55 protein-coding genes, 3 tRNA genes and 1 pseudogene (1 of these 59 running past the window's edge) are annotated in these 54008 nt (G+C 64.5%); 27 read left to right on the top strand and 32 right to left on the bottom strand.

Annotated features, from left to right (window positions below; genetic code table 11):
- From NZ849_RS02900 to cysC, 19 genes are all read right to left on the bottom strand, one after another.
- Window positions 1–635 carry the 5' portion of a DUF815 domain-containing protein gene (locus NZ849_RS02900; RefSeq protein ID WP_295403896.1) on the bottom strand. The gene continues 472 nt to the left of window position 1, outside the view, so only the first 635 of its 1107 coding nucleotides appear in the window; its start codon is at window positions 633–635; the stop codon falls past the left edge of the window.
- Between the two features lie 32 nt (window positions 636–667).
- The gene (locus tag NZ849_RS02895; RefSeq protein WP_295403892.1) at window positions 668–1960 is read right to left on the bottom strand and encodes a M20 family metallo-hydrolase; all 1293 of its coding nucleotides are present in this window, start codon (window positions 1958–1960) and stop codon (window positions 668–670) included.
- 9 nt (window positions 1961–1969) lie between these two features.
- Window positions 1970–2716 (bottom strand): (S)-ureidoglycine aminohydrolase, encoded by a 747-nt coding sequence (gene allE, locus NZ849_RS02890; protein ID WP_295403890.1) that lies wholly within the window; start codon window positions 2714–2716, stop codon window positions 1970–1972.
- Window positions 2713–4056 carry an allantoinase gene (locus NZ849_RS02885; protein ID WP_295403927.1) on the bottom strand — a complete coding sequence of 448 codons (1344 nt, stop codon included), beginning with the start codon at window positions 4054–4056 and terminating at the stop codon, window positions 2713–2715. The genes allE and NZ849_RS02885 overlap by 4 nt, the downstream gene beginning before the upstream one ends.
- 2 nt (window positions 4057–4058) lie before the next feature.
- Entirely contained in the window at window positions 4059–5285 is a 1227-nt protein-coding gene (locus tag NZ849_RS02880) for an allantoate amidohydrolase (RefSeq protein WP_295403887.1), read from the bottom strand.
- A gap of 5 nt (window positions 5286–5290) precedes the next feature.
- Window positions 5291–5647, bottom strand: a complete 357-nt coding sequence (gene uraH / locus NZ849_RS02875) for a hydroxyisourate hydrolase (RefSeq protein ID WP_295403884.1) — start codon at window positions 5645–5647, stop codon at window positions 5291–5293.
- Between the two features lie 10 nt (window positions 5648–5657).
- On the bottom strand, window positions 5658–6971 hold the full coding sequence (locus tag NZ849_RS02870; protein WP_295403881.1) for a urate hydroxylase PuuD: 1314 nt from the start codon (window positions 6969–6971) through the stop codon (window positions 5658–5660).
- 14 nt (window positions 6972–6985) lie between these two features.
- Complete coding sequence (gene uraD / locus NZ849_RS02865; RefSeq protein ID WP_295403878.1) at window positions 6986–7483, bottom strand: 2-oxo-4-hydroxy-4-carboxy-5-ureidoimidazoline decarboxylase; 498 nt, start codon at window positions 7481–7483, stop codon at window positions 6986–6988.
- 1 nt (window position 7484) lies between these two features.
- Complete coding sequence (locus tag NZ849_RS02860; RefSeq protein ID WP_295403875.1) at window positions 7485–8246, bottom strand: ABC transporter permease; 762 nt, start codon at window positions 8244–8246, stop codon at window positions 7485–7487.
- Window positions 8243–9046: an ABC transporter ATP-binding protein gene (locus NZ849_RS02855; RefSeq protein WP_295403872.1), complete on the bottom strand. Its 804-nt coding sequence runs from the start codon at window positions 9044–9046 to the stop codon at window positions 8243–8245. Before NZ849_RS02855 ends, NZ849_RS02860 begins: the two co-directional genes overlap by 4 nt.
- A 45-nt stretch (window positions 9047–9091) precedes the next feature.
- Complete coding sequence (locus tag NZ849_RS02850) at window positions 9092–10108, bottom strand: ABC transporter substrate-binding protein (RefSeq protein WP_295403870.1); 1017 nt, start codon at window positions 10106–10108, stop codon at window positions 9092–9094.
- Between the two features lie 289 nt (window positions 10109–10397).
- Window positions 10398–11708: a glutamate-1-semialdehyde 2,1-aminomutase gene (hemL, locus tag NZ849_RS02845; protein WP_295403867.1), complete on the bottom strand. Its 1311-nt coding sequence runs from the start codon at window positions 11706–11708 to the stop codon at window positions 10398–10400.
- 234 nt (window positions 11709–11942) lie between these two features.
- Window positions 11943–13637 (bottom strand): NADPH-dependent assimilatory sulfite reductase hemoprotein subunit, encoded by a 1695-nt coding sequence (locus NZ849_RS02840; protein WP_295403865.1) that lies wholly within the window; start codon window positions 13635–13637, stop codon window positions 11943–11945.
- 8 nt (window positions 13638–13645) lie between these two features.
- Entirely contained in the window at window positions 13646–14398 is a 753-nt protein-coding gene (cobA, locus tag NZ849_RS02835) for a uroporphyrinogen-III C-methyltransferase (RefSeq protein WP_295403862.1), read from the bottom strand.
- A complete protein-coding gene (locus NZ849_RS02830; protein WP_295403859.1) occupies window positions 14395–15078 on the bottom strand; it encodes a bifunctional precorrin-2 dehydrogenase/sirohydrochlorin ferrochelatase in 684 nt (227 codons plus the stop codon). The genes cobA and NZ849_RS02830 overlap by 4 nt, the downstream gene beginning before the upstream one ends.
- The gene (locus NZ849_RS02825) at window positions 15079–15816 is read right to left on the bottom strand and encodes a sulfite exporter TauE/SafE family protein (RefSeq protein ID WP_295403856.1); all 738 of its coding nucleotides are present in this window, start codon (window positions 15814–15816) and stop codon (window positions 15079–15081) included. It abuts the gene before it with no gap.
- Window positions 15804–16982: a sulfate adenylyltransferase gene (gene sat, locus NZ849_RS02820; protein ID WP_295403854.1), complete on the bottom strand. Its 1179-nt coding sequence runs from the start codon at window positions 16980–16982 to the stop codon at window positions 15804–15806. Before sat ends, NZ849_RS02825 begins: the two co-directional genes overlap by 13 nt.
- A gap of 45 nt (window positions 16983–17027) precedes the next feature.
- The gene (locus NZ849_RS02815; protein ID WP_295403851.1) at window positions 17028–17690 is read right to left on the bottom strand and encodes a phosphoadenylyl-sulfate reductase; all 663 of its coding nucleotides are present in this window, start codon (window positions 17688–17690) and stop codon (window positions 17028–17030) included.
- On the bottom strand, window positions 17687–18235 hold the full coding sequence (gene cysC / locus NZ849_RS02810; RefSeq protein ID WP_295403849.1) for an adenylyl-sulfate kinase: 549 nt from the start codon (window positions 18233–18235) through the stop codon (window positions 17687–17689). Before cysC ends, NZ849_RS02815 begins: the two co-directional genes overlap by 4 nt.
- A gap of 344 nt (window positions 18236–18579) precedes the next feature.
- Here cysC and NZ849_RS02805 point away from each other — a divergent pair.
- From NZ849_RS02805 to NZ849_RS02745, 13 genes are all read left to right on the top strand, one after another.
- Window positions 18580–18656 (top strand) — tRNA-Pro (locus NZ849_RS02805).
- Window positions 18657–18668: 12 nt separating this feature from the next.
- Window positions 18669–18744: transfer RNA gene (locus NZ849_RS02800), tRNA-Gly, on the top strand.
- Between the two features lie 183 nt (window positions 18745–18927).
- Window positions 18928–20097, top strand: coding sequence for a glutamyl-tRNA reductase (locus NZ849_RS02795; protein WP_295403846.1), 1170 nt, complete (start codon window positions 18928–18930; stop codon window positions 20095–20097).
- Window positions 20090–20992, top strand: a complete 903-nt coding sequence (hemC, locus tag NZ849_RS02790; RefSeq protein ID WP_295403842.1) for a hydroxymethylbilane synthase — start codon at window positions 20090–20092, stop codon at window positions 20990–20992. Before NZ849_RS02795 ends, hemC begins: the two co-directional genes overlap by 8 nt.
- Window positions 20977–21657 (top strand): uroporphyrinogen-III synthase, encoded by a 681-nt coding sequence (locus NZ849_RS02785; protein WP_295403839.1) that lies wholly within the window; start codon window positions 20977–20979, stop codon window positions 21655–21657. Before hemC ends, NZ849_RS02785 begins: the two co-directional genes overlap by 16 nt.
- On the top strand, window positions 21645–22682 hold the full coding sequence (hemB, locus tag NZ849_RS02780; RefSeq protein WP_295403837.1) for a porphobilinogen synthase: 1038 nt from the start codon (window positions 21645–21647) through the stop codon (window positions 22680–22682). The genes NZ849_RS02785 and hemB overlap by 13 nt, the downstream gene beginning before the upstream one ends.
- 9 nt (window positions 22683–22691) lie before the next feature.
- Window positions 22692–23867, top strand: coding sequence for a HAMP domain-containing sensor histidine kinase (locus NZ849_RS02775; protein ID WP_295403835.1), 1176 nt, complete (start codon window positions 22692–22694; stop codon window positions 23865–23867).
- Window positions 23864–24568: a response regulator transcription factor gene (locus NZ849_RS02770; RefSeq protein ID WP_295403832.1), complete on the top strand. Its 705-nt coding sequence runs from the start codon at window positions 23864–23866 to the stop codon at window positions 24566–24568. Before NZ849_RS02775 ends, NZ849_RS02770 begins: the two co-directional genes overlap by 4 nt.
- Entirely contained in the window at window positions 24565–25623 is a 1059-nt protein-coding gene (gene hemE, locus NZ849_RS02765; RefSeq protein ID WP_295403829.1) for a uroporphyrinogen decarboxylase, read from the top strand. Before NZ849_RS02770 ends, hemE begins: the two co-directional genes overlap by 4 nt.
- Window positions 25620–26402: a chlorite dismutase family protein gene (locus NZ849_RS02760; protein WP_295403826.1), complete on the top strand. Its 783-nt coding sequence runs from the start codon at window positions 25620–25622 to the stop codon at window positions 26400–26402. Before hemE ends, NZ849_RS02760 begins: the two co-directional genes overlap by 4 nt.
- A 13-nt stretch (window positions 26403–26415) precedes the next feature.
- Window positions 26416–27387: a ferrochelatase gene (gene hemH, locus NZ849_RS02755; RefSeq protein WP_295403823.1), complete on the top strand. Its 972-nt coding sequence runs from the start codon at window positions 26416–26418 to the stop codon at window positions 27385–27387.
- Window positions 27387–28763: a protoporphyrinogen oxidase gene (hemG, locus tag NZ849_RS02750; protein WP_295403924.1), complete on the top strand. Its 1377-nt coding sequence runs from the start codon at window positions 27387–27389 to the stop codon at window positions 28761–28763. The genes hemH and hemG overlap by 1 nt, the downstream gene beginning before the upstream one ends.
- A gap of 9 nt (window positions 28764–28772) precedes the next feature.
- A complete protein-coding gene (locus NZ849_RS02745) occupies window positions 28773–28934 on the top strand; it encodes a hypothetical protein (protein WP_295403820.1) in 162 nt (53 codons plus the stop codon).
- A gap of 99 nt (window positions 28935–29033) precedes the next feature.
- On the opposite strand, the gene NZ849_RS02740 is transcribed toward NZ849_RS02745, so the two are convergent.
- Together NZ849_RS02740 and NZ849_RS02735 are read right to left on the bottom strand one after the other, a co-directional pair.
- Window positions 29034–29549, bottom strand: a complete 516-nt coding sequence (locus tag NZ849_RS02740) for a phosphoribosyltransferase (protein WP_295403817.1) — start codon at window positions 29547–29549, stop codon at window positions 29034–29036.
- Between the two features lie 6 nt (window positions 29550–29555).
- A complete protein-coding gene (locus tag NZ849_RS02735) occupies window positions 29556–30779 on the bottom strand; it encodes an aspartate kinase (RefSeq protein WP_295403814.1) in 1224 nt (407 codons plus the stop codon).
- A gap of 187 nt (window positions 30780–30966) precedes the next feature.
- On the opposite strand from NZ849_RS02735, the gene NZ849_RS02730 reads away from it, so the two are divergent.
- The 9 genes from NZ849_RS02730 (at window position 30967) to NZ849_RS02690 (ending at window position 40205) form a co-directional block, all read left to right on the top strand.
- On the top strand, window positions 30967–32841 hold the full coding sequence (locus NZ849_RS02730; protein ID WP_295403812.1) for a Wzz/FepE/Etk N-terminal domain-containing protein: 1875 nt from the start codon (window positions 30967–30969) through the stop codon (window positions 32839–32841).
- A 161-nt stretch (window positions 32842–33002) separates the two neighbouring features.
- The gene (locus NZ849_RS02725) at window positions 33003–33257 is read left to right on the top strand and encodes a DUF4212 domain-containing protein (protein WP_295403809.1); all 255 of its coding nucleotides are present in this window, start codon (window positions 33003–33005) and stop codon (window positions 33255–33257) included.
- Window positions 33258–33268: 11 nt separating this feature from the next.
- Window positions 33269–34996, top strand: coding sequence for a sodium:solute symporter family protein (locus tag NZ849_RS02720; protein ID WP_295403806.1), 1728 nt, complete (start codon window positions 33269–33271; stop codon window positions 34994–34996).
- 60 nt (window positions 34997–35056) lie between these two features.
- On the top strand, window positions 35057–35482 hold the full coding sequence (locus tag NZ849_RS02715; protein ID WP_295403803.1) for a hypothetical protein: 426 nt from the start codon (window positions 35057–35059) through the stop codon (window positions 35480–35482).
- 64 nt (window positions 35483–35546) lie between these two features.
- Window positions 35547–37289: a putative nucleotidyltransferase substrate binding domain-containing protein gene (locus tag NZ849_RS02710; protein WP_295403921.1), complete on the top strand. Its 1743-nt coding sequence runs from the start codon at window positions 35547–35549 to the stop codon at window positions 37287–37289.
- A 5-nt stretch (window positions 37290–37294) separates the two neighbouring features.
- Window positions 37295–37915, top strand: coding sequence for a PolC-type DNA polymerase III (locus NZ849_RS02705; RefSeq protein WP_295403800.1), 621 nt, complete (start codon window positions 37295–37297; stop codon window positions 37913–37915).
- A gap of 51 nt (window positions 37916–37966) precedes the next feature.
- Window positions 37967–38596: a TetR/AcrR family transcriptional regulator gene (locus NZ849_RS02700; RefSeq protein WP_295403797.1), complete on the top strand. Its 630-nt coding sequence runs from the start codon at window positions 37967–37969 to the stop codon at window positions 38594–38596.
- Complete coding sequence (locus tag NZ849_RS02695; RefSeq protein WP_295403794.1) at window positions 38596–39054, top strand: methylated-DNA--[protein]-cysteine S-methyltransferase; 459 nt, start codon at window positions 38596–38598, stop codon at window positions 39052–39054. Before NZ849_RS02700 ends, NZ849_RS02695 begins: the two co-directional genes overlap by 1 nt.
- Before the next feature lie 50 nt (window positions 39055–39104).
- Window positions 39105–40205 carry a BMP family ABC transporter substrate-binding protein gene (locus NZ849_RS02690; RefSeq protein WP_295403791.1) on the top strand — a complete coding sequence of 367 codons (1101 nt, stop codon included), beginning with the start codon at window positions 39105–39107 and terminating at the stop codon, window positions 40203–40205.
- Here NZ849_RS02690 and cdd read toward each other — a convergent pair.
- The 8 genes from cdd to NZ849_RS02650 all read right to left on the bottom strand — a co-directional run bounded on the left by cdd (window position 40202) and on the right by NZ849_RS02650 (window position 47266).
- Complete coding sequence (cdd, locus tag NZ849_RS02685) at window positions 40202–40615, bottom strand: cytidine deaminase (protein WP_295403788.1); 414 nt, start codon at window positions 40613–40615, stop codon at window positions 40202–40204. The two genes, NZ849_RS02690 and cdd, sit on opposite strands and share 4 nt — an antisense overlap.
- A 99-nt stretch (window positions 40616–40714) precedes the next feature.
- Entirely contained in the window at window positions 40715–42988 is a 2274-nt protein-coding gene (gene secD / locus NZ849_RS02680; RefSeq protein WP_295403785.1) for a protein translocase subunit SecD, read from the bottom strand.
- Between the two features lie 84 nt (window positions 42989–43072).
- Entirely contained in the window at window positions 43073–43381 is a 309-nt protein-coding gene (locus tag NZ849_RS02675) for a hypothetical protein (RefSeq protein ID WP_295403781.1), read from the bottom strand.
- 1 nt (window position 43382) lies between these two features.
- Window positions 43383–45098 carry a translation initiation factor IF-2 gene (gene infB / locus NZ849_RS02670; protein WP_295403777.1) on the bottom strand — a complete coding sequence of 572 codons (1716 nt, stop codon included), beginning with the start codon at window positions 45096–45098 and terminating at the stop codon, window positions 43383–43385.
- A gap of 14 nt (window positions 45099–45112) precedes the next feature.
- Window positions 45113–45379, bottom strand: a complete 267-nt coding sequence (locus NZ849_RS02665) for a YlxR family protein (RefSeq protein WP_295403773.1) — start codon at window positions 45377–45379, stop codon at window positions 45113–45115.
- Window positions 45380–45382: 3 nt separating this feature from the next.
- Window positions 45383–46564 carry a transcription termination factor NusA gene (nusA, locus tag NZ849_RS02660; protein ID WP_295403769.1) on the bottom strand — a complete coding sequence of 394 codons (1182 nt, stop codon included), beginning with the start codon at window positions 46562–46564 and terminating at the stop codon, window positions 45383–45385.
- Between the two features lie 9 nt (window positions 46565–46573).
- Entirely contained in the window at window positions 46574–47029 is a 456-nt protein-coding gene (gene rimP, locus NZ849_RS02655) for a ribosome maturation factor RimP (protein ID WP_295403765.1), read from the bottom strand.
- Window positions 47030–47179: 150 nt separating this feature from the next.
- Window positions 47180–47266 (bottom strand) — tRNA-Leu (locus NZ849_RS02650).
- 118 nt (window positions 47267–47384) lie between these two features.
- On the opposite strand from NZ849_RS02650, the gene NZ849_RS02645 reads away from it, so the two are divergent.
- Genes NZ849_RS02645 through NZ849_RS02630 form a run of 4 tightly spaced genes read left to right on the top strand, consistent with a single transcriptional unit; the run spans window position 47385 to window position 51165 of the window.
- On the top strand, window positions 47385–48503 hold the full coding sequence (locus NZ849_RS02645; protein ID WP_295403918.1) for an ABC transporter ATP-binding protein: 1119 nt from the start codon (window positions 47385–47387) through the stop codon (window positions 48501–48503).
- The gene (locus NZ849_RS02640) at window positions 48496–49359 is read left to right on the top strand and encodes an ABC transporter permease (protein WP_295403761.1); all 864 of its coding nucleotides are present in this window, start codon (window positions 48496–48498) and stop codon (window positions 49357–49359) included. Before NZ849_RS02645 ends, NZ849_RS02640 begins: the two co-directional genes overlap by 8 nt.
- Window positions 49356–50132 carry an ABC transporter permease gene (locus tag NZ849_RS02635; protein ID WP_295403757.1) on the top strand — a complete coding sequence of 259 codons (777 nt, stop codon included), beginning with the start codon at window positions 49356–49358 and terminating at the stop codon, window positions 50130–50132. Before NZ849_RS02640 ends, NZ849_RS02635 begins: the two co-directional genes overlap by 4 nt.
- Before the next feature lie 10 nt (window positions 50133–50142).
- Window positions 50143–51165: a spermidine/putrescine ABC transporter substrate-binding protein gene (locus NZ849_RS02630; RefSeq protein WP_295403753.1), complete on the top strand. Its 1023-nt coding sequence runs from the start codon at window positions 50143–50145 to the stop codon at window positions 51163–51165.
- 10 nt (window positions 51166–51175) lie between these two features.
- Here NZ849_RS02630 and NZ849_RS02625 read toward each other — a convergent pair whose 3' ends face one another.
- From NZ849_RS02625 to NZ849_RS02615, 3 genes are read right to left on the bottom strand one after another with little or no spacing between them, the layout of a single operon-like run.
- Entirely contained in the window at window positions 51176–51982 is an 807-nt protein-coding gene (locus NZ849_RS02625; RefSeq protein WP_295403750.1) for a deoxyribonuclease IV, read from the bottom strand.
- A gap of 7 nt (window positions 51983–51989) precedes the next feature.
- The gene (locus NZ849_RS02620) at window positions 51990–52598 is read right to left on the bottom strand and encodes a septal ring lytic transglycosylase RlpA family protein (protein WP_295403747.1); all 609 of its coding nucleotides are present in this window, start codon (window positions 52596–52598) and stop codon (window positions 51990–51992) included.
- The gene (locus tag NZ849_RS02615; protein WP_295403744.1) at window positions 52595–53638 is read right to left on the bottom strand and encodes a Xaa-Pro peptidase family protein; all 1044 of its coding nucleotides are present in this window, start codon (window positions 53636–53638) and stop codon (window positions 52595–52597) included. Before NZ849_RS02615 ends, NZ849_RS02620 begins: the two co-directional genes overlap by 4 nt.
- A 115-nt stretch (window positions 53639–53753) precedes the next feature.
- On the opposite strand from NZ849_RS02615, the pseudogene NZ849_RS02610 reads away from it, so the two are divergent.
- A pseudogene (locus tag NZ849_RS02610) lies at window positions 53754–54008 on the top strand (hypothetical protein); the annotation flags it as partial.

The raw sequence follows: 54008 nt of genomic DNA, 5'->3' as shown, positions 1-54008 counted from the left end.
GTCAAGAGCGCGGGGAGTTGATCGAGGCTGTCGGGCAGTACCTCCACCAGTCGGAGTCCCCTTGGGCTGTACTCGGTGCGCAGGGCCTTGACCGCGGTGGACTTTCCTGAGCCTCGAGCCCCGTAGAGGAGCACTGGAACCGCTTCTTTTCCCTCCAGGAAACCCTCCACATGCTGCCTTAGGGTTTGGAGTTGCCGGGTGTAGCCCACCAGGTCGCTGAAACGGGCTGGGTCGGGGTGGGGTACCGGCACCATCCCTCGATCGTAAAGAAAGGCCGTGTGCTCTGCGTATATCCCGTACCCGTAGGTGCGGTAGAGGGCCTGTAGCTCGGAGGCCGAGCCGCCCTGTAGCACCCGCAGGGCGGCTTGCTCGGCGGGGCTGGCCCCGCGCTGGCCGAAGTCGGCGAAAGGGTAGCGCTGCTTGAGCTGGGCAAGTTCATGCCGCAGAGTGGAGAGTTCCTGCTCAATCCAGTCGCTCAGCCCTGGCGTGAGGGGCTCGGTGAGCAGCCTTCGGGCCAGGCCTTCGGCATACCAGATGCGCCGGCAGAGGACCCAAGCCCAGGGCTCCCCTGCAGGGGGGTGGGTGTGGAAAAGCTCGGCGAGGGGGTCTTCGCGGAGGGGTGGGAAGAGGCGCATCGGGGGCTATTCTACCCCCGCTCTTCGGCCCCTCAGTCGTTTAGGGTGAGGGGCTCATCCTTGGGGGGGGTTTTCTCCTCGGCTTGGGAGAGTTTGGCTAGGGCAAGGGCCAGCACCCGCACCCCCTGAGCGATGTCCTCCGGGCTGGCGTACTCGTCCGGACGGTGGCTTATCCCTCCCCGGCAGGGGATGAAGAGCATGGCGGTAGGGGCGATGCGGGCCATGAACAAGGAGTCGTGGTAGGCCCGGCTCACCATTAGCTTGAAGCGCACCGAGGCCTCGCCGCAGGCCTCCACCAGGGCCTTCAGGACCTCGGAGCCCGACTTGGCGGGGGGGTCCATGTTGATAATCTCCACGCTGTAGCGGATGCTGCGCCTGGTACAGACCTGTTCTACGCCCTGCAGGATGTTCCGGATTACCTGGTCGCGCCGGTTTTGCTCCACGTCGCGCACATCAATCTCCAACCTGACCCGGCTGGGCACGCTGTTGATGGCGTTGGGGTGGACCTCGCAAAACCCGGTGGTGGCTACGGTGTTGATGCTGCCACTGCCTCGAGCGAAAGCCTCCACCCCCAGGATGATCTCCGCAGCCGCGCAGAGGGCGTCCTTTCGGTCGGGCATCAGTACCGTGCCGGCGTGGCCTCCTTCGCCCTCTAGGATGACCCTCAGCGAGGCTGGAGCAGCAATGGCGGTGACCACGCCAATCGGCACCCCCTCCTGCTCCAGCACCGGCCCTTGCTCAATGTGTAGCTCTACGAAGGCAGAGTAGTAGTTTTCGGGCAGCTGGACCTCCTCCAGGGGCCCTGTGTAGCCTGCTGCTTGGCGTACCTCCTCCAGGCTTCTGCCCTCGTTGTCCCTGAGCAAGCGCAGGGCCTCCGGATTCAGCGTACCGCTCAGCGCTCGGCTTCCCAGGCAGCCAATGCCAAAGCGGGTAGGTTCCTCAGCAGTGAAGACCAGAAGCTCTATCGAGCGGCGCGGCCTGAAGCCAGCTTGCCTTAGCGCTCGGATGGCCTCCAGCCCCCCCAGCACCCCCACGGTCCCGTCGTACATACCGGCGTAGGGAATGGCGTCGATGTGGGAGCCGGTGCCTACCGCAGGGAGCTCAGGGGCGCTGCCCTCCCAGCGGGCGAAGAGGTTGCCCAGGCCGTCTTCTCGCACCTTTAGCCCAGCTTCCTGGCACAGCCCCTTTAGGTAGGCTCGAGCCTCGAGGTCAGGCCGGGTAAAGAGGATGCGGGTGATGGCTGGCGGTGGGGTTTCGGAGTAGCTGGCCAGTTGCTCGAGCTCCCGCACAATGCGTTCGGTGTTGATTTGGAGTTTTAGCGCCATGGTGATTCTTTAGAGAAGTTCCAATGAATGCCGGTTGACGTCTTTGTAGATAAGGTACTTGCTCGGGCCCTTGCCCAGGGCGCCAAACCACTGGGGACAGTAGGAGGCCATCCAGATCACATCCCCGGTTTGCACCGGGTACCATCGCTCCCCCAGACGGTAGACCCCACCCCCTTGGAGGAAGAGCAGGCCGTGCTCCATGACGTGGGTCTCCACCATGGGCAGGTGGGCCCCTGGCTCGAAGGTCATGGTGTTGACCGCCAGGTCAAAGGAAGGGTGGTCTGGGAGCAGGAGGCGCACCTGTAGGGCCTCGTCGCCCATCAGGGGAGTAGCGGCTACCTCCGGTTCAAAGCCCAACACCAGGCTGGGCGCTTCGGCGCCGGCCAGGGCTTGATAGGGCTTTTCAAAGACCACCATCCGGCTTTCCGTGTAGGCGGTGAAGCGGTGGGGGGTGTTGGCCGGCAGATAGGCGTAGCGGTGGGGTTCTAGGGTGTGCTGGGCTCCAGCCACCTCGAGCCCCACCCGTCCCGAAAGGACATAGGCAAAGCGCTGGATGTCCAGCAGGGTCATCTCCCCGCTGCCTCCGGGCTGCATCTCCGCCGTGTACATCTTGAAGCGGGCCCCTAGCTCCGGCGAGATGTGCACAATGCAGAGGGTGTTCGTCCAGCCCGGCAGGGGGGCCCGGATAAAGGTGTCGGGGGTCAGAAGGGCGTGGTCGGGGGCTACATGGGTGCGGGTGAATCCGGTCAGGCTCATGCTTCCCTCGTGAGCAGGCATACGCTGCTGGGCTTTCTTATCTTACCCTCGGCGTAGATGGGCTCGCCCCGCAGCCAGGTGCTTTCCACTATGCCTCGGAAGGTTCGGTTTAGGTAAGGGGAGATGGCGTGGCGGTAGCGGAGGTCTTGGGAGGTCAGGGTATGCTCGCGCTCCAGGTTGACCAAGGTGAAGTCGGCGTCGCAGCCTGGCTCGAGCCGGCCCTTTCGGGTCAGGCCGAACCGCTGGGCGGGGCCCTGGGCCAGGAGGGCCGCGAGCCGCTCCAGGGGTAGGCCCCGTCCCTGCCAGCCCTCGGTCAGCAGCACCGCCAGGGTCGACTGCACCCCGGCGATGCCTCCCCAAAGGGCGAAGAAGTCCTCTCCCCGCTTCATCTCCGGCGGGCTTGGGGAGTGGTCGGAACCGATGATGTCCACGCTTCCCTTCAGAACATGGGACCAGAGCCCTTCCTGCTCGGCCCTAGCCCGCAAGGGGGGAGCGCACTTGCCCACCGCCCCCAGCCGCTCCAGGTCGTCCTCGGTGAAGGCCAGGTAGTGGGGGCAGGTCTCCAGGCTCACGTCCACCCCTTTGGCCCGGGCCTCGGCAGCCAGGGCTACCCCTGAGCCTGAGCTGATGTGTACGATGTGCAGCTTGCAACCGGTCTCCTGGGCCAGCAAGAGGGCCCGTCCGATGGCCTCAAGCTCGGTGAAGACCGGCCTTGAGGCCAGGTACTCCCGCCAGGAGGTGCCCAGGGCCCGGGCTTTTTGGGTGAGATGGGCGGTGAGGGCCTCGGACTCGGCGTGCACCGCCACCGGCAGTCCAAGCTGGGCTGCTGTGCGCATACCCTCGTAGAGGGTAGCGTCGTCGCAGGCGGGGAACTCGGGGAGGCCCGAGTTGCACATGAAGGCCTTGAAACCGATGACCCCTCGCTCAGCCAGCTCAGGCAGGCGCTCGAGGTTCTTTGGGGTCAGGCCACCCCACAGCGCAAAGTCGGTGTGCGACTGGGCCCTCATGGCTGAGAGCTTGAGGTCGAAGGAAGGGCCGTCCAGGGTGCAGGGCAGTGAGTTGAGGGGCATGTCAAAAAAGGCGGTGCCCCCCCCTGCAGCCAGGGCTGCGCTGCCGGTGGCAATGCCTTCCCAGTGGGCCTGGCCGGGCTCGTTGAAGTGGACGTGGACATCTATCAGGCCGGGGAAGACGTAAAGCCCCTGGGCGGACACCTCCCGTCGGGCCGGTTCGGCGATTTCCGGGGCGATGACCGCTACTTGCCCACCCTCTACCCCCAGGTCGGCCCGCTGCAGCCCCTCGGGGGTGACCAGAGTGCCACCGCGTACGATGAGGTCAAGCATTCTCACCTCGCCAATTGCCGTAGAAAGTGGAGCCCCACCCGCAGGGCGGCCTCGACGTCCTGGGGCCACACCGACTCCTCAGGGTGGTGCGAGAGCCCCTTTGGGCTGCGCAGGAAGAGCATGGCCACGGGGCATAACGAGGCCATGATCATGGCATCGTGGCCGGCCCCGGAGACCATCCGGTGCACGGGGTAGCCCTGGGCCTCCACTGCCTGAGCCAGCGCCTCGCGCAGGTAGGGGTCGCAAGGCACTGCGGGCTGCTCGTGCAGGGTTTGGTAGGCCAGCTCCAGCCCCCGCCGAAGTGCAATTTGCTGGGCCCGCCCGACCAGGTGGGCTACTGCGTGGGCCCTTACCTCGTCTTCAGCGTGCCGCACGTCCAGGCTGAGCCGTGCCTCACCCGGGATTACGTTGGCCGCACCGGGCAGGGCTGCGATTCGGCCCACCGTAGCCACCAGCCCCGGTGTTCTTCGAGCCTCCCGCTCTACCCAGGTCATCCACTCGGCTGCCCCCGCCAGGGCATCGCGCCGCAAGGGCATGGGGGTGGTGCCGGCGTGGCCCGCCTGGCCGATGAAGGTGAGCTCGAGCCGGCTCTGCCCGGCGATTGCCTCCACCACCCCCAGTGGGTATCCCAGGTTCTCCAGAACCGGTCCCTGCTCGATGTGGAACTCCAGGTAGCCGCTAACCCGACCGGGTTCGTAGGCGGCCTGGGGAATTCGCTCGGGATCAAGTCCAAAAGCCCGTATGGCCTCGGCCAGGCTTTGACCTTGGACGTCCTTGCGCTGTAGGAGCTCCGTCTCAAAGCGCCCCACCGCCGCTTTGCTCCCCAAAAAGGGCACCCCAAAGCGCACCCCTTCCTCCTCGGAGAAAGCGATGACCTCCAGGGCCCAAGGGAGCCGCTCGCCCTCCAGGGCTTCCACCAGGGCCAGGGCCAGCACCACCCCCAGCACCCCGTCGTAGGGCCCGGCGTCCCGCACGGTGTCTACGTGGGAACCGAGCAGGAACAGAGGGGCATCGGGTTTTTGGGCCGGGTAGTGGCCGATCAGGTTGCCCACCGCGTCCAACCGCACGTTCATGCCCAAGGCCTCCATCCAGCCGGCCAGCACCCGATGCACCTCGCGCATGGGGGGGGAGAGGAAGGTACGGGTTAGACGGCCCTCCTCCTCAGAGAGGTGGGCTAAAACCTGGCACCGCTCAACGGCCTTTTGGGCCAGGGTCCTAAGCGCTTCCATGGGCCCTAGCTTCCACGGTAGGTGCTGTAGCCAAAGGGGGAGACCAGCAGGGGGACGTGGTAGTGACCCTGAGGCTCGGCAATGCCAAAACGGATGGGCACTGAGCCCAAGAAGGGCGGGTTGGGGAGGTGCACCCCCTGGGCGGCGAAGTATTCCGCTACGTAGAAGACCAGCTCGTAGACCCCGGTGGGCAGGGTTTCCCCGGAGAGGAGGGGGGTGTCGGTCCGGCCGTCGGCGTTGGTGGTGGCAGAGGCGACCAGGGTGCGGGCACCGCCTTCCTCGAAGCGGTATAGCTCGAGCCGCATCCCTGCCGCGGGGCGGCCGTGGGTGGTGTCCAGAACATGGGTGGATAGCCGGGCCATACCTGACCTCCTAGGGCCCCCGGGCCCCCTGGGCCACCCAGGCCCCAAGCCTGGCCCGCTGCTCCTGGGTCAGCGGGGGCACCCCGGGCAGCAGAAGGGGCATGTAGGTGGTGTCCACTGCGGTTCGCTTGATCTTGTCTGCCTGGGCCACGATCTGCTCGGGCGTGTCAAACATTACCCCAGCGGGGGCCGAGGCAAAACCGGGCTGGGTGGGCCTCGCGGCGTGGCACATGTGGCAGTGTTGTCGGACCATTGCCTCTACCTCGGCGAAGGGGACCGGGGCGTCTACCTGGGCGGTTGGGGTGCGGGGGGCGGTTAGGTAGAAGGCCACCAGAACCGAGGCCGCAGCCCCCACCAGCAGGTAGGGCATGGCCCCGCCCTCCACGAGGGTTCTCTTGTGCTCCTTCTCGGTTACGTTGATGAAGTGCCGCACCGCCACCCCGGCCACGAAGAGCAGGATCAGGATGAGCCAGTTTGCCCCGTGGGTGTAGGTAAAGGGAAAGTGGTGGGCAATCATGGTGAAGAGCACGGGCAGGGTAAGGTAGTTGTTGTGCCGGGAACGGAGCTGCACCCAGGCCACAAACCCCGGGTCTAGGGCTTCACCCTTCTGCGCGGCCCGCACCAGCTTTTTCTGGGAGGGGATGATAACGAAGAAGACGTTGGCCGCCATGATGGTGCCCAGCATGGCCCCGATGTGCATGAAGACACCCCGCCCGCTGAACACCTGGCCAAGCAGATACGCGGCCAGGGCGACCAGCGCACCGCCCACCAGCAGGAAGAGGGCTGGGCGGTAGAGCAGCTGGGTGCTGGAGAGGGCAGCGTAGACCAGCCAGGCGGCTGGGAGGCTGGCCACCGCGATGGCCACAGCCGCCCAGCTGGGGAGGGGGCTGTTGGGGGGTAGCAGGATGGCCCTGGGGTCGGCGTAGTAGACGATGACCAGGAGCAAGAACCCCGTGACCCAGGTGAGGTAGGCGTCCCACTTGAACCAGTGCAGGTGCTTGGGGAGCTGGGCTGGGGCGGTCTTGTACTTTTCCAGGTAGTAGATGCCTCCCCCGTGGATGGCCCAGAGGTTGCCTGAGAGCTCGGCCCGCACCCCGTGGCGTTCCAGGGCGTTTTCCAGAAAGATGAAGTAGAAGCTGGCCCCAATCCAGGCGATACCGTAAATGATGTGCAGCCAGCGCACCACCAGGTTGAGCCATTCTCGGGCGTGGGCCTGCCAGCCGTGGACCAGGGTCAGGGCCAGCCCCAGGCCGAAGAGGGCCAGAAGGGCCAGCAGCCAGGGCCACTTGATCAGGCGCAGGCGGTCTTGGTTGAGGATGTCCATACTCTGTAGGCAGTCTAAGCCCGCTCGAGCAGGTCAGCAAGGCGAAAGTAGGCGATTTTGTAGACCTCCGAGAGGGCCGTCTGGAACTCGGTTTCTGGGTCGCTCTCGAGCCTGGCCTCCATAGCCCGGAAGACCTCGGCTTTGCCCTTCCCGCGCACCGCCAGAATGAAGGGAAAGCCGAACCTCTCGGTGTAGGCCCGGTTCAGGACCTGAATGCGTTCGTATTCGGCGGGGGTGAGGGTGTCCAGGCCCGCCCCCCTCTGTTCAGCCTGGGAGGCCTCGGCCATGCGGGTGCGGCTGCCCAGGTCGGGGTGGGCTCGAATCAGGGCGAGCTGCGCTTCCCGAGGGGCCCTTTGCACCACCCTTACCAGGCTTTGGTGGAGGGCCTCCAGGCTCGCCCAGGGGCGGCTCTCCCAGGCCGCCTGGGCAATCCAAGGGGAGCCCTCGAAGACCCAACCCACCTTTTCCACGAAGTCCTCGAGGGGAAGCCGGTTGAGTTCGTCCAGGGTCATATCAGGCGCTTTGATTGCGGTAAGCCCAGCCCACCAAGCGGCGCTCGAGCAGGGCAAAAACAGCGTAGAGCAGGATGCCCATGGCCGCGATGACCAGGAGCCCACCAAAGACCAAGGGAACATTGAACTGCGAGCTGGCTGAGGTCATCATGTAGCCGATGCCCTTCTGGGAGGCGGCAATTTCGGAGATAACTGCCCCCACAAAAGCCAGCGTGATGGCCACTTTGAGCGAGGCGAAGAAGTAAGGCATGGAGAAGGGGATGGAGACCCGGGTGAAGGCCTCCAGCCGGCTCGAGCCCAACACCCTGAGCACCTCCCGCAGTTCCGGGGGTACCGCCGCCAGACCGGTGGCCACGTTGACCACGATGGGGAAAAACGAGATCAGGAAAGCGGTTAGGATGGCCGGCACTGTCCCGATGCCAAACCACAACACCAGCACCGGCACCAAAGCCGCCTTGGGCACGCTGTTGAAGCCCACCAGGAGGGGGTAGAGGGCCAGGTTGAGGGGCCGGGAGGTGCCCACCGCTGCCCCCAGGAGCACCCCCGTTGCCACCGCCAGCCCAAACCCTGCCAGGGTCGTCCAGAGGGTCTGCCAGGCATGTCCCACCACCACCCCCCAGACCGGGACCAGGGATAGGACGGCTTGGGAGGGGGAGGGCAGCACGAAGGGGGGAATCCCAAAAAGCCGCACCGAGGCCTCCCAAAGCGCGAACAGCCCCACCACGGCCAGCGCTGCGACCAGGGTATCCTTGCGCAGGCTCATGCCCCTACCCCCTTGAGGCCGGTAATTTGGCTGCGCATGCCTCCAATCTGCTCCCGAAGCTCCCGCACGATGTGGGCAAACTCATCCTGGTAGGTGAGCTCGAGGGCCCTGGGTCGGGCGAACCCCACCTTGCGCATATGGGCGATTCTGCCGGGACGAGAACTCATGGTGTAGATGGTGTCGGACAGGTAGACCGCCTCGCGCAGGTCGTGGGTGACCAGGATGACGGTGGGCCTGCGGTTCAGGTAGAGCACCTGCATGGCCTGCCAGAGTTCTTCGCGGGTGAAGGCGTCCAGCGCCGAGAAGGGCTCGTCCAGCATCAGGATTTCGGGCTGGTGGATGAGGGCCCGACACAGGCTGGCGCGCTGCTGCATGCCCCCCGAGAGCTCCCATACGTGGGCGTTCTCAAAGCCGGAAAGCCCTACCGAGGCCATCAGCTCGCGGGCAGCCTCAACGTAGGGCTTGGGGTTTTGGCGGTAGTGGTGCTTGTGCTTGGGGGAGACCTCGAGGGGCAGCAGGATGTTCTGCAGCACGGTGCGCCAGGGCATCAGGGTGGGGTTCTGGAAGGCCATCCCAATGCTCACCGGGGTACCGCCTACCGGTTGGCCGCGAACGGTGGCCTTGCCCGTGCTGGGGGGGCGGAGGCCGGAGATGACCCGCAGCAGGGTGGACTTGCCGCAGCCCGAGGGGCCTACCAAGGCCACGAACTCCCCCTCCTCTATGGAGAGGTTAATCCCTTCTACCGCCAGGTAGCCGTTGTCGTAACGCAGGCTGACATTGCGCAGCTCAATGAAGGGCATGGTAGTACCCCGAGTCTAGCGCCTGAGGCCCATTTGGGTCAAAGCTCAGCGGGCCGAGCCGGTGACCCGCCGCTCAGCGATGGGGGGCAGGAAGCGGTCTGTCCAGACCTGCTCAACCCGAAGCACGCTGGGCAGCTCAAAGGCTTTGGCCACTGCTCGGATGTTCCGCTCCACCCGTTCGCGCCGCACCGAGCCCAAGCCGAAGGCCCGGCTGTCCGGGGTGAGCACGTGGGTGTTGAGGGCTAGAAGTAGCCGCTCGCGCTCCAAGGCGTCGTTGATGAGCCCGTCGCGCCGCTTGACCGCAGCAATGCCCTCGTCAGGGTTGGCGATGACGTCCTTGAAGCCCTTGACCAGCGCGCGTAAGAACGCTGAGACCGCTTGGGGGTTGGCCTGGGCGAAGTCGCGGCGCACCACTACCGCGTTGCCGTAGAGGTCTTGGGTGTAGTCGCTGTACTTGAAAATCACCATATCCTCGGGTCTGACCCCGATGTTGCGCAGGTTGAGGAAGGAGGTGAAGTAGAAGCCGGTAATGCCGTCGGCTTGGCCCCGGGCCAGGGTAGGCTCGCGCAGAGGCACGTCCACGTTGATGAAGTTAACCCGAGCGGGGTCAATACCCACCGCCTCGGCGAAGACCGGGAAGAGTCGGCGGCCTGCGTCTCCGGCAGGGGCGGCTAGGGTCCTGCCCACCAGGTCGGTAGGCCGGGCGATGCCCCTGCCCCTGAGGGTGAAAACCGCGGCAGGGGTGGTGTTGTAGACCATGAAGACGGCCAGGAGCTGGTTGTTGGGGTTGCGGGTGTTGAACTCGATGAGCGAGTTGAAGTCCGCAAAGCCCATATCGTAGTTGCCTGCAGCGATCTTGCTAATGGCATCAGCCGAGCCAAAACCCCGGTCAATGCTCACGTTGAGCCCCTCGGCACTGTAGTAGCCCTTGTCCTGGGCGAGCAGGAAGGGTGCGGTGGGGCCCTGGAAGGCGAAGTCGAGGGTGAAGCGCAGGCTGCGGGGTTGGGCCAGGCCCAGGCTGATTAGGAAAAAAAGGGCAAGGAGCAGACCTCGGGTCCACATAGCAAACCTCCTTACGGTGCCAAGACACCTGGGCTGAGTATAGGGATGCGGATGGCATGGTGTCAATTGTTGTTCCGGTTTGTTGGGTCTCCTGATTCAACGTTTTGGTCAGGTGCAGGGAATTTTCTGCTAATCGTTATACAAAAATCTGAATTTTGATCGCTTTTTTTCTGACATCTTGCCGGAGGCGGAGGGGTAGGCCTGTGCAGGCTGTCTGAGAACGGCAGGGTGTTGGACAAAATTCACGCGCCCCGGATGCCAGGCCGGGGCTGCGCGCTGTTTTGGCCCTTTAGCGAGCAGGCATCCGAGTTATCGCGGTCCGGGCTGCCTTTAGGGTCTGTTCTAGCTCTGCCTCGCCGTGGGCGGTGGAGAAGAACGCCGCCTCGAACTGGCTGGGGGGCCAGTAGACACCTGCCTCCAGGAGGCCGTGAAAGAAGGTTTTGAACCGCCCAGTGTCCGAGGCTACCGCCTCGGCGTAGGTGCGCACCGGCCCTTCACGGAAGAAGACCGTGACCATGGAGCCCACCTGGTTGATGGTGGCAGGTAGGCCGGCCTGGGTGAAGACGTCCTCCAGCCCTGCTCGAAGGGCCTTTCCGTAGGTTTCTAGCCGCTTGTAGGGCGGGTCTTGAAAGAGCGTTTTCAGGGTAGCGATGCCTGCAGCCATAGCCAGGGGATTGCCGCTTAGGGTGCCGGCCTGGTAAACCGGACCCAAGGGTGCTACTTGCTGCATGATCTCGGCCCGGCCCCCGTAGGCCCCCACCGGCAGCCCCCCGCCCAGGATTTTCCCCAGACACACCAGGTCGGGCTTGAGCCCCAGGAGTTCCACAGCGCCCCCTTTGGCCAGGCGGAAGCCGGTCATCACCTCGTCGGCGATGAGTAGGGCGCCGTGTTCCCGGGTGAGGCGGTGCAGGGTGTCCAGGAATTCCTCGGTGGGGATGAGCACCCCCGCGTTGCCCACCACCGGCTCGAAAATCACCGCCGCTATCCGATCGCCCTGCTGGGCGAACAGGGCTTTTAGCCCTTCGGGGTCGTTGTAGTCGGCCACTAGGGTTAGCTCGGCAAAGGCCTGGGGAACCCCCGCGCTCGAGGGGGCGCTTTTGGCCGTACCCCCACCCCCCGTGAGCAGCCCCGAGCCAGCCTGCACCAGCAGGCTGTCGGCGTGGCCGTGGTAGTTGCCGCGGAACTTCACGATGAGGTCGCGCCCGGTGTAGCCTCGAGCCAACCGCAGGGCGCTCATGGTGGCCTCGGTGCCGCTGCTTACGAAGCGCACCAGTTCAACCATCGGGTAGGCTTCCCGCACCAGCTCGGCCAGGCGCACCTCGCGCTCGGTGGGGGCCCCGTAGCTCAAGCCCTCCTCCAGGGCCTCCCGAAGGGCCTCCACCACTGCGGGGTGGCTGTGCCCCAAAATCATCGGCCCCCAGGAGCCCACGTAGTCTAGAAGCCGGTTTCCGTCCGCATCCCACAGGTAGGCTCCCTGAGCCCGGGCGATGAAGCGGGGGGTGCCCCCTACGGCCTTGAAGGCCCGCACCGGGGAGTTGACCCCTCCGGGGATGACCTGCTGGGCTTGGGCGAAAAGCTCTGCCGAACGCTGGGTCTTCATGCCCCGAAGTTAGCACCCCAGAGGGTTTGAGGCAACAAGGCTGGTCCTTTTGGGCCGTTTCTCTGAGGGCTCGAGGGCTTCTGCTGCGCTCCTGGCACCCTCCCAGACGAGGCCGTTGGGATCACCGCATGGCGGCTCAGCGGTCCCAGGGACGCTTCTTTGCCCCGTTTCTCGGCCACTCCAAACGGAACCGAGAGACCGCACGGGAAGAGCAGCCCTTGGCGCGGCGGGGTCTTAGGAACGGGGGTTGCCTGAGGTTTGGGTTGCATGAAGGCGCTCCCTAAGGGCTTCCAGCCCTACCCTCTGGCAAAAGTCGCCAAAGGCTTCCCTCTCGAGCCGAGCTTCCTTGTAAAAGGCCAGCAGAGGTCCTAGCACGGAGGCGATTTCTTCACGTTTCAGATTGTCCAGAAAGGGCTCTCCTAGCCGAGTGCCCAGGGGGCTTCCTCCCAGGTAGAGGGTGTAGCTGTTGAGGCTGCGCCCCACAAGCCCCACCTCGGCGCTGTAGGGCCGGGCGCAACCGTTGGGGCAGCCGGTCATGCGGATGTGAGGAACGGGGCCTCCTTGCAGCCCAAGCTGGGTGAGCAAGCTGTCAATCTCGCGAATTACTGCAGGCATGGCTCGTTCGGCCTCGGTGATGGCCAGGCCGCAGGTGGGTAGGGCCGGGCAGGCCATGGCCTGCTGCACCACCAGAGGAATCTGCCCTCGGAAGGGGATGGGTATCCTATGGGCCTGCAGGAGGGCCTCGAGCTCACCTTTTTGCTCAGGTTGAACGTTGATGAAGAGCAGGTTCTGCTGCGGGGTGAGTCGAACCTCGAGGCCCAGTTGCTCCACCGCTGTTCTTATGCCGTGGCGCAACTCATCCCTGAGCCGCCCGTTCTCCACGAACAAGCCCAGAAAGAGGCGTCCATCGCCCTGCTCATGCCAGCCCAGGTGGTCGTCGGCTGAAAGCCAGTCAACAGGCTCGGCGGGGGGAAGAGAGGCTCCCAAGTAAGCCTCCACTGTGCCCCTAAAGCGTTCCAGCCCCCAGGCCTCCACCAGGTACTTCATGCGGCTGTACTTGCGCTCATCACGCCGGCCGTGGTCGCGCTGAACCCGCACGATGGCCTCCACTACTTCAAAAAGCTGTGCCTTAGGGATGGTGGTGAGGGGTTTGGCCAGGATGGGTCGGGTGTCCTTCAGCCCATGGCTCTGCCCCAGCCCGCCCCCTACCAGCAGGGTAAATCCTTCTAGACCCTGCCCCACCACCGGTACAATGCCGATGTCTTGGGTGTAGACATCCACGCAGTTGTCCCCCGGAGCCGCAAAGGCGATTTTGAACTTGCGCGGCAGGTACGTGTCGCCGTAAAGCGGTTCGCTTTCCTCGGCGCTGACCGCTTTTTCCCCATCCAGCCAGATTTCGTAGTAGGCCCGGGTGCGGGGTTTGAGCCTTTGGGAGAGGGCCTGGGCGTAGGCCAGCACCTCGGCCCGCACCCCGTCGGCGAAGGGCGCTGGGCAGGCTACCACATTCCGCACCACATCGCCGCAGGCCGAGAGGGTGGTGAGCAGGTGTCGGTGCAGGGTTTGGATGAGGGGCTTGAGCCCGCCCTTGTGTACCCCGTGGTACTGGATGGCCTGCCGAGTGGTGATGCGCAAGGTGGCGTTGCCCAGCCGGTCGGCCAGGTCGTCCAAAGCCAGGTACTGCTGAGGGGTGAGCGCCCCACCGGGGATGGCCACCCGGATCATGAAGCTGTAGGCCGGGCCCAGCCCCTGGGCTTTTCGGGCTTTGCGGAGGTCCCTGTCGTCTTGCTGATAGATGCCGTGAAACTTGAGAATCTGGTAGCCCTCCTCGCTGAAGTGGTCTAGCCCGTTTCCCAGCTCCTGGTCAACCGGTCCGCGCAACCGTTGGCTTTTTAGCTTAATCTCTTCTACCTTGGACAGCTTTTCCGGCATGCGTCCTCCTAAAAGGCGAGCGTCTGAATTGCTCGGTGCCCTTTTGCGCCGGTCGGCAGGCGGTGGGCCACCACCTCGCCCAGCACCCAGACCGCCGGAGCCTCCACCGCCGCTCCCCCTGCGGCCACCTCGGCCAGGGTTGAGACGATGATCCGCTCATGAGGGGTCGTGCTTCTCTCTACGAAAGCCACCGGTTCCTCAGGTTTGCGGCCCAGCCTGATAAGGGCGTGGGCTAGCTCTACCCGCCGCTCCACCCCCATCAGGATCACCAGGGTTTCGGCTTGGGCCACCCGTTCCAGCGAAGGGTAGAGGCCTCCTGCGATCTGGCCGCTGACCACTGCGAAGCTGTGGGCCACCCCCCGCAGGGTAAGGGGGATTCCGGCCAGGGCGGGCGCGGCCAGAGCCGAGCTCACCCCGGGCACCACCTCCACCTCAATTTGGTGCTGGGCCAGAAAGGCCCACTCCTCCGCTCCGCGCCCGTACACCATGGGGTCGCCTCCTTTGAGCCGCACCACCTGCCGGTTGCTTCGGGCGTAGGCCAATAGGAGGCTTAGGATTTTCTCCTGCGCTTGGGTTTGGGTTCCTCGCGTTTTGCCCACGTAGATGCGGTGGGCTTTGGGATTAACCAGCTCGAGCACGTCGGGCGAGACCAGCCGGTCGTAGAGCACCACCTGGGCCTCCTGCAAGACCCGATAGGCCCGGAGGGTCAGCAGCTCAGGGTCGCCGGGGCCGGCCCCTACCAGGTAAACCTTCCCCCTCATACCGCCTCCAGGTGGGTCTCTGGAAAGGAGGTGGGGATGGGGCTTTGCGTTTGGGCGTAGAGGGCCTGCCAGAGGGCCGCTTTAGCCCGCTCCAGTTCGCCTAGCATCACCAGGTCCAAAGCCGCGCTGTCCACCAAGCGGTACCAGGCCGCCTTGCGGGCCTCAAAGTCGTGGGGGTAGGCCTGCTGAACCAGGGGTCGGAAGGAGCGCAGGAGCTCGAGGTAGGTGGCGTAGGCCGGGCCGTACTCGCCCGCCAGGCGCTCTTTGATGCGCACCCCCAGCGCGGGGGCTGCGCCGCTGGTGGAGACGGCCAGGATGAGGTCGCCTTGCCGGTGCACCGCGGGCAGGATGAAGTCGCAGTGGGCCGGGTCATCCACCGCGTTGAGCCAAACCCGCCGGGCTTGGGCCGCCTGGGCCACCAGGGCATTGATCCAGCGCCCCGCGGGGTGGGCCACGCACAGCCAGACCCCTTCCAGGTCGCTCGGAAGGAACCCTCGGCGATACCAGGTGATGCTCCCTTGCTCCGCAAGCTTTTCCAGTTCAGGATGGGAAAACGGAGAAACCAGCACCACCTGCGCCCCTGCCTGCACGAGGCGCTCCACCTTGAGTGCGGTCTCGGGCCCTCCCCCTACGAAAAGCACCGGCTTGCCCTGCAAATTCAGCATAACCGGAAAGAACATCTAACGGACCCCCTTGAGCACCAGGTGCGAGCCTATGAAGATGAGCCAAAACAGAAGACCCACACGGAAAGGCCGCTGGGCCACGTGTTGGGCCAGCAGGGCCCCGGTGAGGGAGCCTAAGAACCCGCCCAGGCCGAGCTTGAGGAGAAGCCCTGGGTCCACCTGTCCCAACGCAGCATGCAGACCGCCGCCCACCAGCCCCAGCCCCAGGCCGAACCAGATGTCGGTTCCCACCACGGTTTTGGGGCCAAGGCGGGTTCCGCTGAGTAGGAGAAGGGTGCCCAGCGCACCAGCCCCGGCAGAGGAGAAGCCCATCTCCAGCCCAATGAAGGCCGCTCCCAGCACCAGCCAGACCGGGTGCAGCACCTTGGGGCGGAAGTCCTTGCGAAAGGTCAGGTAAAGATTGGCTAGCGCACACAGAAGCACCGTGGCCCCTATGACCAGCAGAACCAGCTCGCGCTGCGACTTGAGTGCCCCCAGCGCCAGGCTGCCCATCGCGGCGGCCGGAACACCCCCCAGCAGCAAGAGCCCAAGGGTACGTCGGTCCACCAGGCCCTGCCGGAGGTAGACCAGCCCGGCCGGTATCTTGGCGAAGAAGGCATAGAGCAAGGAGGTGCCCACCGCCACCTCGACCGGTACCTCCAGAAAGAGGAGCAGCACAGGCGCGGTTAGGGTGCCCCCACCTACCCCCGAGAGGCCGATGGCCACTGCAATAAAGAAGCCGATCAGGACTTCCATTCCCCGCCTCCTTTTGGCCGATAGGCTTTGCGCAGAACCTCCGCCACCTCGGGGCGGGTGAACTCTGGCGGCAGGGCTTTCCCGGCCCTGAGAAGTTCACGTACCCGGGTTCCCGAGAGCACCAGGTGGTGCTCAGGCCCGTGCGGGCAGGTGCGGCGACTCACGATGGTTCCACAGCTTTGGCAGTGGAAGGTGTGCTCGAACCTCAGAATTTCTATTCCGATTTCCTCTGGGGAGAATTGGTCGAAAATTTCCTGGGCCTCGTAGGGGCCGTAGTAGGAACCCACCCCCGCGTGGTCGCGCCCCACGATGAAGTGGGTGCATCCGTAGTTCTTGCGGCTGATGGCGTGCAAGATGGCTTCGCGTGGCCCGGCGTACCGCATGGCCGCCGGGTACACCCCCAGCAGAACCCGCTCCTTGGGGTAGTAGCGCTCCAGCAGAACTTGGTAGGCCTGCATCCGTACCGCGGCGGGTACGTCGTCGCTTTTGGTCTGCCCCACCAGAGGGTTGAGGAACAGGCCGTCCACCAGCTCGAGGGCCACCTTGTGCAGGTACTCGTGGGCCCGGTGGATGGGGTTTCGGGTTTGGAAAGCCACCACGGTTTTCCAGCCTCTTTGTGCGAAGAGGGCCCGGGTCTCCGCCGGGGTGTAGTGATGCTCCGGGAATTCGCCCCGGGAAAGGCGGAAGAGCCAGACAGGGCCGGCCAGGTAGACCTCCCCTGAGGCCAGCAAGGCCGCTACCCCGGGGTGGGCCCGGTCGAGGGTCCGGTAGACCCGCTGTGCTTCGATTTCTTTGTCCGGTCGGTACTGCTCCTCTACCTCCAGAAGCCCCACCGTTTCACCCCGGTAGACCAAGCGGGCCCTCCGGAGGCCGCGTGCGGTTTCCGCGTCCACCCCAAGGGTGATGGGGATGCTCCAGGGAAGGCCATTCGCCAGGCGCAGGTGCTCCAAGACGCTGTGGTAGTCGGCTTGGCCCATGAACCCTTCCAGAGGCGAGTAGACACCGGTGGCGATGAGCTCGAGGTCGGCGTAGCTTCGCTCCGAAAGCTCCACTGCAGGCAGATGGGCGTAGGCTTCCGGTTCCTCTTCGTGCAAACGACTGACCAGCCGCCCTCCGTGGGGTGGGGGCAGGGTGGATTTATTTACAACATTTGTAATCTTTTCCATCGCAAAAAACCTCACCACTGGGGTTTGGATTTTAGCCTCCCCTTCCTAGAGGGCTTCTTTGCCTACCCAAAGCCCGCACTCGGTCTTGCCGCGCCCGGCCCAGCGGCCGGCTCGAGCCGCCTCCCCAGGCTGCACCGCGCGGGTGCAGGGCCAGCAGCCGATGCTCAGAAACCCCACCCAGTAGAGGGGATTGACGGGCAGGTCGTGGGCTTTGGCGTAGGCCTCCAGCCGCTCGCGCGTCCAGTAGGCGAGCGGATTGATGCGTATCCGCTCGCCTAGCTCTAAAAAGCCCAGGTGGGCCCGGGTAGGGGCCTGGTCGCGGCTGCGGGCATTGAGCAGGGCCGGGGGGTTTTTCTTTTCTATGTAGCTTCTGAGGGGGGCTACCTTGCGCGCAGCGCAGCAACCATCGGGGTCGGTTCGGTAGCGCTCCTGACCCCACGGCTCGGGCTCCAGGCCTGCTTCAAGGGTGACAAAGTGGAGGTCCGGATAACGCTCGGCCAGCCGGTCTCGGGTTTGCAGGGTTTCCGGAAAGTGGTATCCGGTGTCCACAAAGACCACCTCTCCCCGGTAGCCAGTTCTGTAGGCCAGGTCAATCAGCACCGTTCCGTTCAGGTTGAAGGCACTGGGCAGGAGAAGATTGGGGTAGGTCTCCAGCGCCCAGGCGATGATTTCCTGGGGGTGAGTTGCCTCACTCCAAGAGGGGGTCATGCGGGCACCTCCAACTGGATGCCAAAGGCTTCTAAGGCCTTCTCCAGCCGCTTTAGGCACTGGGGTAGGGTTTCTCGGTCGGTGCGGAGGTGCAGGTCGGGTTGAAGGGGAGGCTCATAGGGGTCGCTAACCCCTGTGAATTGGGGAATCTCGCCTCGGAAAGCCCGGGCGTAGAGGCCTTTTACGTCCCTCTGGGCCACCACCTCCAGCGGAGCGTCCACGAAGACCTCGAGCTTCCGCGGGGCCTGCGCCAGCACCTCCTCGCGGGTAGCCCGGTATGGGCTGATGGCGCTGACCAGCACAATGACCCCGTGCTTGGCCAGCAGGTTGGCCACATAGCCGATGCGTCGTACGTTGGTGTCGCGATCTTCCCGGCTAAAACCCAGACCTTTGGAAAGGTGCTCTCGTACCGCGTCCCCGTCTAGAAGCTCGGTGGCATATCCAGCCGCCTCGAGGCGCAATTGCAGGGCCCGGGCCAGGGTGGTTTTACCAGCACCGGAGAGACCGGTGAACCAGACCAGCAGCCCTTGAGGGTTCAGCCTCATCCCCATCCCCCTTTGAGCTCAGTAAAAACCAAGTTTACAGGTCGCATCCGTTTCCTCCCTTATCTTTACCTGGGCGGCTTCCGGCGGAACTCGGGGCGTACTCGGTACCAAGCCCAGCGGGTTTGGCCGTGAAACCCCCAGGCGGGTTGCCGCAGCGTTTTCGGGCTGTTCCCTCAGCTGCTTTGGAAAGGTTGGGATCTTTTTCTGGGCCTTGGGCCCAGACGATGGGTAGATTAGCATAGTTTACAAAATTTGTAAACATTTACCCTTTGACCAATCTGGCTCCGCCGTGTTTGACCAATCTGGCTTCGCCGTGGTATTTTTGAACCTGCGCTGCATGACGCCGGGGAGTAGCGCAGTCTGGTAGCGCATCTGCTTTGGGAGCAGAGGGTCGCTGGTTCGAATCCAGTCTCCCCGACCAAACCGCGTTCGTGCGGGAGTAGCTCAGTTGGCAGAGCGTCAGCCTTCCAAGCTGAATGTCGCGGGTTCGAATCCCGTCTCCCGCTCCAGGATTTCCAAAATTGCCCACGGCCCAAAAGAGAAGCAGCGGCGCTGGTGTGCGCCACCCCGTGCTGGAGCCCAGCCCCCACCGGCACGGGGTACGGCTTTTGGGGCCTGCTGGCTTTGCTCTTCCGTGGTGTGACGATTTTGTGACACTTTTTGGGGCATTTGCTACCGATAATCAGTCTCGTATGGAGCGGTTGGCGCTCATCGGGGTCTCTCAGCGGCGAGGGGGAAGCGCGGCTTTACAGGCCTGGAACGCCTGGCTGCAGACCCGGCTCGAGCCGCCGCCGGGGCTGGTGCGGGAGTGGGTGACCCTTCTAACCTGCAACCGGAGCGAGCTGGTGCTGGCTTTGGGTGAGGGGGTGGAGCTCGAGCAGCTCCGCCGGCAGATGGTCCCTCCCCATCTGCCCCGCGGCTACGCTTTTTCCGGAGAGGCCGCTTTGGAGCACCTGGCCCGCGTGGCGGCCTCCTTGGACTCGGTTAACCCCGGTGAGGACCAAATTATGCAGCAGGTCAGGGCGGCTTTTGAGGCGGCCTTGGCTGCCGGTACGGTGGGCCCCACCACCAGCTTTGCCTTTCAGAATGCCCTGCGCATCGCCAAGCGGGTGCGCCGTGAGGTGCCGCTGGCCCCGGCCCAGACCTCGCTCTTCAGCCTGGCCCGCCCAGCCTTGGAGGCCATGCTGCCCCGCCCTGCCCGGGTGGCGGTGGTGGGCGCGGGGAAGATGGGGAGCCTGGCCGCCCGTAGCCTGGCTAGCGTGGAAGGCCTGGAGCTGTGGGTGGTCAACCGCAGCCTGGCCAAAGCTATTGCCCTGGCCGAGAAGCTGGGGGCCAGGGCTTTGGGGCTGGACGAGTTCTTGGCCAGTCCCCCAGCCCTAGACGCGGTGGTGACGGCCACGCCCGTAGCGGGCCTTCTGGGGCCGGCCTTTTTCCGAAAGCAGCGCAGGCTGGTGGCGGTGGTGGACCTGGGGATGCCCAAAAACGTGGTGGCCGAGGCGGTGGGCGGCGCGGTGCTTTTTGACCTGGAGTATCTCCAGCGGCTTGGAGAAGAGCGCCGTGCGCGTTTGCGCGCCGACCTAGCGAGGGCCGAGCAGATTGTGCTGGAAGAGGTGGAGCAGGCGGTGGTGGAGTGGACGGAGCGTTCGATGGCCCCCGCCATTGCCCAAATGCGTGAGGCTTACCGCCGCACCCTGGAGGAGTTGGTGGGCGATCTGGTGACTCCGGAGACGATAGAGCGGCTGGCTCGGCGTTTTGTCCACTTTCCACTCAAGGGCCTGAGGGGGCTGGCCCGGCGGCACGGGGCCGAGGTGGCCCGGACATTTCTGGTAGAGGCCGGGTTGTGGGAGGCGGGGCGTGGCTAGGGTGCGCCTGGCTACCCGGGGAAGCCGCCTGGCCCTGTGGCAGGCCGAGTGGGTAGCCGGGCAGCTCGCTCGCCAGGGGGCCGAGGTGGAGCTGGTGGTTGTGGAGACCCAGGGCGACCGCGAGAGGCGCCCCTTTGCCCAGATGGAGGGCCAGGGGTTTTTTACCAAAGCGGTACAGGAGGCGGTGCTGGAAGGCCGTGCTGACCTGGCGGTGCACTCCTACAAAGACCTTCCAAGTGCCCGTCCGGCAGGCCTGGAGATCGCTGCGGTGCCGCCTCGAGAAGACCCCCGCGAGCTTCTGTTGGCGCGGCTCGAGGCCGTGGATCAAACAGCCCCCAACCTGCCTCTGCGGGCTGGGGCGCGGGTGGGTAGCAGCGCAGCCCGGCGGCAGGCGCAGCTTGCCCACCTGCGGCCCGACCTCGCCCTTATGGAGTTGCGGGGCAATGTGCCTACGCGGGTGGATAAGCTGCGGCAAGGTGAGTACGATGCGGTTCTTCTGGCCTATGCAGGGGTGCGGCGGCTGGGGCTGGACTTAAGTCCCTTCTACTGGCAGGTGCTTCCGCCTACGCTATTGGTGCCGGCTCCGGCCCAGGGGGCGCTGGCCCTGGAGTGCCGTGAGGACGACAGGCGCCTAAAAGCCTTGCTGGAGCCTTTGGACGACCCCTCCGCACGGCGCGCTGTTGCGGCGGAGCGCGGTCTTATGGCTCGCTTGGCCGGGGGTTGCCAGCTTGCCCTGGGGGCGCTGGCCCAGGAGACACCGGAGGGGCTGCGTCTCCTGGCCTGGTACGGGGGTCGGGTCTACCAGGCCCGGGGGCCGGACCCTGAGGCGGTGGTGGAGGTGGCCTTCAAGGACATTCGCGCCGAGCACCCGGAGGTGGCATGCGGATTGCCCTGACCCAGTCTGAAGGCCGTTTGGCAGGTTTGCAAGAGGCTTTAGAGGCCATGGGCCTCGAGGTCTGGCGGGTTCCCTTGGTCCAGACCCGTTTCCTGCCCGCCGACCTAACCCCCATTCAGGACTGCCGCTGGTGGCTTTTCACCAGCGTCACGGCCGTGCAGGCGGTGCGGGCCTTGGGGGCCAGGCTCGAGGGGCGAAGGCTCGGCGCGGTGGGCCCTGCGACCCGGCGGGCCTTGGAGGAGGCCGGAGGAGCCGTGGAGGTGGTGGCCCCGGAGGGACATGCCCTGAGCCTGGCCGAGGCTTTTCTGGCCCGGCGGCCCTTCGGTTTTGTGGGCCTGCCCCAAGGCAACCGGGCCCAGCCCCACCTGGCCCGGCGCCTGCGGGAGGCGGGCTACACCGTGGAGGTGGTGACGGTCTATGAAACCCTGACCTGTCCCTGGCCCCAGGGGCTGGAGGCCCCCGAGCTGATCCTGCTGGCCAGCCCCTCTGCGGTGGAAGCCCTGCCCGATGCGGTGGGGGAGAGGGCCCACAGCCTGGCCTTGGGCCCAAGCACTGCGGCGGCTTTGGAAGAGCGGGGCTGGCCCCACACCCTTCTGGCCAGCCCCAGTGTGGAAGCTGTTTTGAAGGCCATCCAGGACATCCGAGGTGAACCGTGCTCGACTTGAAGAGTCCAACCACCCTACCAGTGGACGCCGCCTTTCGGCTGGTTCAGCGGCCCCGGCGCCTGCGGGCCACGGCGGCTTTGCGGGACAGCGTGGCGGAGACCCACCTCCACCCCGCGGACTTCATCGCACCCTTCTTTGTGGTGCCTGGGCGGGGTCCTTCTGAGCCCATCGCGGCCCTGCCTGGGGTCTACCGCCACGGCCTGGACGGGTTTTTGCGGGAGGTGGAGCGGGCTTTGGGCCTGGGGGTGCGCTCCCTGCTCCTCTTTGGGGTGATGCCCGAGGAGGCCAAAGACCCCCTGGGCCAGAGCAGCGCTGACCCTGAGGGGCCGGTTCCCCAGGCCATTCGCGCGGCCCGCAAGGCCTTCGGGGAGGAAGTGGTCATTTTCACCGATGTCTGCCTCTGTGCCCACACCTCCCATGGTCACTGTGGGGTGCTGAAGGAAACCCCTCGGGGCCTGCGCATAGACAACGACCGCTCACTCCGTCAGCTTGCGGCCATGGCGCTTGCGCACGCCGAAGCCGGGGCCGACTTTGTGGCCCCCTCGGACATGATGGACGGTCGCGTGGGCTACATCCGCCGGGCTTTGGACGAGGCGGGCTTTGCCGAGGTGGGGGTTCTCTCCTACGCCGTCAAGTACGCCAGCGCTTTCTACGGTCCTTTCCGCGAGGCGGCCAAGAGCGCCCCCAGCTTTGGCGACCGGGCCAGCTACCAGATGGATGTGCGCAACGCCCGTGAAGCCCTGCGCGAGGCTGCTTTGGACGAGGCGGAGGGGGCCGATATGCTCATGGTCAAGCCGGCCCTGGCCTACCTGGATATCCTCGCCCGCCTGCGCCCCAGCACCTCGCTGCCCCTGGTGGCCTACAACGTCAGCGGGGAGTACGCCATGCTCAAGGCCGCTGCCCAGGCCGGGGTGCTGGACGAGGCCAGGGCGGTGCGGGAGGCGCTTTTGGCCATCAAGCGAGCAGGGGCCGACCTAATCGTGAGCTACCACGCCCTGGAGGCGCTCGAGGGGGGATGGCTTTAGGTGAGGGGTATGCTCGGTCAGATCCTGAGTAGGCGGGTGCCCTCTAAGAACTGGGGAAGGTGGCCCTGGCTCCAGCGGGTGCGCTGGGTCTGGGTGGCCTTCGGGCTGGTGGTGGGTTTTCTTCTGGCCCAGGTGGGCTGGTGGCTCGTTTTCCAGCGCAACTACATCCAGCAAAACATCGAGTACGCCGAAACCGCCTGGCTTCAGGAGGCTGCTTTGGTCCAGCAGCTTTGGGCCGCCACTGCGCCTGAGAAGCGCGCCGCCTTGCGGGCTGAGCTCAAGGAGGCTTTTCCCCACCTCGAGGTTGAGGGGGAGCGGGTCTATGTGAACCCCGAGCGGCTGGCGGCCTACCGGGCCGAGCAGGTGCGCTACCTGCGGATGTTCGCCTTTGAGGGGCCGGTGTTCTTGCTGGTGATGCTCCTGGGGCTCTACATCATCGCCCGCAGCCTCAGGAGCGAGCAGGAGCTCAAGCGGCGCCAGCAGAACTTCTTGATGGCCGCTACCCACGAGTTCCGAACCCCCCTCAGCACCCTGCGCCTTCTGGTGCAGACCCTCGAGCTGCGCGAGCTGCCCAGGGAAAAGCAGCTCGCCTACCTGGGCCACATGGCCCAGGAGGTGGCCCGCCTGGAGGACCTCACCGAGCGGCTGCTGGCCACCTCGAGGCTGGCCCAGGGGCTAGGGCAGGTCAGGCCGGAGCCCCAGGACCTGAACCAGGCCGCTGGCCGCTGCCTGGCCCGCCACCAGGCCAGCCTGAAGGCCCGGGGGGCGACCCTCTATTTTGAGCCCTTTCCTGGCCCGCTACCCGTGGAAATCGACCCCGAGGCGTTTGGCCTGGTCCTCTCTAACCTCCTGGACAACGCCGTCAAGTACAGCCCGGGCGAGCAGAAGCCGGTCTGGGTGCGGCTTCGGGCTGAAGGAGGGCGGGCCTTGCTCGAGGTTGAAGACCGCGGGGTAGGGCTGCCTAGGGCCGAGCTGGGGAGCATCTTTGAGCCCTTCTACCGGGTAGGCGATGAGCAGACCCGCCACACCCGGGGGCTGGGCCTGGGGCTTTACCTGGTGAGGAGCATCACCGAGCTGATGGGGGGCCGGGTTTGGGCCGAGGCCTTGCCCAAAGGCAGCCGCTTTGTGCTCACCTTTCCCCTATCGGAAGCCCCAGCCCTCCAGCCTGAAAGGAGGCCCGCATGAGGCCCCGGGTGATGCTGGTGGAGGACGAGCCCGCGCTGGCCGCGGCCCTGCAGGACAACCTCGAGGGCGAGGGCTATGCGGTGGAGGTGGTTCCCGACGGCCAGACCGCCCTGGAGCGCTGGAGGGCGTTCAACCCCGACCTGGTGGTGCTGGACGTGATGCTGCCCCGCTTGGACGGGCTTCAGGTCTGCCGCCAGATGCGGAGCGAGGGTTTTTCCACCCCGGTGCTCTTCCTCTCGGCCAAAGGGGCCCCAGAGGAGCGGGTGGAGGGCCTGCGGGTGGGGGGCGACGACTACCTGGCCAAGCCCTTCCACCTGCCCGAGTTTCTGCTGCGGGTCAGGAACCTGCTGCGCCGCCGAGCCGAGACCCCGGCCCAGGTCTACACCTTCGCTGGTCATCGCATTGACTTCCGGGCCTGGACCGTCTACCTGAAAGGTGGGCGCAAGGAGTTCCTGGGCGAGCGGGAGGTGGCCATTCTGCGGCTTCTGGTGGAGCGGGCCGGCGAGGTGGTGAGCCGGGACGAGATCCTGGACCGGGTCTGGGGCCAGGAGGTCTTTCCCAGCAGCCGCACCATTGACAACTTCGTGGTGCGCCTGCGCCGCCTGTTTGAGCCCGACCCGCAAAACCCCGTGCACTTTCACACCGTCTGGGGGGTGGGCTACCGCTTCACCCCTGAGCCCGAGCCCAAGGAGCAGCCGTGAACCCAAGCCCGACCCGGACCACCCCCTCCCTTTTCCTGCGCGCTGCCTGGGGAGAGGACACCACCCGGGCCCCCCTCTGGCTGATGCGGCAGGCCGGGCGCTACCTGCCCGAGTACCGGGCCATCAAAGCCCGGGCCAGCTTCTGGGAGATGGTGCGCACCCCCGAGCTGGCCGCCGAGGTTACCCTCCAGCCGTTGAGGCGTTTCCCGCTGGACGCGGCCATCCTCTTCAGCGACATCATGACCCCCCTGCCCGCGATGGGCGTGGCGGTGGAGTTCAGCCCCGGCCCGGTGGTGGCTGAGCCGCTGCGAAGCCCGGCCCAGATTGAGGCTCTGCGGCTACCCGAGGTGGCCGAGCTGGCCCCTTTCGTGGCCGAGGCCATCCGGCTGGTGCGACGGGAGCTCCAGGGCCGAGAGGCCGCCCTCATCGGTTTTGGTGGGGCCCCGCTGACCCTGGCCACCTACCTGGTGCAAGGGGCTGGCTCCAAGGACTACGAGGTGTTCCGGGCCTTTTTGCGCCAGGAGCCTGCCCTGGCCCACCGCCTGCTGGAAAAGCTGGCCGAGGTTACCCTCCGCTACCTGCGGATGCAGGTAGAGGCCGGGGCCCAGGCCATTCAGCTCTTCGACTCCTGGGCTGGGCTTCACGATCCCCAGACCTACCGCACCTTTGGTCTGCCCTACAACCGGTGGGTCCTCGAGGGGCTGGGCGGCCTGGGGGTGCCCCGCATCTACCTGGCGGTAGGGGCCAGCCACCTCTACCCCCTCATCGCCGAGCTGCCCTGCGAGGTGGTCAGCGTGGACTGGCGGATGAGCCTGGCCCAGGTTCGGTCCTTTTTCCCAAACCGCGCTCTGCAGGGCAACCTTGACCCGGCGGTGCTCCTGGCCCCGCCGGAGGTCATCGCCCGGGAGGCCCGGGAGGTGCTCCGGGCCGGGCGGGGCGGCCCACACATCTTCAACCTAGGCCACGGGGTGATCCGTACCACCCCCCCGGAGCACGTGGCCTACCTGGTGGAAGTGGCGCACCAGTTTGACCGACACGGCGAGGAATCCCTATGAGTGAAAACGAAACCCGTGAGTACAAGGAGAAGGAAACCCGGCGCATGGTGGACCTGGACCCGGCGGGCCTGGTGAGCCGCAAGGCCCCCGACCGGGCCAAGCGGCAGTTCATGAACTACGCTTTCTTCAAGCTAGACCCGGCCTTTCGCCGGCAGAGCCGAGAGTTTGTTGAGGCGGCCAAGGCTGAATTTGCCGAGGTTTGCGAGCGCTGGGCAGGGCGTGGAGAGGGCTTTATCCTGCGGACCTACAGCCTGGTGGGGTTGCGGGCCGATGTGGACTTCATGCTCTGGCGCATCAGCTTCCATGTTCCCGATTTTCAGGCCATGCAGCGCGAGCTGAACCGCACCGCCCTGGCCGGTTACCTGAGCCAGCCCTACTCGTTCCTCTCCATGCAGAAGCGCTCCATCTACGTGGACCGCTTCAACCCCGAGGGGGAAGGGGTGCAGCTTTTGCCAGGACAGGGGCAGTACCTGTTCGTCTACCCCTTCATCAAGACCCGGGCCTGGTACGACCTCTCCCCGCAGGCCCGGCAGGGCATGATGGACGAACACATCTACGTTTCGGCCCCCTTTACCGGTGTGACCCTCAACACCTCGTATTCATACGGCATCGACGACCAGGAGTTTGTGGTGGCCTTCGACTCCAACTATCCCCAGGAGTTCCTCGATCTGGTCCACCGGCTGCGCTTTACCGAGGCCAGCCAGTACACCCTTCGGGATACCCCGATGTTCACTTGCCTGAAGAAGGACATTCGCGAGGTGCTGGACGACCTGGCCTAGGGACGAGGTTTCCATGAACGTGCTTTTGATGGCCTACGGAACCCCTTACCGCCGTGAGGAAATCGAGCCCTACTACACCGATATCCGCCGGGGGCGGCCCCCCAGCCGGGAGCTTTTGGCTGAGCTCGAGGAGCGCTACCACCAAATTGGCCGTAGTCCCCTGAGCGAGATTACCTTTGCTCAGGCGATTCGGCTTGAGGCTGCCCTGAACGCCGCCATGCCCCTCTTCCCGGAGCCCTTGCGGGCCTCCCCCGGCCCCAGGGTGCGGGGCCCAGCCCGTGTCTACGTGGGCACCAAGCACTGGCATCCCTTCATCGCCGAGGCGGTGCGGGCCATGGCCGAGGACGGGGTGAAGCGGGCGGTGGGGGTTGTGGCCGCCCCACACTTCTCCAGCCGCAGCATCGCCGAGTACCGCCAAAAGGTGGAGGAGGCCCTGGCCGGTCTGGGGTGGCCCTTCGAGTTTCGCCTGGTGGAGGCTTACCCCGACCACCCAGGCTACGTCGAGGCCCTGGCCAACCGGGTCCTGGAGCAGCTTTGGCGGCTGCGCGAGCCCGGAGCGGCCCTCTTTCTCTTTACCGCCCACTCCATCCCCGAGAAGTCGGCGCAGGATGGGGTTTACCAAGCCCAGGTGCGCGCCACTGCCGAGCAGGTGGCCAGAAGGCTGGGCCTCCTCCACTGGGATGTGGCTTGGCAGTCGGCCGGCCGCACACCGGAGCCCTGGATTGGCCCAGATGTGAACGAGCGGTTGGAGAGGGCCGCGAGCCAGGGCTTCAGCGAGGTGGTGGTGACCGCGGTGGGGTTTCCCTCGGACCACCTTGAGGTCTTCTACGACCTTGATTACGAGGCCCAGAACACTGCCGCTCGGCTTGGCCTGCGCCTCTTGCGCACCCGTAGCTTGAATGCAGACCCCGACTACATCGGGGTGTTGCGAGACCTGGTGCTGCGGGAGTGGGCCTTGTTCCCGGCTCTGGAGCGATCGCCCTGATGGCCCGGCTGCTGGTGGTGGGAGGTGGGGTAGCCGGGCTTTCTGTGGTTCACTACGCCCGTCAGGCTGCTCCTGAGCTCCAGATTACCCTGCTCGAGGCCGACCTTCGCCTGGGGGGCAAGGTGGCTACCCTGCGGGAGGATGGCTTTGTGGTTGAGGGGGGGCCTGACGCGGTGGTGCGCTACAAGCCCTGGGCCCTGGCGTTGATGCGCGAGTTGGGCCTGGAGGCCGAGATAGTGGGCACCCTCCCAGCCCGGCCCTCGGCCCTGATCCACGATGGTCGGCGGGCCTTGCCGATTCCGGCGGGCTTGCAGATGGTGGTGCCGGGCGACCTGGTGGCCCTGGCCCGAAGCCCTCTTCTGAGCCCTTTGGGAAAGGCTCGAGCCCTCCTTGACCTGTTTTTGCCCAAGGGCCCCCCTGGGGATGAGGCCTTTGGCGCCTTCATCAGGCGGCGGTTGGGCCAGCAGGTTTGGGAGCGTCTGGCGGCCCCGCTTTCCGGGGGCATCTACGGCGGGGACCCCGCGGAGCTTTCCACCTTGGCCGCCTTTCCCCAGCTCAAGGCTTTGGAAGCGGCCCACGGGAGCCTGATTCGGGGGGCCATGCGCCAGCGCAGGGAGCGGGGTACCCGTGAGGGAGGCCAACTCTTTGCTTCCCTGAGGGGGGGGCTTGGGGCGGTGGTGGAGGCGCTTAGGGCTCGGTTGGAAGGGGTGGAGCTCCGGCTTGGGGTAGAGGTGAGTGGGCTCGAGCACCGGCAGGGATGGCGGGTACACACCCCTGAGGGTTCCTTCCTTGCGGATGCGGTGGTGCTGGCTACCCCAGCAGGGGTGAGCGGGCGGTTGCTGGAGGCCCTTCACCCCGAGGCGGCCCGGGCCTTGCGCCAGATTCCCTATGGCCCTTCCGCCACGGTGACCCTAGCCTTTGAGCAACGCCATCTGCCGCCCCGGGTGGGTCACGGCCTGCTCTTGGCGGCGGGAAGTGGCTTTGCGGCCCGGGGTTTCACCTGGACCGACCAGAAGTGGCCTGGCCGGGCCCCGGAGGGCGTGGGGCTGGTGCGGGCCTACTTTTCGGGGTTGGAAGCCAGCGAGGAGGAGCTGGTGGCTCTGGCCCGGCGCGACCTCGAGCGTCTTTGGGGACGGGTACCTTCGCCGCTGCGAACCTGGGTTTTTCGCTGGTCCCAGGGGCTTCCCCGCTACACCCTGGGCCATCAGGAACGCGTGGCCCAGGCCATGCGAGCTGAGGAGCTGCCCGGTCTCTTTCTGGCTGGCGCTGCCTACCAGGGGGTGGGACTGCCTGAGGTGGTTCGGATGGGGCAGGCAGTGGCTGTCCGGGCAGTGCGGTTTTTGCAGGCTGGGCCTGCGGCCTCCTCGTGGCTGTAGAATGGGGGTATGCGCCCTCCAGAAGACCTTCCCCCCCGGGGGGAGCTGAAGCCCGACTGGAAGGACTTTGTGGCCCTGGTAATAGCGGCTTACTCTCTCCTGCTTCCCCCTCTGCTCCTGATTTTTGGCGTGGCGGCCCTGGCCCTGCTGTTGTTCAACCTCCTTTTCTGAGGCGGTTCTGAGGCGGTTGTTTGGCGCTGAAGAGCCCCCCTCTCGAAACCTGAGGGGTCTCCCCACGGATGTATGCCGGGGGAGTGCCGCCCTCCCAGACTAGGCCTGGCCCGCCTCTTGACCCGGGGTGGTCCAGCCCTGGGCGGGGTCCCAGGGATAGACAATCCAAGCGTCGGTCTCGGCGGCGTAGTAGTCTGGGGCTTCGCCGGGGTAGCGGTTCTTCTTGGGCTTGTAGTGGAGCACCGCAATCTGAGCCCTTCCTCCTGCCAGCCTGATCCGCTCCCGCACCGCTACGGCGGTTTTTCCGGAGTCCCAGACGTCGTCTACTACAAGAACCCGCTTTCCGTAAAGCAGGTGGTCGGAGGGAAACTGGAGGAAGACCGGGTCCTGGATGGTTTCGCCCACATCGGTGTAGAACATCACCGCAGCGGTGAGGATGTTGCGCTGGTCGGTGGCCTCCGAGATCAGGCAGGCCGGTATCATCCCCCCGCGGGTGATGGCCAGGATGCAGTCGAACTCACGGGGGTTGACCTGGCCTAGAAGCCTCGAGACGAGCTGGGTAATGTCCTGCCAGGTCAGGTACAGCTTGCCTGCGTACTCCTGGGCCTCGCTCATAACTACCTAGCCTATGGGCTTGTCCAACTCGAAAGCGCTGTGCACCGCTCGGAGCGCAGCCTCGGCGTACTGGGAGGGGATGATGGCGGAGATGCGCACCTCGCTGGTGGCAATCATCTCTATGTTGGCCCCTACGCTGGCCAGGGCCTGGAACATCCGGGCTGGGATGCCCGGGGTAGAGGCCAGGGCTACCCCCACGATGGAGATCTTGCACACGTCCCGCCGGAGCTGGGCCTCCCCACCTATCTCGGCGAGCACCGGCTCGAGCGCCTCCATGGCTTCCTCGGCGAAGTCCTGGTTGACCGTGAAGGCCATCTGGGTGCGGCTGGGCTCATGTCCGGGAACCCCCTGGATGATCATGTCCACCGCCACCCCCTTCCGCCCTAGGGCCTCAAAGACCCGTGCGGCGATCCCCGGCCGGTCGGGGATGCCCACCAGGCCAATCTGGGCAATTTCGTCGTCGAGGGCCACACCCGTCACTGGCCGATCAAGTTCCATGCCGTCCTCCGTCACCAGGGTTCCAGGGTTGTAGGAAAAACTGCTTCTCACGTGGATTCTCACCTTGTAGCGCTTTCCGTAGTAAACCGCCCGGGGATGCAGAACCCGCGCGCCCAGGGCGGCCATCTCGAGCATCTGGTCGTAGCCAATCTTGGGGAGCTTTTGCGCCTCAGGGATGGTGTGGGGGTCGGTGGTGTAGACCCCCTCGGTATCGGTGAAAATCTCGCACTCTTCAGCCCCCAGGGCTGCTGCAATGGCCACTGCGGTGGTGTCGGAGCCACCCCGCCCCAAGGTGGTCAGTTCGCCCTCTGGGGTTGTGCCCATGAAGCCTGCTATGACCGCTACTTCGCCCCGCTCGAGGGACTGCTCTATCAGGGTAGGCTCCACCCGTAGAATGCGGGCGTCCCCGTAGCGACCGTCGGTGGTGATGCCAATCTGGTGTTGGGTGAATCCCCGGGCTGGAATGCCCATGGCGTTGAGTTGCATGGAGAGGAGCGCTACAGATTGCTGCTCCCCGATGGTGGTGAGCATGTCCAGCTCCCGCTGGGGCGGACGTCTGTTGACCCTTTTGGCCAAGGCGATGAGCTCATCGGTGGTGCGCCCCATGGCGGAGACCACTACGGCCAGTCGGTGGCCCCTCTCGCGGTAGTGGCCAATCCGCTGGGCCACCTTATGGATGCGGTCCAGGTCGCCTACGCTGGTCCCACCGTATTTCTGAACGATAAGCGCCATAGCTAGCAGTGCATGCTATCACGCTGTGCTCTGAGCGCCAATAGCGGTGCGGGGGCCCTGTGGCGAGGTGGGTGCCTACCCTGACCACGAAGGGCTAAGGTTTCCTGATGACTGGGGTCAACCTTTGCGGGTTTTGATGAAGCGTGGATGCGGCCTTGGTATAGTTAACCGAAAACGGGGGTGGAAAATGCAGGACGAAATTACCCTGCGCGAGGTTCTCCTGATGCTCAGGAGGCAGCGGAAGGCGTTGGTAGGCCTGCCGCTGGGGGCTGTATTGCTGGCCGCTGTGTACGCTTTTCTCATTGCGGACAAGGAGTACACCTCCCAAGCTACCCTAAGCCTCTCCGGTGAGCGAATTCAGGCTCAGCTGGAGGAGCGCATACAGCTTCAGCAGAACAACCTGCTGCCCTTTGAGGCCGTGCGGGCCATAGCCTTTTCAGAGGAGGTGGTGGGGGGGGTGTGGCAGGCCCTAGACCGGGAGGGGCTTCTTCCGCCCGCCTGGCGGGATTCCGATGTGGCCCAGGGGTTCGAGCGGATGGTTCGCTACTTCGACATCAAGGAGGCAACGCGTAGGGGCACGAACAGCGACAACCAGGTTTTGATCGTGCAGATGAGCGTGCGTGCCCCATCGCCTGCTCTGGCCAGCCGGACGGCGAACCTCTGGGCTGAGGAGGTGGTAGGGGTCATTAACCGCGTACCCTACCGGTGGATGGATGGCAGCCTGGCCTACCTGCAGAGGAGTCTACAGGAAGCCCAGGAAAAGTACCAGGCTGCCCAGGCCCGCTGGCTCGAGGTAAGCCGGAAATCCTCGCTCAGCGCCGATAAAATAGAGCTGGAGCAGCTTGTTCAGGAGCGGGTGCGCCTGGGCCAGTCCATCGCCTCTCTTCGGGCCGATCTGGCGGGGACCCGCGCGCGCCTGCGGGCCTACCAGGAGGCCTTGCAGAGCCAGAGGGTGCAGCTGGCCAGCAACGCTCCCCCGGAGCAGATTGCCCTGGTCAACCGCTCATTTGAGGCCGCGCGGGAGAGCCTGCGGCAGGAGACCGAGCGCCTGCGCCGCTCGTTCGAGCAAGCGGCCATGGAGCAGGAGGCCTTTCGCAGGCGGGAGCGCATCGCCGAGCTTCAGCTTCAACTTGACCGCTTCGCTGCGCGTTTGGGCGAGATCGCGGTGCGCCTGGGCTCCATCGCCACGGAAAAGGCCAGCAAGCAGGCCGAGCTGCGGGAGCTGGAGTCCCTGATGGCCCGAGAGCCGCGCTTGCTCGAGGTTATGCGGGAGGTGGTGGTGGACCCCGTGGTGGCGATGGCGGTAGGCCAGGGCAACTGGCCCGCCCTGGAGTCCTTGCGGCTTAGGGTGCAAGAGGTTAACCCAGCCTACCAGACCCTGTTCGCGCAGGTGGTCTCGCTCAGGGCTGGGCTGGAGGGTCTTGAATCCAGCGAGCGAGCCTTGCGGGAGGAGGCGGCGCAGGTGCAGAGGAGACTGGATGCTGCCCGCTCGCTTCTGGCCTCGCAGCTGCGCGAGCGAGAGCGCCTTGGCCTGGAGTTTGCCGCCCGCAAGGCAGCCTACGAAGCGCTGCGGCAGCGCTATGAGCAACTCTCCCAGCTTTCCTCACAGGAGGTTTCCTTCGACAGCCCTAACCCCGAGTACCTGCGCCTGAGGAGTGCCTTTTGGGAGGCTGAGGCAGAGCAGGCGGCGCAGCAAAGCCGGCTGCTGCAGCTGGAGAAGCGTCTGGCCTGGGTGGATGGCCGGGTGGCCTTCCTGCGCGGCCGGGTGGCCCAGGCCCAGCTCGAGCAGGAAAACGCCGAGCAGGCCCTAGGGGTGAGCAAGGATGTCTACCTTGCCCTGGTGCAGAAGAAAACGGACCTGGAGATCCAGGCCGCAGCCTCGCAGAACACGGCCCAGCTTTTGGTCAGGGCCTACCCGGTGTACCAGGAAACCTCGCCCAGGCGGGCCCTCATCCTGCTGGCTGCGCTGGCGGTGGGCTTGTTGCTGGGGTTGATCTACGCCCTTGTGGCTGAAGCCCTGCAGGTTGCCCCCGCCCGGCCCTCACCCACAGGCCAGGGCTAGCCTTCTTCTCATCAAAAAATAATTGGCTTTCGCGTATTTCCAAAAACCGCAGATAACTTGCCAGACCACAATTCCGGTGCTAGATTCATGGCGCAAGTCTGAAATGCGCCGACGCGACCCCCCATCAGGGCGGGCGGACTTGTGTTAGCTGGAGGTCTGGCATGGATAAAGCGAAGGCAGAGGCTTACTGGAGGGCCAATACGACCCTTATCCGGAACCTGCTCATCGTCTGGGCAGTGGTCTCGTATGGCTTTGGGATCGTGTTGGTGAGTCTGCTCAACAACATCAAGCTGGGGGCGCTTCCCCTGGGCTTCTGGTTTGCCCATCAGGGGGCCATCATCATCTTCGTGATCCTGATCTTCATCTACGCTGCGCAGATGAACAAGATCGACCAGCAGTTTGACGTGCACGAGTAGGAGGCGGCCTGATGAGCGTTGAGCTGTGGACCTGGATTGTGGTTTTTCTTACCTTCGGGCTCTACATCGGCATCGGCATCTGGGCCCGGGTGCGCGAGACCGAGGGCTTTTACGTGGCCGGGCGCGGGGTGCCCGCGGTGGCCAATGGGATGGCCACGGCTGCCGACTGGATGAGCGCGGCTAGCTTCATCTCCATGGCTGGGCTCATCTCCACCCTGGGTTACGACGGCGCCATCTACCTGATGGGCTGGACCGGGGGGTATGTGCTGCTGGCCCTACTCCTGGCCCCCTACCTGCGCAAGTTCGGTAAGTTCACCGTGCCCGACTTTGTGGGGGACCGCTACTACTCCCAGACCGCGCGCGTGGTGGCGGTGATAGCGGCCATCTTCGTCTCGTTTACCTACGTGATCCCCCAGCTCGTGGGGGTGGGCACGGTCTTCGCCCGCTACCTGGGGGTGCCCAGCATCACCGGTCTGTGGATCGGGGTGGCCGTAACCGCCCTGTTCGCGGTGCTGGGGGGAATGAAGGGCATCACCTGGACCCAGGTGGCCCAGTACACCGTGCTCATCATCGCCTACCTGATCCCCGGCTTCGCTATCGCCAGCATCCTGACCGGAAACCCCATTCCCCAGCTGGCCCTGACCTTCTCCGACATCACCACCCGGCTCAACCAGATCCAGGTAGACCTGGGCTTTACCCAGTACACCCAGCCGTTCCAGAGCTTTGACATGCTCAACATCCTGCTCATCACGGCCTGCTTGATGTTCGGAACGGCGGGTCTGCCCCACGTGATCATCCGCTTCTACACCGTGCCCACAGTAAAGGACGCACGGGCCTCGGCGGGCTGGGCTCTGCTTTTCATCGCCCTGCTCTACACCACCGCGCCGGCCATCGCGGTCTTCGCCCGCTACAACCTCATCAACACCCTAAACGGCAAGAGCATCGAGGAGGTGAAGCAGATTGACTGGGTGGCCAAGTGGGAGAAGACCGGTCTGCTCCGCTTTGTGGACAAGGATGGCGATGGCAAGATCACCATCGCTCCGGGGCGGGCTTTCAACCTGATTCCGGGCACCAACCGCCCCGACTTCAACAACCCTAACCCCAACTCCAAAAACGAGGTGTTCATCAACAACGACATCATCGTGCTGGCTACCCCAGAGGTGGCCAAGCTGGCCCCCATCATCATCGCGCTGGTGGCTGCGGGTGGCCTGGCTGCGGCGCTGTCCACTGCATCGGGGCTGCTCATCGTTATCTCCTCGGCGCTCTCCCACGACCTCTACTATCGCATCGTCAACCCCCGGGCCACCGAGGCCCAGCGCCTGCTCATCGCCCGCATCGGCATTCTCCTGGCGGTGCTGGTGGCCGGTTACTTCGGGCAAAACCCCCCGGGCTTCATCGCCCAGCTGGTGGCCTTTGCCTTTGGGCTGGCCGCCAGTAGTTTCTTCCCAGCCATTCTGCTGGGTATTTTTGACAAACGCACCACCCGTGAGGGGGCCATCGCGGGGATGGTGGTGGGGCTGATCTTCACCGCCAGCTACATCATCGGCACCAGCTACTTCGGCATGCCCCGATGGTTCTTTGGTGTGAGCCCGGAGGGCATCGGCACGGTGGGAATGGTGCTCAACCTTGTTATTACCTATGTGGTTTCTCGCTTGACCCCCGAACCTCCCAAAGAGGTGCAGGATCTGGTGGAGTCTGTGCGGATTCCCCGCGGGGCCAAGGAGGCCCACTACCACTAGTCTCTACCCTGGCCTGGGGCGGGCTTGGTCCGCCCCGGCCCTGGATTTTAGGCTATGGCTGTGCGAGGTTCTGAATCCCAGTCCCCTTCGGTCTACGTGCCGCCCAATCTGGCCCTGCGGTTGTTGCGGCTTTTGCTGGGTATATCGGCCTTTTTGTTTCTATTCTATACGGTGGGCCACTACCTGACCGGCTGGCCTTTTCCAACCCCCCTCGACCTATTGCGCATTGCCTCAGCGGTGCTGGTGGGAGGGGTTATGGGTCTGGTCTTTTCCCGTTTCTGGCCTCTGCCCCCTCAGCCCGGTTTTGAGCGCGTCTTCCGAATTTTCTTCCTGCTGCTGCCGGCTTTGGTGTTGGGCTACGGTTTGCAGCTCCTCCTTTCCGCCAACCAAGCCTTGAGCTTGATTGTCCCGATCTCGGCCTGGCTGTCCTCTGGGCTTATTGTCCGGTTGCCGCAGGAGAGCAGCCCCGGTGAGCGGAGAAAATAGGGCTGTGAATCCTCTCGAGTTTGTCCGCCAGCAAGCCCCCTTCCACCTGTTGCCAGAGGAGGCCATGCAGAAGGTGGCCCAAGGCCTCGAAATAACCTTCTACCCAAAGGGCAGCAAGGTGCTGGAGCAGGGGGGGAGCAGGAGCCACCACCTCTACCTGATTCGCAAGGGCGCAGTGCGGCTAGAGCGGGAGGGCCAGCCAGTGCTGCATCTGGAGGAGGGGGAGGTGTTTGGCTACCCTTCCCTCCTGTCCCAGGAAGCCCCGGCCTTTGATGTGGTGGCGGAGGAGGACCTCTTGGTCTACCGCTGGGGGGAGCGGGTCTTCCAGCAGCTTATGGGCTACCCCGAGTTCGCCGCCTTCTTTACCCGGGGGCTGGCAGAGCGGTTGCGGTTTTCCAACCGCCTCGAGGGGGCGTTGCTCGGGTTGGACCTGTCCCTTCCAGTGGGGGAGCTCGTGAGCCGTCCGCCGGTTTTTGTGCCCCGCGACGCTACGGTGGGGGAGGCCGCACGGCTGATGCGGGCCCAACAGGTGAGTTCGGTTCTCGTGGAGGGAGAGCCGCTGGGTATTCTCACAGACCGCGACCTGCGCAACCGGGTGTTGGCCGAGGGGCGGGGGCCGGAGACCCCGGTGTTGCAGGTCATGAGCGCTCCCGCCAAAACCCAGCCCGCCTCCACGCCCCTGTTTGAGGCGCTGAACTTCATGGTGCGCCAGGGGATCCACCACCTTCCCCTGGAGCAGGACGGTCGGATTGTGGGGGTGGTCACGGACACGGTTTTCATGCGGCGGCAGGCCAGAAGTCCCCTGCACCTGTTGCGGCGGCTCGAGCGTACCAGGGACCTGGCCGACCTTCGGGGCTACAGCCGGGAGCTCTTGGGGGTGACGGAAGGGCTCCTTGCAGGGGGGCTGGGTCCCAGCGAGATTGGCCGCAGCGTGAGCGCCCTCAACGACCAGCTGGTTCGCACGTTGCTCGGGCTTTTTGAAGCGCAAAACGGCCCGCCGCCTTGCGCCTACGCTTGGGTGGTGCTTGGTTCTGAGGGCCGGATGGAACAGACCCTTCTCACCGACCAGGACAACGCCCTGGTGTTTGAGGAGAGGACCCCGGAGGCCGAGGAATACTTCTCCCGAATGGCCGAGTTTGCAGTAAACGGGCTGATTCAGGCTGGCTTTCCGCCCTGCCCTGGGGGTTACATGGCCACCTCCTGGCACAAGCCGCTGGCGGAGTGGTTGCGGCTTTTCCGGGGTTGGGTGGAGCGCCCCTCCCCCCAGGAGGTGTTGGAGGCCCAGATTTTCTTTGACTACCGCAAGGTGTATGGTGCCCTATCCCTAGAATCCCTGGACGCGGTGGTGGCCCGTACCGCTCAGCAGGGTATATTCCTGGCCCACCTTGCCCGGGCCTCCCTTCAGTTCCGCCCCCCTTTGGGCTTTTTCCGGCAGATAAGGGCCGAGGACGGTGGGGTGGACCTGAAGAAGGGGGGGATTGCCCCGATTGTGTCCCTGGCTCGAGTCCACGCCCTGGAGGTAGGGAGCCTAGCCAAGGCCACCGTGGAGCGCCTGAGGGCGGCGGCTCGAGCGGGTGGGCTCAGCCGTGAGGCGGCCGAGACCCTCGAGGAGGCCTTTGCTTTTCTCATGCGCCTGCGCCTGCGGGAACAGCTCGCTCAACTGAGCCGGGGGGAGCAGCCCAGCAACAAGGTGGCCCTGGAGCGGCTTTCGCCCTTGGAGCGCCGTCATCTGAAGGAGGCCTTCCTGCACATCCGTCAGCTGCAGGAGTCCCTGGGCGCGCGCTATCAGACCGACCGATTGGGTTAGGGAGCATGTTTGCTGTGCTGAAAACCCCCTTTCGCCATCCTGAGGGTCTGGCCTGGTGGGAAGCGACCTACTGGGCCTTGGACCTAGAGACCAGCGGCCTTACCCCTTCCGACCAAATTCTCTCGGTGGGCCTGCTGCCCATCCAGAGGGGTGCAATTGTCTACGGCGCGCACTACTACAGCCTGGTGCGCCCGCGGCGACCCGAAGCTTTGTCCCCTGAGGGGGTGCGGGCTCACCACATCCTCCCCGCGGAGTTGAGGGATGCCCCCCCGTTGGAGGAGGTTTTGCCGGAGGTGCTCCGCCGCGTGGCCCAGGGGGTGCTGCTGTTGCACTTTGCGCAGGTCGACCTGGGGTTTTTGAGGCGGGCCTGCAGGGAGCTGCGTCAGCCCTGGCCCCATCTCCGTGTGGTGGACACAGCGGTCCTATTGGCCCGTCTCAACCGCCACCAGGCTTGCCTCGAGCCCTACGCCCAGCCGCTGCCCTCGAGCCTGGGGGCGGCTCGAGCAGCCCTGGGGCTGCCCCCCCACCTGGAGCACCACGCCCTGTGGGATGCCTTGGCCACCGCTGAGCTCTTTCTGGTTCTGAGGGAGAGGCTGGGCCTTCGGAGCCTGAGGCAACTCTTTTGAGAACAGAAAAAACCGCTGGCGCGGTTTATTAGACTCGGGTACAATCTCACCATGCTCAGTCTTCGGGAAAGGCAGAAGCTGCGCCGTCGCGATCGCATCTTCCGCACTGCCATCAACCTCTTTCGTGAGAAGGGCTTTCATCAGACTACGGCAACGGATATAGCCAAGGCCTCCCACGTTTCCCGCGGCACCTTTTTCAACTACTACGCCTACAAGGAGGCCGTGCTGCTTGAATTTGGGGCCCAGCTCCTCAGCGAGATGCGCCAGCAGGCCATGGCTGAGCTGCAGCAGGGCGAGCCGCCGCTGGAGGTTTTGCGCCGGTTGTGGGAGCGCCTGGCCGAGGTCAGCGAGCGGGAGCGCAGCCTGCTCTCACCCCTGGCCTACGAGCTCCTGAACCCCGACCCCTCCCGGGCCAAAGCGGCCTTCGAGGCCCTGCCCCTGGGGGACCTAATCGCCGACATCCTGCGCCCGCTGAGGGCGAAGGGCAAGCTCAGAGGCGACATGTCGCTGGAGCGCATCTCCCGGTCCATCGCCGATGTCTACTTGCTTTCGGCCCTGCGCTGGGCGGCTTACACCCCGGAGAGGGAGCTCAAGGACGAGATGAACAAGTTCTTGAGCCTGATGCTGGAAGGTGCATTGGCCCGTGAGGTGCCCCACCAACAGAAGGCGAGCGGTTCCTAGTGCACACCCTCTCCATCCCTACCCCCGTTGGTCTTGTCCTGGCTCGAGCTGGGCCGAGGGGTATCCGGCGGGTAGAGCTCCGGCTTCTAGAGGAAGGGGAGGGACGCCCCAATCGGGAACTCCTCGAGCTGGCCCGCCGGATTGAGCGCTATTTTGATGGCCAGAGGGAGACCTTTTGCGACCTGCCCCTTGATTACGAAGGCCTCGAGGCCCGCCGGGTATCCGTCTACGAGGCGGTACGGCGCATCCCTGTCGGGCAGACCCGAAGCTACGCCGAGATGGCCTACCTTTTAGGCCTCACCCCCCGCGCGGTGGGTGCGGCTTTGCGGGTAAATCCCTTCTTTCTGGTGGTCCCAGCCCAGCGGGTTATCCACGCCGACGGGCGGCTTGGGGGTTTTGCTGGCCGGGAGGGGGTCAAGGAGTGGCTCCTGCGCTTTGAGGGGGCCTGGCCGGGGTAGCAGCGGGCTTCTGGTTGCGCTCCCTGCGGGTTTGTGCTAACCTTCCCCTCATGAAAAAAGCCCTCTACACGGTCTTGCTGGGGTTGGGCCTGGGGCTGGCCCAACCCCTAGGTAATGTGGCTATGGTCTTTAGCGAGGGGGCCAAGACCGACCCGACCTTCAACGGCGTTGCCTACGGTGGGGCCCTGCGCGCGGTGCAGCAGTTCGGAGGCCGGCTCTTTGACTTTGAACCCACCAACCCCTCGCAAATTCCCGAAGCGGTGCGGCGTTTTGCCGCTGAGCGCTTTGACCTCATTATCGGATTGGGCTTCGCCACTGAGCCGGGCGTGGCCGCGGCCGCACGGGAGTTTCGCGAACAGCGGTTCGCCCTGATAGACACCGCCACAGAAGCCCCCAACGTGGCCTCCTATGTGTTTCGTGAGAACGAGGGCACCTTCTTGGTCGGGTACATCGCCGGCCGTCTGAGCCAGACCGGCGTGGTGGGGTTTGTGGGCGGGATGGACATCCCCCTTATTCACAAATTCGAGGTGGGGTACCGCGAGGGGGTACGGCGGGCCTGTCCGGCCTGCCGGGTGGTGGTCAGCTACGTGGGCAACACTCCTGCGGCCTTCTCTGACCCGGCTAAGGCCAAGGAGATTGCGGCCTTTCAGCGTTCGCAGGGGGCCGACATCATCTACGCCGCAGCTGGGGCCTCAGGCCTGGGGGTTTTTGACTACGTGAAGCAGGTCAAGTGCCTCAAGGCCAGTGAGCTGCCTCGAGGTCTGCGCTTCCGCAGCAACCCTTTTGCCCGGGTTCCCAAGTACGAGGCCTACAACCGGGAGTGCGCAGGGGAGACGCGCCCCATGTTTTTCATCGGTGGGGACGGCAACCTAAACTTTCTGGGGGATACCGACAGCAACCCCGCTACCCTCAACCACGGCCTCACCTGCATGCTCAAGCGGGTGGACGTGGCCGCGCAGATGGCGGTAGAGGCGGTGGCCCGCGGTACTTTTCGGGGCGGGCTGGTTAGCCTCGGTCTGAAGGAGAATGGTCTGGGCTATGCGCTTGATCTCTACAACCAGGCCCTTATCCCTGAGAGCCTGCGGCGCGAACTGGAGGCCGTTCGCCAGGCCATCATCGCCGGGCGGATCGTGGTTCCCGATAAGCGCTAGCCCTCCTTGGGGTTCAGGTGGCTTCTGCTAAAACCATGGGGCAGTAGCTCCCCCAGGGTAGTGTGCAAGGCGCTGCCCTCGCTGCTCAGACAGTGCACCGGCAGGGAAGGCGGGGCGAACTCCATGAGAACCTGGCGGCAGCCCCCGCAGGGGGTGGCGGGCTGCTTTCCCCGGCTCATCACCCAAACCTCTGCGATTTCCCGCTCGCCGGCGGAGACCATCTGCAAGACCGCCGACTGCTCGGCGCAGCGGGAGAGGGGGTAGGCCGCGTTCTCCACGTTGACCCCGCCGTAGAGCCGGCCGCTTCTGGACCTGACCACCGCGGCCACGGGGTAGCGGGAGTAGGGAGCATAGGCCCGTTGTAGGAGGGTTTGCAGCAGCTCGAGCACTTCCTGGGGCGTTTCCGGCATGGCTTTTCCTCCAGCCTGTCGTTTAGAACCCTTTTCACCTTCGGTATCTACCCCTGGGCAAAACCCCCTCCTTTGAGGAGGGGGCAGGCAGGTGCCCCATCAGGCCACTTTGGGGCGGGTTTTTCGGGACTGCTCGCGGGATTTGTACCAGACCACCAGCGCTGAGACCACATAGATGGAGGAGTAGGTGCCCACGATAAAGCCTACGAAGATGGCTAGGGAAAAGTCCCGCAACACCGGGCCACCGAGGAACAGAAGGGCCAGAATGGGCAGCATGGTGGAGAGGGAGGTCATAAGGGTGCGGGAGAGGGTTTGGTTGATGGAGGCGTTCACCACCTCGTAGTAGCTCTTGCCCCGCATGAGCTTGAGGTTTTCCCGGATGCGGTCGGAGATGATCACCGAGTCGTTGATGGAGAAGCCTACGATGGTGAGCAGTACCGCCACGGTGGGGATGGAGAACTCGAGCCCCAGTAGGCTGTACATCCCGGCCACGATGGCCACATCGTGCCCCACCGCAATCACGCTGGCCACCCCGAACACCCAGTCAAAGCGGAAGGCCACGTAAATCAGGATAAGGGCCAGCCCAATCAGCACCGCGTAGATGGTGTTTCGCCGCAGCTCAGCCCCGATGGCTGGACCCACGGTTTCAGACTGCAGCACGGTGGCCCCCAGGCTCTCTCGGAATTTGCGCTCGAGCTCAATTCGCTCGGCCTCGCCTATCTGGCGTACCCGGACGGAATACTCGCTGCCCGCCACGCTGGAGAGCGAGGTGATCACCGACTCAGCCCCCTTCACCTCGGCGATCCCAGCCCCATCTAGGAAGTTTCGGATCTGCTCAGCCCGGATGTTCTCTGGTACTCGGATGGTGAAAGCAGTGCCCCCAGTGAAGTCAATGCCGTAGTTGAAGCCCTTGAAAAGGACGACCCCAGCAGCCACCGCTGCCAGCCCCAGCGAGGTCGCAGTCACGTAGCGAGCGGCCTTGAGGAAGTCAATCCGGGTCCCCCAAAGCCAGTAGGGGGGGCGCACCTCCCGCCTGTCGGCAATGGTCTCCAGAAGCCAGCGGCTGAAGACCAGGTTGGAGAACACCGAGGTTACCACGCCTAGGGCCAGCATCACCGCAAAACCCCGCACTGGCCCAGTGCTGTACTGGTAGAGGGCCGCGGCGGCCAGCAGGTGGCACATGTTCACGTCCAGGATGGTGATGATGGAGTGGGAGAAGCCTCCCGGGATGGCCTGGCGGAACTTTTTGCCCAGCTTGAGCTCTTCCTTGATGCGCTCAAAGGAGAGCACGTTGCCGTCCACGGCGGCCCCTAGGGTGAGGATGAGCCCGGCGATGCCCGGCAGGGTGAGGGTGGCCTGGAGCAGGGAGATGGAGGCCAGGAGCAGCACGGCGGTGTAGAGGAGGCCCATTGCGGCCACCAGCCCCATCCAGAAGCCGTAGTAGGCGAAAAGCAGCGCGAAGAGAAGCACCGCCCCAATAATCCCGGCCCTTATGCCAGCTGCAATGGCGTCCTGGCCAAGGGTAGGGCCAATGGCGCGGGTCTCGGCCACCTCGAGCTTCACCGGCAACGAGCCTGATCGCAGCACCAGGGCAATGTCCGAGGCCTCCTGTACGCTGGACAACCCCTCGATTACCGCCTGACCTCCGGGAATGGCACTGCGGATGACCGGTGCGGTGTAGACCTTGTCGTCCAGCACCACCGCAAGCTGTCGGTTGATGTTGGCGCGGGTGACCTCTTCAAACTTCCTGGCCCCTTCCGGGGTGAACTCCATGGAAACCTGGGGCCGGCCAAACTGGTCAAAAGTGGCGCTGGCCGTGCGCAGGTCGGTTCCGGTGAGGAGGGGCGGGCCGAGGTCCTCCAGCTTGTACAGGCTCTTCTCTAGCTCGGCTCGGCGGGCGGCCAGCTCGCGCCCGGAAAGCCCCGAGTTCCTGAGCTGGTCGTTGATCTGGGCCACGGTGAGGCCAGTAGCCCCGGGGTTTACGATGCGAAACTCGAGCTTTGCGGTCTGCCCGATCAGGTCCAGGGCCCGCTGTTGCTGGTCCTGCCTCAGACCCGGAAGCTCCACGATGATCCGGTCGTTGCCCTGAATCTGCACCAGCGGCTCGGCTACCCCGATGGCGTTAACCCGGTTTTCAATGACTGTGCGGGCCACCTCAATTTCGCTGCGGGCGGTCTGAGCATCGGCGCTTTGGCCCACCGCTTGCAGGGTGATTCGCAGGCCTCCTTGAAGGTCTAGGCCCAGCCGGATGAGCCCATCGCGGGGCAGGAGGGCGTTTTTGGGGTCACGCGGCTCCCAGGGTCGGAATATGCTCACCAGGGCCGCTACGAACAGGGTTATTAGAAGGAGAGCTTTCCACTGACGGTTGGTCATAATTTCCCTACTTTGGAGCTAACCGCCGATTGGCGGCGTCCTTACGGCCGAATAACCTGCGGTTCTGGGGTAGAGGTGGGGTGCCTAGCCGCCATCGGTCTGGAGCCGGCCGTAGACCAGGTAAAGCCGCCCAGGCCAACTCATGGTCCGGGCCATGACCAGGCAGGGAGGGGGGGTGGGCTGGGCTGGGCCTAGGGCCTGTCCATAGACGCTTGGAACCCCCAGGCCCTTTGGAACCGGCTTGGCCTTGACCTCCAGGAGGGGCTGAGGTAGGGGAGCTGGGCTGAAACCCTGGGATAGACCGACCTCCCTAGGGCTTCCGGGGGACCAAAAAAGCCCTGGCCCCAGGCCCATAAGGGCCAGTGCTGCCAGGGCAAGCCCACGCGTAAGCATCCTAGCCGGCCGTTACCTCGACCTTCTGGCTGGCCTCCAGAACGTCCCCTTCCTGAAAATCGGCGAATCCCTCGAGCATCACCCCACACTCGAACCCCTGGCCTACCTCGCGCACGTCGTCCTTTAGGCGCTTTAGACTCCCTATTTTCCCTCTCCAGATCTCCTTGCCCTTGCGCAGTACCCGGATGTCCGCGTTGCGGGTGATTTTACCCGTGGTCACCATGCAGCCCGCCACGGTGCCCCGCGAGAGCCTGAAGATAGCCCGCACCTCGGCGGTGCCCAGCACCTCCTCTTTGTACACGGGCTCCCGCTGGCCCTTGACCATTCGACGAATCTCGTCTATCAGCTCGTAGATGATGCGGAAGCTCTGTAGGGGTACCCCCTTTTGCTCGGCCATTTTGCGAACAGAGCCGCTGGGGTTGACGTTGAAGGAGAGGATGGCCCCGTGGGCGGTGGAGGCCAGCAGCACGTCTGACTCGCTGGGCGCGCCTACTGCAGCCAGCAGGACGTTGATCCTGACCTCGTCCCCAGATTCCTTGCTCAGGATGTTCTGGATAGCCTCCAGCGAGCCTTGGGTGTCCGCCCGCAGGATTAGATTGATTTCCTTCTGCTCCTCCTCGCGCATCCGGCGCATTAGGTCGGCCAGGTTGCGGGTTCTTCCAGAATCGGCCCGGCTTTCCCGAGCTTTGCGCTCCTCAATCCGCTCTTCGGTGATCTCCTTGGCGGCTACCTGGTCGGGCACCCAGAAAAAGGTCTCACCGGCCACCGGCAACTCCGAGAAGCCCAGTACCTGCACCGCGCTACCGGGCCCGGCCTCGCTGCGCCGCTTCCCGTCGGCATCGGACATGGCGCGGATTTTCCCCCACTGCTCCCCGGCCACCACGTGGTCGCCTACCCGCAGGGTACCCTGCTGCACCAGCAGGCTCACCAATGGGCCAGCCTGCTTATCCATACGCGATTCCAGGATGACCCCCTGGGCCTCGGCCTTGGGGTCGGCCCGCAGGTCTTCAAGCTCGGCGATGAGCAAGATGGTCTCCAGAAGCTCAGGTATACCCTGGCCGGTCTTGGCCGAGATGGGCAGCACCTCGGCATCCCCGCCGTAGGCCACGGGGACAATGCCCATCTGCATCAGGTCTTGGTAGACCCGGTTGAGGTCCGCTCCGGGAAGGTCCATCTTGTTGGCGGCGTAGACGATCTTGGCCCCTGAGGCCTTGGCGTGGGCGATGGCCTCTTTTGTCTGTGGCATAACCCCTTCGGTAGCGGCGATGACGATAACGGCAATGTCGGCGACCTTGGCCCCCCTTTGCCGTATGGTGGTGAAGGCCTCGTGCCCCGGGGTGTCGATGAAGACTACGGTGCCGCCGTCGGTCCTAACCTCGAAGGCCCCTACGTGCTGGGTGATCCCTCCGGCCTCCTTCTCAGCAATGCGGCTTTTGCGCAGGTAGTCCAGCAAGCTGGTCTTGCCGTGGTCCACGTGGCCCATGATCACCACCACCGGGGGCCGTGGAGGGATGGCCTTGCGGGCCGCTTCGGCCCTTCGGGCAGCCTCGGCTACTCGCTGCTCGCCGATGAGTTCCTTGACCGCTTGGGCGGTGTCTTCCTCCAGCGTGCTGGCGTGCGACTTGTAGGCCACGCCCATATCGTCGAGAATTCTCAGGAGTTCCTCGTTGGACATCTCCAGCTCTTTGGCGAGCTGATAGATTCGAATTTTTGCCATGCAAACCTCCTGGTCTATGAGGGTTTGGGGAGAAGGCCTTCTAGAAGCATCCGCAGGGCCTGGGAGAGCTCGGCGGCTTTGGCCCCAGCAAAGCGGCGTAGCTTTTTCTCACTCCAGCAGTCGGGGTTGTCCGGGCAGACGTAGGCCCCGCGGCCAGGGCGCCGTCCGGTGGGGTCAATGATCGGTCCTGCTTCGCCCAGCACAATTCGCAAAAGTTCGCGCTTAGGCCTGCGGGTTCGGCAGGCCACACACTGGCGAACGGGGACGTGCTTGCTGGGCATGGGCTACTCGCCGTTTTTGAACAGGCTATCAAACCGCTCTTTGGCGCTTTGGGAGGCCCGGAGGGCTTCCTCCTTTTCAGCTGCTTTCAGGATGGCCGCATCCAGGTCGGTGATCTCCTCGGCTTCCTCAAAGTCAATCTCGTAGCCGGTGAGCTTGGAGGCCAGCCGCACGTTCTGCCCCGATTTTCCGATGGCGAGGGAGTGTTGGTCCTTGGCAACCACCACTCGAGCCCGATTCTTCCCATCCTCGCGGGTTTCCAAGGTAATCTCGCCGACCGTTGCCGGGGAAAGCGCGTTGCGGATGAACTCCTTGGGGTTGGAGCTCCACTGGATGATGTCCACCCGCTCGCGGCCCAGCTCGGCCGATACCGACTGGATGCGCTGTCCCTTGTGGCCGATGCAGGCCCCGATGGGGTCCACGTTGGGATTGTGGCTCATCACCGCCACCTTGCTTCGGCTTCCCGGCTCGCGGGCGATGGCCTTGACTTCCACGATGCCCTCGGCAATCTCAGGGACCTCTTGGCGCAGCAGGTAACGCAGCAGTTCCTCGTGGGCTCGGGAGACCAGCAGGCTGGGGCCCTTGGAGGAGCGCTGCACCTGCTTGAGGTAGACCTTGAGGCGCTGGCCTGGGTAGTAGCGCTCGGTGGGAATCTGCTCCTTAGGGGGCATAAGCGCCTCGCCCCGACCCAGTTCCACGTAGACGTTGCCGCGGTTGTCCACCCGGGCCACGGTGCCGGTGACTACCTCGCCTTCTTTGTCCTTGTACTCGTTGTGGACACGGGTTCGTTCGGCTTCCTTGAGCCTTTGGGTGAGCACCTGCTTGGCGATTTGGATGGCGATGCGGCTGAACTCCTCGGGGTCTATCGGGAATTCCATCTCCTCGCCTACGGAGACCTCGGGGTCGTACTGCCTGGCAGTTTCCAGGTCAATCTCCTTCTCAGGGTCCTGGACCTTCTCGACCACCCGCTTGACCTCGAGCACCTCCAAGGTCCCCATCTGGGGGTCCAGGTGAACCTCCACAATGGGGCCTTTGCCCTCTTCCTCGCTGTCCCTCCTGGTGCGGTACCCCTTTTGCCTCAGGTAGGCGAGCCGCAGAGCCTCCTCGAAGTTTTGGATAAGTTCCTCGGCGGTGACCCCCCGCTCGTGGGCCACCTGGGCTAGGGCGTCTACAAATTCCTTGTTCACGTTTCCTCCTTATCTGGGTTGTTCGGGCCACTCGGCCAGGTTGGCCTTGAAGCTGCCGACCTTCAGCCGGCGGGTCTCCCGGTTGTCCAGCTCAAACTCCACCTGGTCCTCCTGCACCCCTACGACCCGGGCGGTAAAGCTGCCCTCGGGGCTGCGCACCCGGACCTTGAGCCCTGCAAAGCGCTCGAAGTGGCGGGCGGTGAGCAGGGGGCGTTGGGGGCCGGGCGACTCGACCTGCAGGAGGTATCTACCCGCAATGGGGTCGTACCGGTCCAGGTGGCTCGAGAGGCTTTGGCTGGCCCGCTCGAGGTCGGCTACTGTGATGGGGGCCTCGTCCCGGCGCTCAATTTTTACCAGAAGCACCCGCGAACGCCCCGAGGGCCTAAGCCCCACTTCCAGCACCTCGTAGCCCAGCGGGTGGAGCGCCTCCGCCACAATTTGCTCGAGGGAGTAGTCCTGCTCCACGCCTCACCTCCTCGTTCCCAAGCGAGGGGGGTGGGTTTGCGACCCACCCCCCTGGTGTCCCGGGAGCCCTGTCGGGTTTCAGTCTACCACCCTTTGGTGAGAGGGTAAAGACACACCCCGAAAAGAAAACCCCCCTTGCGGGGGGTGGCTTGGTGCCGGGAACAGGACTTGAACCTGCACGCCCTTGCGGGCACATGACCCTGAATCATGCGCGTCTACCAATTCCGCCATCCCGGCTCAGGGCCAAGGCAAATACTAGCCAAAGCACCCCTTCCCGTCAAGTGGGGTTGGAAGGTTGGGCTTTGGGCAGAAGTTGCCGCCAGTGGCGGTAGCCCGTAGACTTTGCCCTGTGGAGATGCTGTTTCGCGGAAGGCGGGAGCGGAAGCTGGGGGACAGCGTTGCGGTGCGGCTCGAGGGGGTTACCAAGCGCTTTGGAGATGTGCGGGCGGTGGACAATGTGAGCCTCGAGGTGCGCGATGGGGAGTTTTTCAGCCTCTTAGGGCCCTCAGGGTGCGGCAAAACCACCTTGCTGCGCATGATAGCGGGCTTCGATACCCCTGATGAGGGCCGCATTCTGATTGGGGGCAGGGACATGACCGGGGTGCCCCCCTACCTGCGCCCGGTCAATACGGTTTTCCAGAGTTATGCCCTCTTTCCTCACATGAACGTTGAGCAGAACATTGCCTTTGGGTTGCGCATGAAGCGGATGCCCAAGGAGGAGATTGCTCGGCGGGTGGCGTGGGCCTTGGAACTCGTTAACCTTTCCGGTTTTGAAAAGCGCCGCCCTGACCAGATGTCGGGTGGCCAGCGCCAGCGGGTGGCCCTGGCCCGCGCTTTGGTCAACGAGCCCGAGGTGTTGCTTTTGGATGAGCCGCTCTCGGCTCTCGATTTGAAGCTACGCCAGGAGCTCAGGGTTGACCTAATGAACCTTCAGGAACAGCTGGGGATCACCTTTATCTTCGTGACCCACGACCAGGAGGAGGCGCTGGTCATGTCGGACCGGATTGCGGTGATGAACAAGGGCCGGATTGAGCAGCTTGGGCCTACCGAGGAGATCTACGAGCTGCCCAAGACCGCCTTTGTGGCCCGCTTTATCGGCGACTCCAACCTGATTCCAGCCAAGGTCTTGGAACCCCGTAGGGTGCGCACGCCCTTGGGGGAATTCGTTTTGGATGAAGACGATGCGCTGGTTCCGGGTCAGGAGGTGCTGCTTTCGATCCGGCCGGAGAAGATACGCCTTTTCCGCGAGCGGCCCAACCTGCCCAATGTGTTCAGGGCCAAGGTAGACGACATCATCTACACCGGCTCAGAGAACCTCTACATCTTGCTGGCCGATGGGCAGCGCTTGATGTGCGAGACCCTGAACCACGACATCCAGGAGCCAGGCCATGAGGAGTTCGACTACGACGAGGAGATATGGGTGGCCCTGACCCCAGAGAAGCTGGTGGTCATTCAGGAGGAGGCCGATGCGTGAGGCTGCAACCCCTGCTCAGCGCTTGCGCCGGGTGCTTCTGACGGTGGGGCCAGGGGCATTCTGGCTGGTGCTCTTTGTTCTCGTGCCCACCCTTATCGTCCTGGTGGTTTCGCTGATGAGCCGGGGTAGCCTTGGCCAGCCGGTGCCTCCTTTCGGGTTGCACAACTACGTGCGCTTCTTCTCTGACCCCCTGTTTTTGGAGATCATCGGCCGGAGCCTTTGGATTGGTTTTTGGTCTACCCTTCTGGTGATGCTGCTGGGCTACCCGCTGGCCTTTTACATCGCTCAAAGCCGCTACAAAGAGGTGCTTCTGCTCCTGGTGGTCATCCCTTTTTTCACCAACTTTCTGATCAGGGTCTATGCCTGGATTGTGGTGTTCCAGAAAGAGGGCCTACTGAACGCTCTTATAACCGCATTTGGCCTGCCCCCGGGGGAGTTTTTGCCCTCTACCCTGGCGGTGTATGTGGCCACGGTTTACACGTACCTGCCCTTTTTTGTGCTGCCCCTTTACGCCGCCGTGGAGCGGATTGACTGGAGCCTGCTCGAGGCCGCCTACGACCTGGGGGCTAGGCCTGTTCGGGCCTTTTTTGAGGCAATCTTTCCCCAGACTCTGCCGGGGCTTTTGGCCGGCTTTCTCCTGGTCTTCATTCCGGCGGTGGGTACCTTTGTGATTGCTGATCTCCTGGGTGGGGGGAAGGTTACGTTGGTGGGCAACCTGATCCAGCTCCAGTTCGGCTCAGCACAGAACTGGGCCTTTGGCAGCGCCGCGAGCATGGTCCTGATGGCCATGGTTCTTTTAGGCCTTTGGCTGTACGCCCGCACCCAGGGTGAGAGGGGTCTGGACCGGTTGGTATGAAGCGGTTGCTATCCCTTCACGCCGGGCTGGTCTTTGCTTTTTTGTACCTGCCCATTCTGGTCATCGTGGCCCTCTCCTTCAACCAAAGCCGCTTCGGGGTGCGGTTTACCGGGTTTACCCTGGAGTGGTACGCGCGGCTTTTCAGCAACGAGCGCATCCTGGAGTACCTGACCAACACCCTGATTGTGGCGGTGGTTTCGACAGCGGTTTCCACCCTGCTGGGCACCCTGCTGGCGGTGGGGCTGGTGCGCTACGAGTTTCGCTTGAAGAGTGCCCTTCGGTACTTGCTCTACGTGCCGGTGGTGGTTCCTGATGTGGTGATGGGTATTTCCCTGCTGCTCCTTTTTGATGTGGTGCGGGACGCTATTGGCTGGCCCAGGCTTTCCCTTTTCACCATAATTTTGGCTCACATCAGCTTCCAGATTGCCTATGTAACCCTAGTGGTGCGGGCCCGGCTGGTCCTCCTGGACCCGACCCTGGAGGAGGCGGCCAAGGACCTGGGGGCTACTTCCTGGCAGACCTTTCGCGAGGTGACGCTACCCCTTATCATGCCCGGGGTTGTGGCAGGGGCGCTTCTGGCCTTCAGCCTTTCGCTGGATGACTTCGTAATCACCTTTTTCACTGCCGGTTCGGGTTCAACCACCTTGCCCCTGTACATCTACTCCTCGGTTAAACTGGGCATCCGGCCGGAGATACATGCCCTTTCTACCCTGATGGTCGGGGCTACGATTTTGGTCATCTTGCTGGGCGTGCTCTTTTGGAAAAAGCGGTAAGGAGGCGGACGTGAGAGGATTCTGGTGGCCTTTGTTGGTGGTTTTCCTGGCAGGCTGCGGACAGGAGAAAAAGGAGCTGCGCTTGCTGAACTGGTCGGACTACATGCCCAAGGAGGTGCTCCAGGAGTTTGAGAAGCGAGAGGGGGTACGGGTGGTGGAGGACACCTACGACTCCCCTGAGGCTATGCTCTCCAAGCTGCAAGCCGGAGGGGACAGCGAGTACGACGTGCTGATCACCCCTGACTACACCGTGGGTGCCCTAGCCCGGGCAGGAACCCTGCAGGAGCTGGACAAGTCCAAGATTCCCAACCTGGCTAACCTCGACCCCCAGTTTGCCGACCCCGCCTACGACCCTGGGGCCCGTTACAGCGTAGCCTACCAGTGGGGTACTACTGGGCTTGCCTACCGCGAAGACTTGGTAAAGGGGCCGGTGGAAAGTTGGGCGGTCATCTTCGACCCACAACAGCAGGTGGGGAGCTTCCTGCTTTTGGATGAGATGCGGGAGATGGTGGGCGCAGCCCTCAAATACAGGGGCCAATCGGTCAACACCACCGACCCTGCCAAGCTGGCAGAGGCTCAGGCCCTTTTGCTCGAGGCCAAGCGGCGCTCCCAGGGCTTTGCTGGAGGTACCAGCATCCGCGACCGTCTGATTGGGGGGGACATCGCGGTAGGGCCGGCCTACTCGGGCGACATCCTGGCCGCTCAGGAGGAAAACCCGCAGCTGAAGTACGTGATCCCGAAGGAGGGCGCCACCCTCTGGGCCGACTGCCTGGTGGTCCTCAAGAAGAGCCCCAACCACGAGCTGGCCTACAGGTTCATCAACTTCCTGCTGGAACCTGAAATTGCCGCTCGGATCTCCAATTCCATCGGCTACGCTACTCCAGTAGCGGCGGCCATGGACAAGATTGAGCAGAAGGACAACCCCCTCATCTATCCCTCTCCGGAAATCCGTCAGCGCCTGGAACTCCTGGCCGACCTAGGGGAGGGAGCGGAGGCCTTTAACCGGGTTTGGGCTGAGGTGAAATCGCGCTGAGCGTGCTTTCCTATTCGCCCCGCAGCCACCCTCGAAGTACCCGGAGGTTGTGGGCGTCCTCTTGGGGGCTGCGGGGGGTTTCCAGGATAAAGATTTTTTCCCTTAGCCGCGGCTCGAGGAACACCTCCTTGAGCTTTGACCCCATTTTCCCCTCCAGAAGGTTGGCGTGGTGGTCCACGTGGCTACCCCTATCCCCTACGGAGTCGTTGAGGTGGACCACGCCAAGCCGCTCCAGCCCCACGTACCTCTCCAGCTCATCCAGGGCACGTAGAGGGTCGTAACCAGCGGCGAAGGCATGGCAAGTGTCCAAGCAGACCCCAAAGGGGGTGTCCGCCACCAGTTCGGCCAGCTCCTCCATCAGCGCCCCCAGCTTCTCGCCCCCGCCGGCGGTGTTCTCAATGAGCAGCCTAGGACCTCGTCGGTGCGGCTCGAGCCCAGCGAAGGATAGCGCCCTCAGCGCGTTTGATCTGGCCCTTGTGAGCTCACCCGAACCGGGGTGCACCACCACGTAGGAGGCCCCCAGGGCCTGGGCCTTGGCCAGGTCGTCGGCCAGGCTAAAGACGCTTCTTTCCCCCAGCTCACCCTCCGCGGCCAGGTTCACCAGGTAGGAGGCGTGGATGACCGTAGGCAGCCCCCCCAGGTTTTCCTGACGGGCCCGGAAGCCCTCTACCTCGCCGGGTCTGAGAGGGCGGGTTTTCCAGCTCCTTGGGCTTTTGGCGAAGATCTGGAGCGCGCTTAGGCCCAGCAGCTCTGCCTCCTCAGCGGCCCCCGCGATGCCCCGCTTGCCTGCGATGGATAGGTGAAGGCCGTACTTCATAGCTCCCCTAGGGTTGAGGCCGGCGGTCCAGTATCTCCAGCCTGACCCAAAGAATTCCCTGCCGCTCCATGCCAAGCCGCAGGGCCGCCCCATAGGAGAGGTCAATAATCCGGCCCCTCGTGTGGGGGCCCCGGTCGTTGATGCGAACCACAACGCTGCGGCCGCTGCGTGGGTTGACCACCCGCACCCACGTGCCAAAGGGCAGGTTGCGGTGGGCAGCGGTTAGCTGGAACTTGTCGAAGCGCTCCCCGCTTGCTGTGCGCCGACCGTGAAAGCGCCCGCCGTACCACGAAGCCAGCCCTTCCTGCACGCTGCGGGCCCGGGGTTCCTTGGGCGCAGGGGGGAGGCGCAGAAAGACCCAGGGTGGAGGCTTGGGCTGGGGGGGGTCTGGAAGGGGCAGAACCTCGAGGTTCATGGGGTTCCACTCGGAAGGGGGTATGGTGAGCTCGAGCCCGGCGGGCAGTGGGTCTTCAATGAGGCCGTTGGCCAGCATCAGTTCGGCGACGGGCACCTGAAAAAGCCGGGCGATGCGCTCCAGGGTGTCGCCCGGCTGCACCACGTAGCCCTGCCCCAGGCCCATCCCTCCCAGCAGTGCCAGAGCAAACCACCGCTTCATAGCACAATCAGCTCCTTGGGGCTTTGCGACAGCAACTCAAAACCCCCTTCCGTAACCCGCACTAGGTCTTCAATCCGGCACCCACCTTTGCCTGGAATGTAGACCCCGGGTTCAATGGTGATGACCTGGTCGGGCTCCAGGACGTCCTCAGAGGTCTGGCCGAGGCTCGGTCCCTCGTGGATGCAAAGCCCCACTCCATGCCCCAGGCTGTGGGTGAAGTGTGCGCCGTACCCCTTCTGCTCTAGGTGCCCGCGGGCCAACGCGTCCAGCTCGGCCCCTTTGCGTCCCGGAGCGACCGCTTCCAGGGCCCTTTGCTGGGCCTCCAGTACGGCTTGGTAGAGCCCGCGCAGCTCCTCGGAAGGCTGGCCCACCGCTACCGTGCGGGTCATATCCGAGCGGTAGCCGCCCACCACGGCGCCAAAGTCGAGGGTAACCAGCTCACCGGCCTGGATGATTTTTGGCGTGGCCCCTCCGTGGGGCTGGGCCCCCCGCTCGCCCGAGGCCACCGTGATGCCAAAGGCCACACCCTCTGAGCCCTCCCTGCGCAGGAAGAACTCCAGCTCCAGGGCTATCTCAATTTCCCGCACGCCGGGCCTCAGGTAGCCTAGGATGTGCTGGAAACCGCGGTCAGCCAGGGCGGCGGCCTTGCGGATGTGTTCCAGTTCCTCTGGGTTTTTGCGTCGCCGCATCCCCTCAAAGACCCCTCGGGTGGGGACGAACTCGAGCCCGGGGAACTCCTCCTTGAGCGATTCCAGTGCGGCTACGCTCAGGTGCTCGGCCTCAAAACCCACCCGCCCGTGGAAGAATTCCGCAAGCAGCTTTGCCAGCTCGTTTCGTCTTTGGAGGATGCGGTAGGGGAAGGGTTGCTCTGAGGCCTCCACCAGGTAGCGCCCGTCCGTGATGAGGACGGGGCCACTGGGTGTGATGACCAGCTTGGCGTCTTTTCCCTCCACAAAACCCGATACGTAGCGCACGTTGTAGGGGTTGGATACGTACAGCACGTCCACCGAGAGGTTTTCAAGGAGCTTGGCGAAGTCCACGGCAAGACTTTACCCAATTAGGCTGAGGGATTGCGCAGATTTTTTTCACGAGCTGAACTTATAGTGAAATAAAGCACAAAAAGTCCCCCTCACCCCGCTGTGCTATACAAGAGGTATGCGGCGAACCCTTGCTGCTGCCCTGCTCCTCCCTGTAGCCCTGGCCCAGGTCTCCCCGGAGGCCGCCCAGTGGCTCGAGCGGGCCCGGAACGCTTTGGGCGGGGCGGCCCTGGCCAACCTCAGAACCTACCGGGAGGACACCCTACCCACCAACCACACCCCCGCCGGCAGGGAGGAGAGCCGTATCGGGACCCAGCTGCTGGTGGACTTCGCCAACGCCCGGGTGCGGCTGGAAATCTACGACCCCGAGAGC

The organism is Meiothermus sp. (assembly GCF_025060375.1).
Lineage (GTDB): Bacteria > Deinococcota > Deinococci > Deinococcales > Thermaceae > Meiothermus.
The sequence above is the reverse complement of the archived record's forward strand: the minus strand, read 5'-3'. Positions and strand labels throughout refer to the sequence as shown.

What these genes read in the sequence shown, in the direction of transcription:
- NZ849_RS02895 (WP_295403892.1), bottom strand. Translation starts at nt 1,960, where the DNA reads ATGGCGCTAAAACTCCAAATCAACACCGAACGCATTGTGCGGGAGCTC.
- allE (WP_295403890.1), bottom strand. Translation starts at nt 2,716, where the DNA reads ATGAGCCTGACCGGATTCACCCGCACCCATGTAGCCCCCGACCACGCC.
- NZ849_RS02885 (WP_295403927.1), bottom strand. Translation starts at nt 4,056, where the DNA reads ATGCTTGACCTCATCGTACGCGGTGGCACTCTGGTCACCCCCGAGGGG.
- NZ849_RS02880 (WP_295403887.1), bottom strand. Translation starts at nt 5,285, where the DNA reads ATGGAAGCGCTTAGGACCCTGGCCCAAAAGGCCGTTGAGCGGTGCCAG.
- uraH (WP_295403884.1), bottom strand. Translation starts at nt 5,647, where the DNA reads ATGGCCCGGCTATCCACCCATGTTCTGGACACCACCCACGGCCGCCCC.
- NZ849_RS02870 (WP_295403881.1), bottom strand. Translation starts at nt 6,971, where the DNA reads ATGGACATCCTCAACCAAGACCGCCTGCGCCTGATCAAGTGGCCCTGG.
- uraD (WP_295403878.1), bottom strand. Translation starts at nt 7,483, where the DNA reads ATGACCCTGGACGAACTCAACCGGCTTCCCCTCGAGGACTTCGTGGAA.
- NZ849_RS02860 (WP_295403875.1), bottom strand. Translation starts at nt 8,246, where the DNA reads ATGAGCCTGCGCAAGGATACCCTGGTCGCAGCGCTGGCCGTGGTGGGG.
- NZ849_RS02855 (WP_295403872.1), bottom strand. Translation starts at nt 9,046, where the DNA reads ATGCCCTTCATTGAGCTGCGCAATGTCAGCCTGCGTTACGACAACGGC.
- NZ849_RS02850 (WP_295403870.1), bottom strand. Translation starts at nt 10,108, where the DNA reads ATGTGGACCCGAGGTCTGCTCCTTGCCCTTTTTTTCCTAATCAGCCTG.
- hemL (WP_295403867.1), bottom strand. Translation starts at nt 11,708, where the DNA reads ATGAAGACCCAGCGTTCGGCAGAGCTTTTCGCCCAAGCCCAGCAGGTC.
- NZ849_RS02840 (WP_295403865.1), bottom strand. Translation starts at nt 13,637, where the DNA reads ATGCCGGAAAAGCTGTCCAAGGTAGAAGAGATTAAGCTAAAAAGCCAA.
- cobA (WP_295403862.1), bottom strand. Translation starts at nt 14,398, where the DNA reads ATGAGGGGGAAGGTTTACCTGGTAGGGGCCGGCCCCGGCGACCCTGAG.
- NZ849_RS02830 (WP_295403859.1), bottom strand. Translation starts at nt 15,078, where the DNA reads ATGTTCTTTCCGGTTATGCTGAATTTGCAGGGCAAGCCGGTGCTTTTC.
- NZ849_RS02825 (WP_295403856.1), bottom strand. Translation starts at nt 15,816, where the DNA reads ATGGAAGTCCTGATCGGCTTCTTTATTGCAGTGGCCATCGGCCTCTCG.
- sat (WP_295403854.1), bottom strand. Translation starts at nt 16,982, where the DNA reads ATGGAAAAGATTACAAATGTTGTAAATAAATCCACCCTGCCCCCACCC.
- NZ849_RS02815 (WP_295403851.1), bottom strand. Translation starts at nt 17,690, where the DNA reads ATGACCCCCTCTTGGAGTGAGGCAACTCACCCCCAGGAAATCATCGCC.
- cysC (WP_295403849.1), bottom strand. Translation starts at nt 18,235, where the DNA reads ATGAGGCTGAACCCTCAAGGGCTGCTGGTCTGGTTCACCGGTCTCTCC.
- NZ849_RS02795 (WP_295403846.1), top strand. Translation starts at nt 18,928, where the DNA reads ATGGAGCGGTTGGCGCTCATCGGGGTCTCTCAGCGGCGAGGGGGAAGC.
- NZ849_RS02785 (WP_295403839.1), top strand. Translation starts at nt 20,977, where the DNA reads ATGCGGATTGCCCTGACCCAGTCTGAAGGCCGTTTGGCAGGTTTGCAA.
- NZ849_RS02775 (WP_295403835.1), top strand. Translation starts at nt 22,692, where the DNA reads ATGCTCGGTCAGATCCTGAGTAGGCGGGTGCCCTCTAAGAACTGGGGA.
- NZ849_RS02770 (WP_295403832.1), top strand. Translation starts at nt 23,864, where the DNA reads ATGAGGCCCCGGGTGATGCTGGTGGAGGACGAGCCCGCGCTGGCCGCG.
- NZ849_RS02760 (WP_295403826.1), top strand. Translation starts at nt 25,620, where the DNA reads ATGAGTGAAAACGAAACCCGTGAGTACAAGGAGAAGGAAACCCGGCGC.
- hemH (WP_295403823.1), top strand. Translation starts at nt 26,416, where the DNA reads ATGAACGTGCTTTTGATGGCCTACGGAACCCCTTACCGCCGTGAGGAA.
- hemG (WP_295403924.1), top strand. Translation starts at nt 27,387, where the DNA reads ATGGCCCGGCTGCTGGTGGTGGGAGGTGGGGTAGCCGGGCTTTCTGTG.
- NZ849_RS02745 (WP_295403820.1), top strand. Translation starts at nt 28,773, where the DNA reads ATGCGCCCTCCAGAAGACCTTCCCCCCCGGGGGGAGCTGAAGCCCGAC.
- NZ849_RS02740 (WP_295403817.1), bottom strand. Translation starts at nt 29,549, where the DNA reads ATGAGCGAGGCCCAGGAGTACGCAGGCAAGCTGTACCTGACCTGGCAG.
- NZ849_RS02735 (WP_295403814.1), bottom strand. Translation starts at nt 30,779, where the DNA reads ATGGCGCTTATCGTTCAGAAATACGGTGGGACCAGCGTAGGCGACCTG.
- NZ849_RS02730 (WP_295403812.1), top strand. Translation starts at nt 30,967, where the DNA reads ATGCAGGACGAAATTACCCTGCGCGAGGTTCTCCTGATGCTCAGGAGG.
- NZ849_RS02725 (WP_295403809.1), top strand. Translation starts at nt 33,003, where the DNA reads ATGGATAAAGCGAAGGCAGAGGCTTACTGGAGGGCCAATACGACCCTT.
- NZ849_RS02720 (WP_295403806.1), top strand. Translation starts at nt 33,269, where the DNA reads ATGAGCGTTGAGCTGTGGACCTGGATTGTGGTTTTTCTTACCTTCGGG.
- NZ849_RS02710 (WP_295403921.1), top strand. Translation starts at nt 35,547, where the DNA reads ATGCAGAAGGTGGCCCAAGGCCTCGAAATAACCTTCTACCCAAAGGGC.
- NZ849_RS02705 (WP_295403800.1), top strand. Translation starts at nt 37,295, where the DNA reads ATGTTTGCTGTGCTGAAAACCCCCTTTCGCCATCCTGAGGGTCTGGCC.
- NZ849_RS02700 (WP_295403797.1), top strand. Translation starts at nt 37,967, where the DNA reads ATGCTCAGTCTTCGGGAAAGGCAGAAGCTGCGCCGTCGCGATCGCATC.
- NZ849_RS02690 (WP_295403791.1), top strand. Translation starts at nt 39,105, where the DNA reads ATGAAAAAAGCCCTCTACACGGTCTTGCTGGGGTTGGGCCTGGGGCTG.
- cdd (WP_295403788.1), bottom strand. Translation starts at nt 40,615, where the DNA reads ATGCCGGAAACGCCCCAGGAAGTGCTCGAGCTGCTGCAAACCCTCCTA.
- secD (WP_295403785.1), bottom strand. Translation starts at nt 42,988, where the DNA reads ATGACCAACCGTCAGTGGAAAGCTCTCCTTCTAATAACCCTGTTCGTA.
- NZ849_RS02675 (WP_295403781.1), bottom strand. Translation starts at nt 43,381, where the DNA reads ATGCTTACGCGTGGGCTTGCCCTGGCAGCACTGGCCCTTATGGGCCTG.
- infB (WP_295403777.1), bottom strand. Translation starts at nt 45,098, where the DNA reads ATGGCAAAAATTCGAATCTATCAGCTCGCCAAAGAGCTGGAGATGTCC.
- NZ849_RS02665 (WP_295403773.1), bottom strand. Translation starts at nt 45,379, where the DNA reads ATGCCCAGCAAGCACGTCCCCGTTCGCCAGTGTGTGGCCTGCCGAACC.
- NZ849_RS02645 (WP_295403918.1), top strand. Translation starts at nt 47,385, where the DNA reads ATGCTGTTTCGCGGAAGGCGGGAGCGGAAGCTGGGGGACAGCGTTGCG.
- NZ849_RS02640 (WP_295403761.1), top strand. Translation starts at nt 48,496, where the DNA reads ATGCGTGAGGCTGCAACCCCTGCTCAGCGCTTGCGCCGGGTGCTTCTG.
- NZ849_RS02635 (WP_295403757.1), top strand. Translation starts at nt 49,356, where the DNA reads ATGAAGCGGTTGCTATCCCTTCACGCCGGGCTGGTCTTTGCTTTTTTG.
- NZ849_RS02625 (WP_295403750.1), bottom strand. Translation starts at nt 51,982, where the DNA reads ATGAAGTACGGCCTTCACCTATCCATCGCAGGCAAGCGGGGCATCGCG.
- NZ849_RS02620 (WP_295403747.1), bottom strand. Translation starts at nt 52,598, where the DNA reads ATGAAGCGGTGGTTTGCTCTGGCACTGCTGGGAGGGATGGGCCTGGGG.